This window comes from Desulfonauticus submarinus, assembly GCF_900104045.1.
In the GTDB taxonomy this organism is placed as follows: Bacteria; Desulfobacterota; Desulfovibrionia; order Desulfovibrionales; family Desulfonatronovibrionaceae; genus Desulfonauticus; species Desulfonauticus submarinus.
The window spans coordinates 1-57,671 of sequence record NZ_FNIN01000006.1; the positions used below are offsets into that span (position 1 = coordinate 1).

Below are 57,671 nucleotides of genomic sequence, written 5' to 3' on the forward strand. Positions count from 1 at the left end.
CTTATTTTAAATGATTTTGTGGTTTCTACTTTATCTTATTTTGATGCCAAAGGAAAAGACCCTGAAAATGTCTATCTTGGCTTTATTGCTGGAATGTTAATTGGACTGGAGCCAGAATATAAAGTTACCACTAACAGAGAAAGTGGGTATGGCAGATATGATGTAATGGTAAAACCAAAAGACAAACAAAAACCAGCCTTTATTTTAGAGCTTAAGAGTTTAAACAAAACCAAACACAAAGATCCTAAAAAAGCCATTCAAGAAGCCTTAAAGCAAATAAATGACAGAGGCTATGAAAAGGAACTCTTAGCCCAAGGTTATAACAACATCACCAAACTCGCCATTGTCTCTGATGGAAAAGAAGTCTGGGTTAAGGAAGATGAATAACTATCCAACCAAATCTACAAAATACTTTTAATTTGAGATAGTTTTAAAATAAGTCCATTTGGTCTGCAATTAGCAAGTTTTTTTAAGTTACCTCTCCATCTAAAAGAACGTTTATCTCCTGCAAACAAAATTGTCTTCCAGCCCCTTAAAAAAGCAGGCCAAATATCTTTTAACCTATCATTACCAATATATAAAATTTCTTCTGGAGAACAATTATCAAGCACCTTTTCTAATTTTTCAAAAAGAAAAATATCTGGCTTTGCCCTGCCTTCTAAGTAAGACCAAACGCACATATCCAAACTAAAGCCCAAGGACTGTAAGTCCTTGCCCAAAAGTGTCTCTAAAATCAGTGGGGTATAAAACTGAGCATTTGAAATAATACCTAAACGAATTCCTTTTTGTTTTAACCAAATCAACACATCTATTAAATCTGGCATTGGCCAGCAAGGATTTACAGCTAATTCATAATATAGAGTAAATTTTTGTATTTCTTTTCTATTTAGTTGGATACTTATTCTATCTAAAAATAATTCCCAAATCTCCAAAATATTTACTTCGGGATATAAAATTCCTTTTTCTTTTTTTTGTTGATGGTCATTTAAAATAATATCATAAAATATATTCCATAATTTTTCTTTAGTAAAAGATATATTTTTTATTTTAAAAAATTTAAAAGTATTATAAAGAGCATCTACACACTTTACTTCACAACCTATATCTCCTGCTCCTGAAATTAAAATAGTTCCATAAACATCAAAAATTACAGCTTTAATACCTTTGAAATTAATTTGTTGAATGTCGGGTAATAAACTTGAGTCTACTTTTAAAGGAATAAGCGGCTTGCTATTTTTTAAAATCAAATCTTTTAAAGAATTTATTTCCATAAATTACCATTTAATATTTAATTTACATATCTAAAAAATAAAAAATCAATGTATTATTAAAAGCTTAAATCTTTGAGGCGATAAAAATAATTTTAACAAAACCATACCATCTAAAGATGATAAAGAAGAAGCTGACGACAATCCTACTTTATTATAAATTGTACATAGACGCTTTTTATAAGATAGATAACCAAACTTTTTTTCTATATATCTTTTATTTTCTTCAATTTTATCTTGTCTTAATTCCAAAGAAAACAAAAGCCTATTTGTTTTATCCTTTAAAATACTTTTTAAAACATATTCTTGAAGATCTTCATCTAAACAACCAAAATCTATTTTATTATCTTTTACCCAAGAAGACCAAGTCAAATCAAAGTCGTCCTTTTTAGGAGTTAAGCCATAAGCCCTAAAACTGTATTGAAGACCCTTTTGTAATTTTTCCCAAATCAAATTAGAATCTAACCATTCTAAAGGAATATCTAGTCTTTGATAAAGATTTTCTAAAAAAACACCTTTTTGTTTAAAATCTAAAGTTATTTCAGGCAAATCTCGACCTGCCAGAGGCTTATTTTTCAGCCATGGCTCTAAAAATACTAAACCAAAGCCTTCGCTTACACTAGTTGTAAGTAATACATCTGCACTATTTAATACATTTTCAAAACCATACTTAGCAGCTAACTCAAAATAAACATTTTTTATATTTTTTGTGTGAACAAATTTTTTCCATCTCAAAAAAAATGGCCAAAATCTAGGGTTTTCAGGCACTCTTGTAGTAGCAAAAATATCATCTTGATAAATAATTGCCCAAAAAATAAATTCGCCTATATTTTTTCTTCTAATTGCCCTTGTAGGATACAACCAAAAACGCTTATTGGGAAAAATCTCTTTTTTAGACCTAGGGGTAAAAGAATTAAAAGCAACAGGATTGGGCAAAAAATGAACATTTTTTTCAGGCGCGCCAGCTCTTTGCAAAAAATGAACATCTCTTTGATTTAATAGGGCATAATGAATGTGTTCTCCAATAGGATACAAAAATTTAGCCAAAAGCTCCCTCTTATTTTCTCCTATTTTATCAAGCATTGCTTGATAGTTATTTGCCCTACCATCTTCTGGAAAATCATGCACTTGCAAAAGCAAAGGGTATCCTTTTTGAGCCAATTTCCAAACTACTTTAGGAACTAGCAAATTTTTACCTAAGCAGTGATTGTGAAAATGCCAAAGGTCTGGCAATGTCCCAAAAAAATCTTTACAAGCTTGTTCCATCTGAGACACCAAATTAGACACTGAAATATCTGGTCTTTTATCTTCATAAGCAAGACCAGGGATTTCTATCCAGTTACTAGAAACAGGGACTTCTGGCCGTTCTCCAACTAAAATTAAAAATTTTACCTCAGAAGAACATGAAAGAAGAGTATTTAAAATAACAGAAGTGACTCCTCCCTTTTTTAAATGATAGTGAACAATTGCTACTTTCATCATTTAAAAAACTATTTTTGGGAATTTCTTTTTTTTTGATAAGCTTCTAACTCTATCATAGGAGGTCTTTCTTCTTCAAATATCTCATAAACAACCTGTTCATATTGTTCACCTCTAGCCTGAAATTGCCTAAATAACGTAGGTAAATGTGGCAAACAATCTAAATTTTTGGTATGCTTCAAACGATTAAAAAATACCCTTAAAATACCAAACGCCATTTTACCTAAATCTCTTGTATCTTGGTGTCTATGGACTCTTCTATTTAAATCTGTTTGAGCTAAAGCTTCTAATCCCCATTTGGAATAAACATCTATTAAATGAGAGGTTTCTACTCCATAACCTATAGGAAAAGGAATGCTCTCCAAAATTTCTCGTCTTGCCGCATATTCTCCTGATAAAGGTTGAATTAATGCTGTTAACTCAGGGAAAAATAGAGAAAATAAAGGCCGAATCAAAATCTCTGTAACTCGTCCTCCTCCTGAGGGCCTTACCTGGCCAGACAAAGCCAAGGGTCTATCATAAAACGCTTTTACATATTTTATTTCAGGTCTAAAAATTAAAGGAGCCACCAAACCATACACAAATCTAGGATGAATATTTTTTATATCCGCATCTACATAAACAATAATATCTCCTTTTAACTGATAAATAGCTTTCCATAAATTCTCACCCTTCCCTCTTTTAGCCCCCATTTCTGGCAAAATATCTGCAGAAAGATATACATCTGCACCAAACGAAGCTGCTACCTCTAAAGTTCTATCTGTAGAGCCAGAATCTATAACAGCTAACTCATCAATTAAAGGATATCTATCCATTAGTTCAGATTTAAAAATCACCACTTCTTTTCCAATGGTCTTTTCTTCATTTAAAGTGGGAATACAAACAGAAATAGTAATATTTTGTTTCTCTTTTTCCTGTACAAGTCTAGCAACGTCCTTAAATTGACTATGGTGAAAGGTATTAGATTCTAACCACGCGTTGATGTTTTGCACTGTCTTCCTCCATCTATTGCCATTAAAATTCCAATAAGCTGAGCAATACCTACTATAAGAGGTTCTATTTCTATAAATTCATCTTCATAATTAACGTTTTCTGCCTCAGTAAGACCAATACACAAGGCAGGTATTTTATGTTCCACAAAGGCAGATACTGCTGGACTGTATATACTATCTTGCGGCGTAATTTTTAAAACTTCGTGAATTTTTCGAGCACATAAGACCAAAGGGTGATTAGAATCAACCCCCCCACACTTAGAACTAGCTATTTGTCTAAAATGTGCTGAAACTCCAGGTTGTTGAGATATATTGTCCAGAAGATTATAAATAATCCCTGTTATCTCTTTTATCGTATCATCTGAACTGCTACGTACCTGAAATTGCAACCTTCCATGTCTTGCAGGATATTTATAAGAAACACCTGCCTGTATAGCACCCAAGGTTAAGAAAGTATGGGTTTCTTGAGGCAGAGGGATAGAATTTAAACTAGAAATAACCTGACACAAAATTTTTATAGCACTTTCTTGACTAATACGTCTATTAATTTGACATGATACCAATCCACCCAAAGAGGCAATAGATTTAAAATTTAATCTACCTAATGGAGCTCCTTCTAAAACAATTCCCACATCTATAGGCTGCTTGCTGTTTGCTAAAAAAAACTTCAATCCTTCTTGATTCCCTTGATTCAAATTTCTAACAGAGGTTAGTAAAAGAAGATTACTTTCTAACTGAATTTTTAACTTATCCAATAAAAAAGGCAAAGAGGTCAATACAGCTACCCCTAAACTATTATCTGCCACTCCTGGCCCATGAACTTCTGTTGAATTGACACTAAAAGTATGGTCAACATTAGCTGGAAAAGGTGTATCTGCATGAGCCACAATTAAAATGGTTTGTTTTCCCTTACGACCAGGAAGAAAAGCTAATCCATTGCCAAGTTCATCTGTAGCACACATTTCTACCCCATACTCTACCATTCTCTCCATTACAAAAGAAATCCGCTGTTGCTCTTCTCCTGTAGGAGCAGGAATCTCTCCAATTAAAACTAAATTAGCCAATACTATTTCTTTTAGCTTCTCTAATTCCAAAGGAAAAGTTCTCACCTCTTCCAAAATTTTACTCATTTGGCTATCAATCATAGGAAAACCCTCTAAGATTTATAAAAATTTAACTTATTTTTCCTCAATCCTTCCATAATCATCTTCTAAACGCTCTATATCGTCTTCGCCAAAATAGTCTCCTAGCTGAACTTCAATAAATACTACAGGCTTTTTACCTTTATTCTCTACTCTATGAACTTGTCCCCTTGCTATATCAACAGATTCTCCTTTTTTTAAGGTTATTTTTTGATTATCTAATGTTACTAACGCTTCTCCACTAATTATTATCCAATGTTCCTGTCTATATTTGTGCCTTTGTAAAGATAAACGCTGCCCAGGATTTACCTCTATGCGCTTTACTTTATGATCATCTTCATCAGCTAAAATAGTAAAACTACCCCACGGACGATATTCTGTAAGTTGTTCAAAAACTTTTTTTTCTATTTTTGCAGTCATATTTTCCTCCTATTTTAAAAATTATAAAAATATCAGCACTTAATCCAACAACATTGATAAGGCTCTAAAAAAACATTATTTGATTCTATCTTTAACTCATGACCACATATCCCACCAAGTAAATCTTGAATATTCTTTACCTCTCCAGGTAAAGCAAACTTCTGGGGCTTAGAAGAAATATTATGAACACAATAAATGCGTTCTTTCTTATTTAAAGAAGTACGCTCAAAAGCAAAAATACTCTCATTAGAATCCAATACTCTTTGAAATGAATCTGGATGAAATGCTGTATGTTCTCTTCTTATTTTTAAAAGCTGTTTATATGCATTAAAAACTTTCCATTCCTTTGTTTCTGCATTATTTAAACTTTCTCTTAAATATCTATCATCCAGTCTAGCTCTATTAATAGAACGATTTTGTCCTGTTTTTTGAACACCTTCATAATTATTTGAACTACCAATAAGACTATGAAAATATATAGCTGGAACTCCTTTTAAACCTAACATTATAATTTGAGAACATAAAAACCTTTTAATCTGCCACTGCAAATCCTCTGGTTTTTGAGGATCCTTTAAGGCATCAAAATAAGTTATATTTAATTCATAGGGTTTAGCACCTGTAGGGGTTTGGCGAAAAGATACCAGCCCTCCTAAGGTATGAACAATATTCACTAATTCTTCTATTTCTGAATTATCTACTAAAGATTCTAAGGGTCTAACACCTATTCCATCATGAGAGGCTGTAAAATTCAAAAAAGTACAATTCTTAGGACAAATACTTACTGTTTTAGCCCAATTAGTAAGCACTGCTGCATTTTCTTTATGGATAGTATATAACAGCAAAGGAGGAAGAGCAAATTGATATACCATATGAGCTTCATCTCCCTCTCCAAAATAACTAACATTTTCATGGTGAGGGAGGTTAGTTTCAGTAAGTAAAATTACCCCTGGAGCTAAATATTCTATAATATCGCGAAAAAGTTTAACAACTTCATGAGTTTCTGGTAAATTTAAACAAGTTGTTCCTATTTTCTTCCATAAATAGGCAATAGCATCTAAACGAATAATTCTAGCTCCCTTGGAAATATAAAAAAGCAAAATTTCTAACATTTCCATTAATAAATCAGGATGTGAATAATTTAAATCAACCTGATCTGGACTAAAAGTAGTCCAAACATAACGTTCACCAAAAACTGTTTTTACTTTTGTTAGCAAAGGAGAAGTCCTCGGACGAATTACCATTGATAGATCTGTTTTTGGATCTATTTCAATAAAATAATTAATACTTGGCGCTATCCCACTTAAATAATCCTGAAACCAAGTAGAGCACCTAGAAACATGATTCAACACTAAATCAACCATTAATCGAAACTTTTTAGCAATATTCTCAATATCTTCCCACTCCCCACAGTCTGGATTAACCCGCTTATAATCGATCACAGAAAAACCTTCATCCGAACTATATGGAAAAAATGGTAATATATGCACTCCCTCTACTACATCTTGTAAAAAATCTGTCAAAAATCTATCCAAAGTAACTAAAGGCTTTTCTCCAGGTAAACTAATCATATCAGGATAAGTTATAATTAAAGTAGTATGTTCATCCCATAAATGACAACACTTTATTCTTTCTTTTAAATCATGATATCTTGAGGCCAAAAGACCTAACCTCTCTAAGAGTCTATTAACCCTTTTTTCACCATAAAGAAAACTTAATCTATTTTTTACTCTGTTCCGAAAAGAATAAGATAACCTCCACATACTAAACCCCTTTTAACTATTATTTTTAGCCATTAATTAAACTCATTTTTAATCAAAAAAGCAAGAAAAAAATAAAAATTTTATCTATTTTTTACTTAAAATATTAAATGGAATATTTATCTACGTTTAACTATATTAACTAAATGTAGCCATTTAAGAAAAAATTAAAAAAATAACATCTTTTTGAATTTAAAAGTGTTACACTACTTATCTAAGCTAAACAATAAATGATATCTAAATTAAAAAGGAAAGGAATAAATTTATGGGATTAAAGATAAATAAAGCACTTAATTAATAAGCTATCTGTTAAAATAAAAAGAAAAAGAAATGATTAAAATAATTACTTATTATACTTGGTGGTAAATATTTTGAATTAAAGTATTTAAACCATATCTTAAGATTGTATAACTATAATAACGCTCTGCTAGATTAAAATTATAATTTGTTATTTTTTGACAATATTCTTTGTCGTATAACAACTTCTTTGCTTCTTTTAAAACATAATCTGTTATAAATCCATCCATTACAGGAACTTTGAATCCTTTTGGTTCAATATCCCTAACCCATACAGGATATCTATTTACAATAATCGGAACTTTATAATAAAAGGCTTCTAATAAAGCATTGCCAAATCCTTCATAAATACTTGGATAAATAACTAAATCTGCTTGCTGATATATATCTGAAAGAATATAAATCTTTTTACCATAACAATTAACATGCCGTTTATAATTTACTCTATCTCCAAAAAAACGAATATCTACCCCAACTGATTTAGCTAATTCTAACAGTTGGAATTGATATTCACTTCCCTCATCTCCTGCAGGATGCGAAACAATTAACTTACAATGAGGGTCTTTTAAGCGCTGAAGTAAATTTATACTATGTTCTATACCTTTTCTTGGTACTACCCTTGTTGGTTGTAAAATGAGTTTATCTTCTGGTTCTAAACCTATTTCTTGTCTAATGTCTGAAGCGTACTCATCAGGAGGAGACGGTGGTTTATGAAAATTAATCACATTTGGAATTAAAAGAGAAGAAACTCCTTTACGTAAAGCCAATTCTTCTCTTGCTGTCTGATTAATAACTACATGTTGAAGATATAAATCTCTAGGGGGAAAGGCCATATCTAAAAAATCTGGTACACAGTTTACCTGAAACCTACTTCTTTCCCAATAAAAATCATGATGGTGGGCAATTGCTGGCATAACTGTTTCAGAGAGAAATTCTGTAATGGCAAGACCCAAGGGAAGATGCATAGGTATAGTTAGAGCATTTTCAATAATTAATAAATCTATATCAAATTCTTTTACAAAGTCATAAAGCGTATGTTTTAAATATTCTGCCAAATCATGAATCCTACGAGTAACATTACTTGTTCTATGGGTGTGTCCCCAAATTTTTTGATTAATCCATTCATTTTCTGGATGTTTAAAATATGCTTCTGGTACGCACATATAGATGCCTTTTTCTTTTTCTAAAAGGCCTGCATACCAAAAACATTCATACCCTTCTTGTGTGAGCACTTCTGCCCACTTTGCAGCTTCTAAAGAAACCCCATCTGTTCCCGCAAAGCGAGTTGAAACAAATCCTATTTTAGAAACAAGTTCTCTTCTCATATTTTCATCTTTTAGTTGACATTTATCGTGAATGCTAAATATTCTTATGCAAGTTTTGCCTAGTCAAGTATTTTATATTATGTCAAGCAAATGAAATGCCAAATCAAAAAAAAATTAAAAAACACCTTCTAGAGATTTTTCATACAGGTCTTGAAGCTGTCAAGCCCACCACGATTATTCCTAGCAGCATCAATTTTAACTACCCCTTATTAAAAATAGAACAACAAACTTTTGACTTGTCTCTTTTCAAACACATTGTTGTGCTAGGTGCAGGCAAAGCAAGTGCACTTATGGCCCAAAGCCTAGAAAATATTTTAGAAGGATTTATTACCAAAGGCCTTATAAGTACAAAATATGGACATAGCTGCAATTTAAAAAAAATTGAAATCATTGAAGCTGGTCATCCTGTTCCTGATCAAAATAGTCTTTTAGCTGGACAAAAAATCCTAAAACTTATCAATCAATATCGTTCAAAACATACCCTTTTTATTTTTTTGCTTTCAGGAGGAGCCAGTTCTCTTATGGTTCTTCCCCAAAAAAACATATCCTTGAAAGAAAAACAATTAATTACTTCTCTACTACTAGAATCTGGAGCTAATATTAATGAAATTAACGCTATTCGCAAACATTTAAGCGCTATAAAAGGAGGACACTTAGCTAAAGCTATCTACCCCTCTACTCTTGTCTCACTAATTATCAGTGATGTAATAGGTGATAAATTAGATGTAATAGGCTCTGGACCTACTACTGCTGACTCTTCTACTTGGCAAGATTGTGCCTTTATTTTAGATAAATACTCTCTTTGGGATAAGCTTTCTTCTTCTTTAAAATCCTACTTTCAAGAAGCTCTTAAAGGCCACCTATCAGAAACCCCAAAATCAACAGATAAATGTTTTCAAAAAGTAAAAAATATTATTTTAGCATCTAATCTAAAAGCTCTTTTAAAGGCAGCCCATAAAGCAAAGCAGTTAGGATACAAAACCATTATTTTAACTTCTTCCTTACAAGGGGAAGCAAAAGAAGCAGGAAAATTTTTAGCAAGCATTGCTAAAGAAACACTTAAAAGTAATCATCCTCTTGCGCCTCCATGTTGTCTTCTTTGCGGAGGAGAAACAACTGTCCATCTAACCCAAAAACACGGAAAAGGTGGGAGAAATCAAGAATTAGCACTTGCTTTTGCTCTAGAAATTCAAAATTTAGATCATCTCTATCTTCTTTCTGCTGGAACAGATGGTACAGATGGACCAACTGATGCTGCTGGAGCAATAGTAGATGGTACTACTATACCTTACGCTTCTCAAAAAAATATTGATGGAAAAAAGTTTTTAGAATTACACGATAGTTATAATTTTTTTAAAGCTATTAATACATTATTAATTACTGGACCTACCTTTACCAATGTAATGGATATGCAGATTATTATTTCTACAAAGGAAGATTAAATGCACAAAAAAGACATCTTAGAAAAATTAAATAAAATAAAAAAAGTTCATATTCCAATTATAGGAGATATAATGTTAGATCATTATAGCTGGGGAGAAGTTGAGCGTATATCTCCTGAAGCACCTGTTCCTGTTGTTAAAATAATAAAAGATGAATTTATGCTTGGAGGAGCAGGAAATGTAGCTTGTAATATTAAATCATTATCCTCTAGTCCTATTCTGTTTAGTATTATTGGTAAAGATGACTATGGTCAAAAAATAAAACAACTATTAAAACATAATAATATAAAATTTTTTTTACATCAATCTTTACAAAGAAGCACTACATTAAAAACAAGGGTGTTGGCTCAAAACCAACAAATGATTAGAATTGATAGAGAATCTGATTCCTATCTAACTTCTGAAGAGTTATTGGCAATAAAACAACAAATAGATAAAATACAACAACAATATATAATAATATCAGATTATGGAAAAGGATGTATTTGTCCAGAAATATTAGAAATGCTTCAGACGAAAAAACTTATTGTGGATCCAAAAGCCAAAAACTATCCCTTTTATAAAGGATTCTATTTATTAACTCCAAATAAAAAAGAAGCAGAACAAGCCGCTAATTTAAAAATTACAGATACTAATACGTTAATCAAAGCCGGCAAAATAATTATTTCCAAATTTGATCTAGAAAATCTTATTATTACTTTGGGTCCGCAAGGCATGGCAATTTTTCAAAAAAATGAACCAATTTATCATCTACCAACATGCGCTCAAAAAGTTTTTGATGTTACAGGGGCTGGAGATACTGTAATAGCTGTTTTAGCAATTGGCTTAGCTAATAATTTAGATTTAATTTCTTCCGCTATTTTAGCCAATTATGCTGCTGGATTAGTAGTAGCGCAAGTGGGAACTGCTACTACATCTCTTCAAGCAATAAAAAAACACATTCAAAACAGTCCTAAAATTAAACTAACAAAACTTAATTAAAGGTACATCTATTTATCGCACGTTCCTGTAGCAGAACAGCACGGACCACTTAAGGCAAAATAAGCATGAGCAAGGCAAGTTTCTGCTTTTTTCTTTTTCTCATCTAAAGAAAAAGAAGGAGCTTTTTTTGCTAATTCCTTTAGTTCTTGATAGGTTGGAATGCCAAAATATCCTCTTTGTAAAACCTTTTTATCTCCACTCTGAATTAAATAAGCATCTTTTGTATCTGTTAGTAAAATTAAGGGAATAAAAGGAACATGGAGGCGAGCAACAGCTATATATTGACGAACAAAAGAAGCTATTTCACCAAAACAAAATGCCAAAAGTAAAAGAGGATTTTTTTGCTCATCATATACCACAAAATCTAAAGTAATAGGAAATATTTCATCCTCTAAAATCAATTCTATCTGTTCTTTTGGAACAATATATTCTTTAGGATAACCTTTTTCCTCTACTAACATCTTAGCTAGGGCTTGCCTAATATCCTCAAAAGTCGTTAGTTCTATCTCTTTGCCTGTCAAATAATCTTTAATAGTTTGATTTAAACTCACTTCATGCATAAATTACTCCTCAATAGGTATACCTAAAATCTTTTCTCCTGCTCCTTTACCTAAAAGTAAAGTACTATCTTTTACTTTTATTTGTAAAGGACACGACCTACTCACTTCTATCTCTACTCCAGGGAAAATACCTAGAGCACACATTCTTCCCCGTAATCTACATCCACCACAAAAACTAACTATCTTTACTTTTGTTCCTGGAGGAAATTTGGATAATGGCTTAGGACTCATCATTTTACACCTAAAAATTTGTTAAAACTAACTTAAATCTAAAGTTAGAGATTGACCCTGTCAAGTTATCAAACTACATTACTCTTTTCAGGTGTGGCGAGAAATTTTAAATTAACCTGAAAAACAGAATCTTAGGGGAAAATATGCCTAAAAGAACAGACCTGAAAAAAATTTTATTAATTGGCTCTGGTCCCATTGTAATAGGCCAAGCGTGTGAATTTGATTACTCTGGAACCCAAGCAGTGAAAGCCTTAAAAGAAGAAGGCTATGAAGTTATTTTAATAAATTCCAATCCTGCAACTATTATGACAGATCCTGAACTTGCTGATTCTACTTATATTGAACCCCTTGTACCTGAAATTGTTGCTAAAATTATTGCCAAAGAAAAACCAGATGCACTTCTACCAACTCTAGGAGGACAAACAGGCTTAAATGTTTCTGTTGCCTTAGCAGAACAAGGAATTTTAGAAGAATATAATGTGGAGCTCATTGGAGCATCTTTAGATGCTATAAAAAAAGCAGAAAGTAGAGAACTATTTAAAGCTGCTATGGATAAAATAGGGCTTAAAGTGCCTAAAAGTGGCATTGCTCGTTCTATGGAAGAAGTCTTACATCTGGCAGAAAAAATTCCTTTTCCTATTATTGTAAGACCAGCCTTTACTTTAGGTGGCACAGGAGGAGGTATTGCCTATAACCTAGAAGAATTAAAGAATATTGCCTCTCATGGACTAGCTGTGAGTATGAAACATGAAGTTATGTTAGAAGAATCTGTCTTGGGCTGGAAAGAGTTTGAATTAGAAGTAATGCGAGATAAAAAAGACAATTGCGTAATTGTATGCTCTATTGAAAATATCGACCCAATGGGAGTCCATACAGGAGATTCTATCACTGTAGCCCCAGCCCAAACTTTGACTGATAAAGAATATCAACAAATGCGAGACGCTGCTTTTGCCATTATGCGAGAAATTGGTGTAGAAACAGGTGGTTCAAATGTTCAGTTTGCTATTAATCCTACAAATGGCGAGATGGTAGTTATTGAAATGAATCCTAGAGTTTCACGGTCTTCTGCTCTAGCTTCAAAAGCAACTGGTTTTCCTATAGCTAAAATAGCTGCTAAACTAGCTATAGGATATACCTTAGATGAAATTCCAAACGATATAACTAAAGAAACTGTAGCATCTTTTGAACCAACTATTGACTATTGTGTAGTAAAAATACCTCGTTTCACTTTTGAAAAATTTCCTGGGTCTAAAGATGAATTAAATACTGCAATGAAAAGTGTAGGGGAAACAATGGCCATTGGGCGTACTTTTAAAGAGGCCCTTCAAAAAGGATTTCGCTCTTTAGAGGTCGGACTTGATGGATATGAGCAACCTAAAAAGGCCATAGATAACGAAGAATTAAAAATATTATTAAGAAACCCCCATTCAAATAGATTGCTTTATCTTAAAGAAGGTCTAGAAAAATTTTCCATTCAAGAAGTATATAAATTAACGAAAATAGACCCCTGGTTTTTAAACCAAATCAAAGAAATTATTTCTTTAGAAAATAAATTAAGACAAATTAACTATGAAGTTATTCAAAAAGACTTAAACCTATTAAAAAAGGCAAAAGAATATGGATTTTCAGATAAACAACTAGCTACTATATTCAAGCAAAAGCAATCAGAAATCCGTAATCTTAGAAAAGCAAATCAAATAGAACCTACTTATTATTTAGTAGATACTTGCGCAGCTGAGTTCGAAGCTTATACTCCTTATTTTTATTCAACATACGAACAAGGAAGAGAAGTAAAACCCTTAAAAGGGAAAAAAGTAATAATCTTAGGAGGAGGACCAAATAGGATCGGCCAAGGTATAGAATTTGACTATTGTTGTGTCCACGCCTCTTTTGCCCTAAAAGAAATGGGGATTAAATCCATTATGGTTAATTCCAATCCAGAAACAGTAAGCACAGATTATGACACTTCAGATAGACTCTATTTTGAACCACTTACCTTTGAAGATGTTTTAAATATTATTGAGTTTGAAAATCCTGATGGAGTAATTGTTCAATTCGGTGGACAAACACCCTTAAATTTAGCTCTTCCTCTCCTAGAAGCAGGTGTACCAATTTTAGGTACATCCCCAAAAAGTATTGACCGCGCAGAAGATAGAGAACTTTTCAAACAAATGCTTGAAAAATTAAATTTAAAACAACCAGCAAATGGTACTGCTTTTTCTTTAGAAGATGCATTAAATATTGCTAAAAATATTGGATACCCTATAGTAGTTAGGCCTTCTTATGTACTTGGCGGACGGGCAATGGAAATTGTATATGATGAATGTGATTTAAAAAATTATTTCCAAAAAGCTATTTGTGTGTCTAGTAAACATCCTGTTTTAATAGATAAATTTTTAGAAAATGCAATAGAAGTAGATGTAGATGCATTAAGTGATGGAATAAATACATATATTGGTGGTATTATGGAGCATATAGAAGAAGCAGGAGTTCATTCAGGAGATTCAGCATGTGTATTACCACCTCATACCCTATCAGTAGATATTATAAAAGAAATTCAGAGACAAACAATTCTTTTAGCTAAAGAATTAAATGTAATTGGTCTTATGAATATCCAATTTGCTGTAAAAGATAATGAAATCTATATTTTAGAAGTAAACCCAAGAGCTTCTAGAACAGTTCCTTTTGTGAGCAAAGCAACAGGAGTTCCTCTTGCAAAACTAGCTACCAAAGTAATGTGTGGCGAAAAATTAGATAATCTCAAGGATTATTTAAAGCCTAGTACTGGGTATTTTGCAGTAAAAGAAGCAGTTCTACCATTTAATCGCTTCCCAGGAGTTGATGTTATTTTAGGTCCAGAAATGCGTTCTACAGGCGAAGTAATGGGCATTGATAAACATGTAGGCTTAAGTTATTTAAAAGCTCAAATGGCAGCAGGACAAAATTTGCCCTTAAAGGGGAATGTATTTATATCTGTAAATGATAGAGATAAACCTTTTAGTGTAGAGGTGGCTAAAATTTTTTATAAACTAGGTTTTAATATCATTGCTACCAGAGGTACTGGAGAATTTTTAGAAAAAAATAATATTCCTGTTCAGATCGTAAATAAAGTATACGAAGGTCGACCAAATGCGATAGATTATATAAAAAATGGATATATAGATTTACTTATAAACACCTCTTCGGGCAAAAAAACGGTAAGAGACTCTTCTTCTTTAAGACAAACAGCCTTGCTTTATGAAATCCCATACACAACCACTATTTCAGCAGCTAAGGCTATGGCGCTGGCTATTCAAGAAAGACTTGAAAAAAAGATTCATATTAAAAGTATTCAAGAATATTATAAAAATTAAAAAGGTTTAAAACAATGAAAAAAGAAAGTTGCGGATTATTTGGCATCTATGGACATAAAGATGCGGCTAGGATGACCTATTTTGGCCTTTATGCTCTTCAACATCGAGGACAAGAAAGTGCTGGCATTGTAACTTTTGATGGACAAAAAACTTTTGAGCACAAGGGAATGGGACTTGTTCCTGATGTATTCCAAGAAAACGATCTTAAAAAACTACTCGGACACATTGCTATTGGACATGTACGCTATTCTACAACAGGAGCATCGCAATTACGGAACGCTCAACCTTTTTTAGTTCATTTTAAAGATTTACAAATAGCTATTGGACATAATGGTAACTTAATCAATACATGGGAACTCAGACAAGAATTAGAAAATGAAGGTATTATTTTTCAAACTACAATGGATAGTGAAGTAATAGTCCACCTTCTAGCAAAATATTTAAATGGCAATTCACTAGAAAATGCCCTTGCTAAAGCTTTAAATAAAATCAAAGGAGCTTATAGTTTACTTCTTTTAGTTAACAATAAACTTATAGCCCTACGCGATCCTTTTGGATTTAGACCTCTATCTATTGGGAAAATGGGCTCTTCTTATGTCTTTGCCTCTGAAACGTGCGCGTTTGACCTTTTAGAAGCAGAATATATTAGATGTATACGACCAGGAGAAATGATTGTTATTGAAAATGACAGAATGAGTAGTTTTCAATTTGCAGAACCCGAAAAACCAGCACCTTGTGTTTTTGAATTAATCTACTTTGCTAGACCAGACTCTATTATTTTTGATAAACCTGTATATTTAGCTAGGAAAAAGATGGGAGAAATTCTTGCCCAAGAATCTCCAATAGAAGCAGATTTTGTAATGCCATTTCCAGATTCTGGAGTATATGCAGCTATTGGTTATGCCCAAGAATCTAAACTTCCATTTGAAATGGCAATGATTCGAAATCACTATGTTGGAAGAACGTTTATTCAACCATCTCAAGATATGAGAGATTTTGGGGTAAGAGTAAAATTAAATCCTGTTGCCAGCATGATAAAAAACAAAAAAATTATCATAGTTGAAGATTCTATTGTTAGAGGAACAACTATAAGAACAAGAGTAAAAAAATTAAGAGAACTTGGGGCACGAGAAATCCATATGCGAGTAAGTTGTCCTCCTATTCGCTATCCTTGTTTTTTTGGAATTGATTTTTCATCTAAAGGAGAATTGATTGCTAGCAGTCAAAGAATTGATGAAATAGCCAGATTTATAGGTTTAGATAGTTTACATTACTTAACAATAGAAGGATTAAAAAAGTCTATTGAATGGCAAGATAACTTTTGTATGGCTTGTTTTAATGAGGAATATCCCCTAAAACCAGGTCAAAAATGTGGTAAATTTTGCATAGAATGGTAAAAAATATGAGTAAATGGAGTGAAATAGCAAAACAAGTCTTTGAGATCGAAATAGAAGGTCTAAAAAAAGTTCAACTAGATTTAAATTCAAACTTTGATTTAGCAATAGATTATCTGGCAAACTGCAAAGGAAGAGTTGTTGTTACAGGAATTGGTAAATCTGGCTTAGTAGGCCGAAAAATTGCTGCTACTTTAAGTAGTACAGGTACTCCTGCGTTTTTTCTTCATCCTGTAGAAGGAGCTCACGGTGATTTAGGAATGCTGAGGCCAGAAGATATTATTTTAGCAATTTCTAATAGTGGAGAAACAGATGAATTAAATGCTATTTTACCAAGCTTAAAATCCCTTGGACTCAAAATAATAGGAATTACCTCAAACCCTAATTCTACTTTAGGAAAATTATGTAATTTAGTATTAAAAGTAAAAGTTCCTAGAGAAGCATGCCCTCTTAATCTTGCTCCAACATCAAGTACTACTGCTACATTGGTGATTGGAGATGCCCTTGCAGCCTGTCTTGTTCAAAAAAAAGAATTTAAAGAAAAAGATTTTAAACGCTATCATCCAGGAGGATTTTTAGGACAAAGATTAGCTGAAAATATTACAACTTTAATGCATACAAATATTCCATTAATAGAAGAAACTAAATCTCTTGAAGAAGCACTTAAAATTATGAATCAAGCTAACTTAGGGATTGTAATTATAGCAAATAAACATAAACAATTGAAAGGTGTTTTTACTGATGGAGACCTAAGAAGATTTGCTGCTCAAGGAAAATTAAATTTTCATTCAAATATATCTCTTTTTATGACAAAAAATCCAAAATTTATTGTATCAACAGAAAAAGCAGCAAAAGCTTTAGATATTATGGAAGAAAAACAAATAACTGTACTTCCTGTAATAAATAACGATAAAGATAAAATTCTATTAGGAATTATACATTTACATGATTTATTAGGAAAAGGAAAGTTAAAATTTAGTTTATAATAAAATTTTAATAAAAATAAATGGATGAAAATATATGCACTAAATGTGCTAAAACAAATTTAACATGTTGTTCTATAACTAATAGAGGAAATAATATTCTATTTTCTCTTAGTAAAAAAGAAATTAACAAAATACAAACGTATATTAAAAATAATAATTTTTTTAATATACAAGAAAATAATTATCTTTTTATTTCTAAACTTATCAATCTATTTCCAACAGAGAAAAAAAATATTCTAAAAAAATTTAAAATAAAAAATAATTTAAATAATCAAAAACAACAAAAGGAAAATTTTCAATTTTATCACTTTACCTTAAAACTAAAACAAGATAGGTGTTACTTCCTGAGTAAGCAAGGATGTTCATTGCCACGAAAAATAAGGCCTTTTTTTTGTCAAATTTATCCCTTTTGGGTAATTGAAAACAAAATAATAATTTTTAATGATATGGATTGTCTTGCTATAAAAAAATATAAAAGTATATCTAAATTATTAAAAGTATTTAAAACATCACAAGATGAAATACTTTTTCTATATCAACAATATAAAAACAATCTTTTAGAAGAAGTAGGGTGATAAATATGAAATCATTAAAAATTTTTATTATAATTTCATTAATTTTATTATTCATAGGTATTAGTGGTATTTTATTTATTTATTTTTGGGCTCAAAAAGATTTACCAAATTTTAAAAAAATAACAGACTATAATCCACCATTAGTAACAACGGTTTATACTAAAAATGGTCATGTTCTTGGATATTTTTATAAAGAAAAAAGATTTTTAGTATCATTAAAAGAAATATCTCCATGGGTTATTAAATCTTTTCTAGCAGCAGAAGATTCTCACTTTTATGAACATGAAGGAGTAGATATTGTCGGAATAATTAGAGCAGCAATAAAAAATATAGAAGCAGGAACGATAGTGCAAGGTGGAAGTACAATAACACAACAAATCATCAAATCATTACTTTTAAGTCCAGAAAGAAGTTATAAAAGAAAATTAAAAGAAATCATTTTAGCTTATCGTTTAGAAAAATATTTAAATAAAAATGAAATTTTAACTATTTATTTAAATCAAATATATTTAGGACATGGAGCCTATGGAATAGAGGCTGCAGCAAGAACTTATTTTGGAAAACATGCTAAAGATTTGAATTTAGCAGAAGCAGCAATGTTAGCTGGCTTACCTAAAGCTCCTTCAAAATATAATCCTTATAACCATTTTGAATTAGCTAAAAAAAGACAGAGATATGTTTTAAAAAGATTAAAAGAATTAAAATGGATATCTAAAAAACAATATGATGAAGCTTTAAATTATCATCTTATTTTAAAATCATCTGGTGATCCTTCATGGCAACAAGGTGCTTATTATTTAGAAGAAGTTAGACGGTGGCTTATCAATAAATTCGGAGAAGAAAAAGTTTACAAAGGAGGTCTTATTGTTCAAACATGTGCTGATTTAGAGCATCTTAATGCTGCTAAAAATGCACTTCGCAAAGGACTTATTGCTTCAACTAAAAGAAGAGGATTTAGAGGACCTCTAAAACATCTCTCTCCAACAGAATATAGTAATTTTTTATCAAAACAAATTATTCAGCCAGAATTATTAATACCACAAAGCGGAGAATGGTTAAAAGTTTTAGTTATAAAAGTAAAACCAAAAGGAGCGTGGGTCAAATTTGGACAAGAACAAGGTTTTATTCCTGTAGAGAGTATGGCTTGGGCGAGAACACCAGATATTTCAAAAGCACCTGAAGATGTTCCTAGAATAAAAGATGCTACCAAAGTTTTAAAAGCAGGAGATATTGTTTATGCATCTATACAAGAAAAAAAAGATAATCTTTGGATATTATCTCTCGAACAGGAGCCTGAAGTAGAAGGAGCTATTTTTTCATTAGACCCACGAACAGGAGAAGTTTTAGCTTTAGTTGGAGGATACGATTTTTTTAAATCACAATTCAATAGAGTCACTCAAGCAAAAAGACAACCAGGATCTGCTTTTAAACCAATTGTATATTCTGTAGCAATAGATAAAGGATTCACTCCTGCTTCTATTATTTTAGACGCACCCATAGTTTATGAAGATAAAACAACAAACTCTACTTGGAAACCAGAAAATTTTGAGGGAATATTTTTTGGACCAACTTTATTAAGAACAGCATTGGTAAAATCAAGAAATTTAGTTACTATTAGAATTGCATCTAAAATAGGAATTAAAAATATTATTAAAAGAGCAAAACTTTTAGGTATTGAAGAAAATTTTCCAAGTGATTTATCCATTTGCTTAGGTTCTGTTCCTGTAACACCTTGGGAACTTTGTAGAGCTTATACAGCATTTGCACGTCTTGGAACTTATATTGAACCATATTTAGTAAAAGAAGTAAAAAATTCTTGGGGAGATATATTATATCAAGTAACTCCACAAATAAAAGAAGCTTTATCTCCAGACACAGCCTACATTATAACTTATCTTTTACAACAAGTAGTCAAATATGGAACTGGCTGGAGGGCAAAAGTATTAAAAAGACCAGTTGCAGGTAAAACAGGCACAACTAATAATGAACAAGATGCATGGTTTATAGGTTTTACACCTTATTTACTTACAGGCGTATATGTTGGTTTTGATCAAGTAAAGCCAATGGGTAAATATGAAACAGGCTCAAGAGCTGCTTCTCCTATTTGGGTAAATTATAGACTTGCAGTAGAACCTAATTATCCTATTCAAGATTTTCCAAAACCAGATAATATTGTAATGCTTAAAATAGACGGTCAAACAGGAAAACTAGCTAGTCCTATAAGTAAAGAAGTTTATTTATTGCCCTTTAAAAAAGGAACAGAACCCAAAGAAATAAGCAATATACCAGACGAATTTAATTCTAACCAAAATAAAGAAAATATATTAAAAAATATATTTTAGAATATGTTTATATTAATAAAAAATAACTTAAAAAAATCCTTTACAACATGGATTTATCTTTTAAAAATTATGATACCTATCATTATTATATTAAAAATATTAGAATATTTTAATATAATACCAATTATAGGAAAAATATTAAAACCTATTATGAATTTATTGGGATTACCAGGAAGCATGGGTATAGTTTGGGCTACCGCAATGATAAATAATATTTATTCTGGAATTATAGTCTTAACTTCTTTACCAGAAAGTCAAAATTTGACTATTGCTCAAATGACAGTATTAGCAACTATTATTTTAATAGCTCACTCTTTACCTATAGAATTAAAAATTGTACAAAAATCAGGTCCAAAAATGTTATTCCAATTTTTTTGTAGATTTTTCAGTGCTTTAATAATAGGATTCTTTTTAAACTATATTTATCGTAATTTTAATTTATTACAAGATAAAGCAAATATAATATTATCAATTAGTCATAACGATGATTTATTTATATGGTCTATAAATCAAATAAAAAATTTGTTTTATATATTTTTTATAATATTTATTTTAATATTAATTATAGATTTTATCGAAAAAACAAAACTATTAAATATATTTAATAAACTATTAAAACCAATTTTAAATTTATTAGATATAAAAGATAAAGGACTTATATTAACTATGGTTGGTTTAACCATGGGATTATCTTATGGTGGAGGAATTCTAATAGAAGAAAGTAAATCTGGCACAATACCGAAAGAAGAAATTTTTACATCATTAACTTTAATGGGTTTATCTCATAGTATAATAGAAGACACTATTTTAATGCTATTTATAGGAGCACATTTATCAGGTATACTTTTTATACGAGTCATAATGTCTATTTTAATAGTATCTATTATAGTTAGAATAATGAAAATTTTACCTCTCAATTTAAAAGAAAAAATTTTATATGCTTAAAGGAGGAATAGTTTATGGCCATTAATAAAGAACTGCTAAATATCTTAGCTTGTCCTAAATGCAAAAATGAACTTAAATTAACTCAAAAAGAAAACGGTCTCATTTGTGAGAAGTGTAAAAAAGTATATCCGATAAAAGAAGATATTCCTATTCTTTTAATAGAAGAAGCAATTGATTTAGATAAATTTGAACAAAATGGTGAAAATTAAATGTCTAAAAAAAGTAAAATAGATCCTGAAGATATTTCTCTACCCCTAGAAGGAATAGATACACACGCCCATCTAAGTTTAAAACATTTTCAAAATGATCTTGAAAATGTTATTCAAAAAGCAAAAAAATGTGGAATTAAATATATTGGAAATGTCTTTTTATCTTCAGAAGAATTTTTTAACAATATAGATAGATTACAAAATAATAAAAATATATTTTATATCTTAGGTATTCACCCACATGATGCTGAAAAATTAGGAAACATAAAAGAAATAAAGAAAATAAAAGATATTTGTTCAAAATATAATATTAAAGCAATTGGTGAAATAGGTCTAGATTACCATTACAATTTCTCAAAACCAAAATTTCAAAAAGAAATTTTTGAACAACAAATAGATTTAGCATTATCTCTAAATAAACCAATCGTAATTCATTCAAGAGAAGCAAAGGAAGATACATTTTCTATCTTAAATAACTTTAAAATAAAAAAATGTCTTTTTCATTGTTTTAGTTATGATAAAGAAGCACTTGATAAAATTTTAGAAAATGAATGGTATATATCTTTACCTGGAACGATTACTTTTAAAAAATCTAAACAAATTCAGGATATTGCTAAATACACTCCTTTAAATCGTATTATGTTAGAAACCGATTCACCTTACTTAACTCCAGAACCTTATAGAGGTAAAAGAAATGAACCTGCTTTTATAGTATTTTCTGCTTATAAATTAGCTGAAATTAAGCAAAAAGATGTTCTTGAAATATGGAAGCAAACAGCTATAAATGCAAAATTTTTTTTTGATATTTAATAAATAAAAATTATTTTTTTTAAATTTTCTGATTTAATTTTTAAATTTCCCCATTTAGTTCGTCCAAAAAATAAAATATCTTTTTTTATAAAAAAAGAAGAAACTTCTCCATCTTTAAAAAAAACCTTAACTTTTATATTTTTATCCTGAAGATAAAAAAGAACCTTTTTTATTTTTGCAAAATCAAGGCTAATATCAGTTTTACCTAATTGAACAGGTAAATAAGTTAATCCATTTACTGAAAAATCAGTTACTACTATCATATTTTCATCAACATCAAATATTTTTACTTTAAAATTTCTATCTGGTTTAGGTATTTTAGTAACAACTCCTTGATTTGATCCCATTGCATACAAAAATAAAGATAAAATAAAAATAATAATAATTTTTAAGTTAAATCTCATATTTATATCTCCTCTTTAACATAAATTATATCTATATTTAATTCTGAATTTATTTTTTTTAGAAAAAATAATACTTGTTGCAAATAATCTTTTGAACAAACTAACTGCACAACAGCCTTATACTTATCAATAACCGTAAAGTAAGCTAAATTATCCCATCCTTCAATTAAAAACTTTAAATAGGCTATTTCAGAGCGTGGAATCTTAAGATAAATTCTACACGAAAACATTTTTAAAGAATTTCTACGCCATTTTTAGTGACAAGAATCATATGCTCCCACCTAATTCCTCCCCATTCAGGATAATATAATCCAGGTTCAACAGTGATAACCATTCCAGTTTCAAAAAGATCTTCATTAGTAAAATTTATTCCAGGAATTTCATGAGTATCTAACCCAATTCCATGACCTAAAGCATGAGTAAAATAATTATCTACCCCATATTTTCTAAAAAAATCTTTTACTAACAAATAAGCATCTTTTATTTTTACTCCTGGTTTAATAAATTCTATAGCTTTTCTCTGAGCTTCCTTTACTAATTCTAAATTTTTTAAAAATTCAGATGAAGGATTATCTCCAAACCAAAAAGTTCTTGTTTGATCTGAACAATAATCTAAAAAACGACAACCTATATCTATTAATACTACGTCATTAAAAGAAAGTTTTTTATCAGAAGGAGATGCATGAGGTTTTGCAGCATTTTTACCAAAAGCAACAATTGGAGAAAACGCATTTTCTCTAGCACCATGTTCTTTAAAAAACTTTTCTATAAACCACGCAATTTCTTTTTCTGTCTGACCTACTTTAAAATATTTAGGTAATATTTTAAAAACTTCATAAACTAGTTGATTTGATTTTTTAATGTGTTCTACCTCTATTTCATCCTTTATTTTTCTTAAATTTTCAACGACATTTTTAAAAGGTATTAATTCAAAATTTTTATTTAAATTAATAAAAAATTCATAATTAAAAAAATTATATTCAAAACCTATTTTTTTTATATTAAGTCTATTTTTTAATATATCGATAATAAACTTAAATTTATCACCTGAGTAAATAAAAATATTATCACTAAAAATATCTTTAGCCTCTTCTATATAACGAGGATCTGTAAATAGAAAAAAATCATTAGAAGTAATAATTAAAAAACCAGCACTTTCATTATATTGAACATCTTTTAATTCAAAACCAGATAAATAATAACGATTAGTAGGATTTAATATTAAAAAGCAATCTATTTTTTTTTGTAAAATAAATTGTTGAATCTTTTTAATTCTTGAAAAATGAAATTTATTCATATCATATTATCCTAATTAAATAAAAAACTCTTGAGGTTCAGTTAATAAAAAATCTCCTTTTTCAATCCACTTTTTTAAAGTATCTGCTATTTCCAAAGAAAGTGAATAACTAGTAACAGGTACTGTAAGTATCTTCTTTCCTTCAAACTCAATACTTCCAGATAATAATTCAGAATAATTAACATATTTTAAAGGTTTTGCTTTTCCTTGCCCATATTCTTCCCCATAATCTATAAGTGGCATTTGAATGTCTTCATCACTTACGCCAGTAAACCACGCCATTTCTTCATCAAGAATAGGAATAGGGATTCCAACTCCTACACAAATAGAACAACCATATCCGATAATACTTAATCCTCTAATATACTTAGGATCCATTTGTTTTAAATCACCCTTTAACATTAAAGTGGCAGCAGGTTTTAACGGTAACCCTCGTTGATTTCTAGGAGGAGAAGGATTATGTTGAGTACCATGTCCTATAACATATCCTACTCCTCCTCCTAAAAATATTTTAGTACCTGTACCTATTGTTCTTAAATAAGGATCATTAAATAAAGGACTTAAACAACCTGAGGTAGCAAAATTAACGTTAGCCCCATGAGGACGAAGAGGGCCCATATAAGTATATTTTATTTTAGAACTCAAATTTAAAGCACAGTTGTAATTTTGATAACAATTACGCGGATTTAATAAAATAGCGTCATTTAATTCTCCTAAAGTAATATCTTTTTCTAAATATTTTCGAGGATAACAATCTGTACCATAAGCTTTAGCTCTTAAATGAACAGAACGACCTCTTAATAAATCCTCAATAACATGCCCACCACCATATTTAAATTGTCCTGGAAATACTCTATTTAAAGGATCGTCTTCAGTAGGCTCTGTTGCTCCTAAATAAGCATCTACAGCAGCTAGTCCAGCATAAGCAGGAACTCCATTTAACCAAACCTTTGAGGCTTTTATCAAAGGTGGGTATTGTTTAAAATTAAAAAGAAGTCCAGAGGAACACATAGGAGAAAAAGTACCAGTAGTTACAACATCTACTTCTGCTGCTGCCTTTTTTTTACCTACATTTTTCACTAACTCAGCCATTTCTTTAGCATTTAAAATAACTGCTTTCCCTTTCTTAATCTTTTCATTAATTTCCTGAATAGTCTTTTTTATTGTAGCCATATTTTCTCCATTTTTTTAATCATCCCAACAAGTTATAATAACCCATTTATTTGCAATTAAAGAAAAAATCAGTTATATTTTTTACTTCTTAGTCAAGGCTAAATTATTAGTCAATAAACTCAAATTAAGAACAATATTGTTCTAAAGTTAAAATTTAAGAACAAATATTTTTTTTATAAAAAAAAAGAAACAAAAAAATAAAAAAAGTTCTTAAATAAATTTTAAAAAATTTTTTATTTTCAACAAGTTAAAAGAATTACGAACAAAATAACACTCTTAATAATAAAAAGGAGAAAAAGATGAATATTAGTTTTAAAAGAGAAGAGGTGTTAAATGGAGTTCAAAAAATATCATCTATTTTACCTCAAAAAAGCGGAGCAGCTTTTCTAAGAACTATTTGGATTAAAGCCCAAGACTCTAAGATTCAATTCTTAGCCACAGATTCTAATATTGAAATTATTTGTAATTATGAAGGACAAATTAAAGAACCTGGTTTAATTGGTATCCAAGGAAAAATTTTCGCTGATCTTTTAAAAAAGTTAAGTTCTGGAGATGTAAATATTCAATTAAAAGATCAAAAAGTAATAATTAAACAAAATAATAATAAATATACTATTCCAAGTGTAGAAAAATCTTGGTTTCAAGAATTAAATAATTTTCCTGAAGAAAATAAAAAAATATGGTCTGGAGATGTAATAAAAGAAGCAATAGATAGAGTTTATTTTTGTATAGCAGATGACGAAAGTATGGAAAGTATGACATGTTTAAGCCTTAAAAAAGGAAATAAAGATGGAGAAATAGAATTTTGTGGTTTAAATGGTCCTAAAATGGCATTATATAAAATATATAATGATGATATTTACGATATTATACCAGATGACGGAATTTTAATAAATAAAAAAATAGTGAATGAGCTAAAAAAAATCTTAACAGAAGAAGATATTGAAATTAATTTAAATAACAATAGACTATTTATTAGAACAATAGATAAAAAAGAGATGTATTCTTTTCCTTTAAGTTCTTATGAATTTCCTAAGTATCATGATTTTTTAAATAAATATAAAGATCAATTAAATTCAATTCTAACTTTAAATAAACAAAGTCTAATAGAATCTCTTGACAGACTTTTTCTATTTAACACTAATACTAAATCAACTGTATTTAAACTTTCTGAAAAAGAAATAATTCTAAGTGCTTATGGATCTGAAATAGGAGAAGCAGAAGAAGTCTTAGAATGTGAATATCATGGAAATCTAAATCAAATTGTTTTAATGACAAAAGATGTTATTGAAATGTTAGAACATTTTAACTCTTCTTTAATAAAATTTGGATTTTCAGGAACATTAGAACCATTTAAAATAGAAGGTGAAGATGATCCTAATTATGTAATTTATGCAATGCCTGTTGAAATAGAAGAAGAATCCTACTATACTGAGGAGTAAAAAATAATATGAGTAATTATAATGCTGAAAGTATTAAAATATTAGAAGGTTTATCTGCTGTTCGTAAAAGACCAGCCATGTATATTGGCAGTACTGATTACAGAGGACTTCATCATCTTGTTTATGAAGTTGTTGATAATAGTATTGATGAAGCTATGGCTGGTTACTGTAATCATATTAAAATATTAATTCATTTAGATAATAGTGTCACTGTAATAGATAATGGTAGAGGAATTCCTGTAGATATTCATCCAAAAGAAGGAAGACCTGCAGTAGAAGTTGTAATGACTGTATTACATGCAGGTGGTAAGTTTGATAATTCTACTTATAAGGTTTCTGGTGGGTTGCATGGTGTTGGAGTTTCTGTTGTTAATGCTTTATCAGAATTTTTAGAAGTTACAATTAGAAGAAATGGTAAAAAATACTTTCAGCGTTATGAAAGAGGAATTCCTGTTACAGAACTAAAAGAAATAGGAGAGACAAATAAAACTGGTACTACTGTTAAATTTAGGCCTGACGAAGAAATTTTTGAAGAGGTAATTTTTGATTATTCTATTTTAGCAAAAAGATTTGAAGAGCTTGCATATTTAAATAGTGGTATTCTAATAGAACTTTTAGATGAAAGAACAGGTAATCACGATAGTTTTAAATTTGAAGGTGGGATTAAATCCTTTGTAGAGAAATTAAATAGTGGAAATGTGGCAATTCATCCTGTATGTTATGGATTTGCAGAAACAGAACAGGTTCAAGTTGAATTTGCTTTTCAGTATTCTACTAATTATTCTGAAAAGATATTATCATTTGCTAACAATATTAGAACTATTGAAGGAGGAACACATTTAGTAGGTTTTAGAACCGCTTTAACAAGAGCTATAAATAATTATATTAATAATGCTAAAGACTTGCCTAAAAAATTAAAAATAAAAATTTCAGGAGATGATGTTAAAGAAGGGTTAGCTGCAATAGTAAGTGTCAAATTACCAAATCCTCAATTTGAAGGTCAAACAAAGACAAAACTTGGAAATAGTGAAATTCAAGGTATTGTAGCGAGTTTTGTTTATGAAAAAGTTAATACTTTTTTAGAAGAAAATCCTAAAGAAGCTAAAACCATTATTGAAAAAATAGTTGACTCTGCAAGAGCTAGAGAAGCAGCCAAAAAGGCACGGGAATTAGTAAGAAGAAAAAGTGCTTTATCTGATAATTCATTACCTGGAAAATTAGCAGATTGTCAGAGCAAAAAGCCAGAAGAAAGTGAAATTTTTATTGTAGAGGGTGATTCTGCAGGTGGTTCAGCTAAACAAGGTAGAAATCCAAAGTTTCAAGCTATTTTGCCTTTAAGAGGTAAAATTTTAAATGTAGAAAAAACTAGGCTTGATAAAATGTTGGAAAATAAAGAGATTAGAGCACTTATTACTGCTCTTGGTCTTGGGATTGAACAGGAGAATTTATCTAAACTTCGTTATCATAAAATTATTATTATGACAGATGCTGATGTTGATGGAGCTCATATTAGAACTCTTCTTTTAACTCTTTTTTATCGTAAATTTAAAGAAGTAATTGATGGAGGATATTTATATATAGCTCAACCACCTCTTTATCGTATTTCTGAAAAAAAGAAAGAATATTATTTTGTAGATGATAAAGAGTTGAATGAATTCTTATTAAACAGAATTTTAGATAAAATAGAAATATATGTTGATGATAAATTAATAGACAATAAAAAAGAATTTATTTTAAATTTAAACAATTTAAAATACAATTTAGATGAAGTTTTTAATATTGGATTAAATAGTAATTTGTTTTTTTATTTATTAAATTTTAAAGATAAAATAACTGTTCAAAATTTTGATTCTATATATTTAAATTTAAAAGAATATTTAAATAATTTTAATATTAATTTAATAATTGATGAAATTATAAATGAAGATGAAGAGAAAAGAGTCTTTTTAATTTTTGAAAGTAATGATTTTAAAGTAAAAGTAGGTATAGAGTTTTTTAATTCTAAAATATATAGAAAATCTTTTGAACTAGTTAAATATTTTAAAGAATTTAGTGAAAAATTTATATTTAATGTAAAATTTTTTGATAATTTTTATCAAATAAATAACTTATTTGAACTTTATGAAAAAATTTATGAACTTTCTAGAAAAGGTATTAATATTCAACGTTATAAGGGTCTTGGTGAAATGAATCCAGAACAATTATGGGATACAACAATGAATCCAGATAAAAGAATTTTATATCAGGTTAAAATTGAAGATGGAGAAGAAGCTGATGAACTGTTTTCAAATTTAATGGGAGAGAAAGTTGAACCAAGAAGGGATTTTATACAAAGAAATGCTTTATTAGTAAAAGAATTAGATATTTAATAGGAGATATAAGAAGTGATTAATTATATTAATATAGAAGATGAGCTAAAAAAGTCTTATTTAGAATATTCACTTAGTGTTATAGTAGGTAGAGCACTTCCAGATGTTAGAGATGGTTTAAAACCAGTTCATCGCCGTATTTTATATGCTATGCATGAGTTAGGTAATACCTATAATAAACCTTTTAAAAAATCTGCAAGAATTGTTGGTGATGTTATTGGTAAATATCATCCTCATGGAGATGCTGCTGTATATGATGCATTAGTGCGCATGGCTCAAAATTTTAATATGAGAGAGCCTCTTATAGAGGGACAAGGTAATTTTGGCTCTATTGATGGAGATTCTGCTGCTGCTATGCGTTATACTGAAGTAAGATTAGCAAAAATTACGTCAGAGTTTTTAACAGATATAGATAAAGATACTGTTGATTTTAGACCTAATTATGACAATACTCTAAAAGAACCAGAAGTATTGCCAACAAAGATACCAAATTTAATTATAAATGGATCTTCAGGTATTGCTGTTGGAATGGCTACGAATATTCCTCCTCATAATTTAAAAGAAGTAATTGAGGCTACTTTATATCTTTTAGATAATCCAAATTGTTGTGTTTCTGATTTAATGAATTTTATTAAAGGACCTGATTTTCCAACAGGTGCTTTTGTATATGGACAAGAAGGATTAAAATCTGCATATGAAACTGGTAGGGGAAGTATAAAGATACGTTCAAAAATAGAAATAGAAGAAGGAAAAAATAAATCTATTGTTATTAAAGAAATACCATATGCAGTTAATAAATCAAATTTGGTAGAAAAAATTGCTCAACTTATAAATGAAAATAAAATTGAAGGTATTGCTGATCTTAGAGATGAATCAGATAGAAATGGTATTAGAATAGTTATAGAGTTAAAAAAAGGTGTTTATGAAGATATAATTATAAATAAATTATATAAGTTTTCTGGATTGGAACAATCTTATGGTATTAATATAATGGCTGTTGTTAATAATCGGCCAAAATTATTAACTTTAAAAGAAGTTTTAGAGTGTTTTTTAGAACATCGAAGAGTAGTTGTCTTACGAAGAACAAAATTTGAATTAAATAAAGCAGAAGCAAGAGCTCATATTTTAGAAGGTCTTAAAAAAGCATTAGATATTATTGATGAAATAATAAAAACTATTAAACAATCAAAAACTCCTTCTGAAGCAAAGAAAAATTTGATTAGAAATTATGATTTTTCAGAGATACAGGCTCAAGCAATTTTAGATATGAAGTTACAGCGTCTTACAAATTTAGAGAAACAAAAATTAATTGAAGAATATAATGAGTTAATTAAGACTATTGAATATTTAAATTCAATTTTAAATAATAAGGAAGTTTTAAAGACAGTAATAAAAGAAGAATTAATAAAAATAAAACAAGATTACTCTTCGGAAAGAAAAACTATTATTTTAGATTATGATCCAGATAATATTAATGTAGAAGATATTATTCCTGACAGTGAAGTTGTTGTTACTTTAACAAAAAATGGATATATTAAAAGAACTTCTCTTAGTAATTATAATCAACAAAAAAGAGGAGGAAAAGGGATTGTTGGAGCAAATGTATCAAAAAATGATTTTGTTATAGACTTAGTAACTACTTCTAATCACCAGGATCTTTATTTATTTTCAAATCAAGGAAAATGTTATAAAATAAAAGTTTATGATATACCAGAAGCTAGCAGAATTGCTAAGGGTATACATATTAAAAATATTATTCCATTAGCCCAAGAAGAATTTATTGCAAAATTGGTTTCTCAACGTAATTTAACTATAAATGACTATTTCTTTTTTGTAACTAAAAGGGGATTAGTTAAAAAAACATCTACATCTTTATTTAAAAATATTAGACAAACTGGTATTATAGCTATTAATTTGAAAGATGGTGATGAACTAATTGATGTTAAACTTATTCATCATGATTCTGAAATTATGTTGATAACAAAAAGTGGATATTGTATCCGTTTTAATACAAATGAGATTAGGCCAATAGGTAGAAATGCAATGGGAGTTAAAGGAGTTGCTTTAAGAGAAGGAGATAAAGTCGTATCAGCAGTAGAAATAAATGGTGATGACAGAAAAGAACTTTTAACTATTTCTGAAAAAGGATTTGGTAAAAGAACATCATTAGATATGTATAGAGTACAATCTAGAGGAGGAAAAGGAATTAAAAATATGAAAGTTAATAATAAAACAGGATCTGTGTGTGGATCTGTTTTGGTAAATGAAAAAGATGAAATTATTATCTTAAATTCTTTAAATAAAATTATTAGAATTGGTGTTAAAGATATAAGAAAAGCTGGAAGAGATACTATGGGAGTTAAGTTAATTAATATTGAAGATGGACAGAGAATTGTTTGTTTTGATAGAGTTATTAAAGAAGAAAATTTATAACTTTTTAGGTAATATCTTTAGAATGAAGAATTAGAAATATTTTTACAACAAACCATTCTAAAACTAGGTTTGGAGATACTTTACTATTTAAAGACTGTTGAGCAATATTTAATGTATTTACTATTTTGAAGAATTGGTGAGGAGAAATATTGTTTAAGAAAAGAGAATTGTTATTATTTTTTAAGTAAGATAAGATTAATTCTTGTTGAAAAAATTTAATTAAATTTTTAATTTCAATTATTGAAAATTTTTCTTTTTTATTTAATTTAAAAAAATTTTTACCAGTATAAATAAATTTAATAGCACTTTGAAATTCATCTTTTATTTTAATTTTTTCTTTATAAAAAGATAAATTAAATACAAAACTTCTTGAAAGAATTGTTGTTAAAAGACTTTCTCTTTGAGAAACAAGAAAAACAAATATATTATTTTTAGGAGGTTCTTCTAAAACTTTTAATAGAGAGTTTAAGCAGTTAATATTTAAATCATGAGCTTCTTTAAAACAAATAAACCTATAATTATTATTTGGAAGATTTGAGAGAACTTGTTTTAATTCTCTAATATTTTCTATTTTTGTTTCATTACTTTCAAAAATAATAATATCTCTACACTCAAAATTATCTATTGATTTACAAATATTACATATATTACATCCGTTTTGACTACAATTTAATATTTTTACTAAAATTTTAAATACATCTAATCTAAATTGATTACTCCCACCTTCTAATATTATACTAGAAGGTGGATTTTTTTTTAATTTTATAAAAAGATTTTTTAATAAAATATTTTTTTTTTCTAACATTTAATTAACATAATAAAATTAACGCCAAATAGTTTGCTCTCTTCCAGGTCCTACAGAAATAATCTTTATTGGAATATTTAATAATTTTTCTATAGTCTGAATATAATTTTGAGTATTTTTTGGTAACTCATCAAAAGTTTTTAATTGAGAAATATCTTTTTCCCATCCTGGGAGAGTTTGATATATTGGCTTAACATTTTCTAAGGCATTTTCTTCTTGGGGAGGATAATATATTGTTTTGCCTTGATATTCATAAGCTGTGCAAATTTTTATCTCTTTGAGACCTCCTAGTACATCAAGTTTAGTAAGTGCAATTTCAGTTGGACCATTTAATCTTAAAGATTCTCTTAAAATGACTAGGTCAAGCCAACCACATCGTCTTTTTCTCCCTGTAGTTGCTCCAAATTCTGCTCCTTTTTGTTGTAAATAATTTCCTTCCTCGTTATTATTTTCAGTAGGAAAAGGGCCACTACCTACTCTTGTTGTGTATGCTTTTACAATAGCAATAATGCGTTTTAAATTTCTAACAGAAGATCCACTTCCAGTGGCAGCACTACCTGCTACAGTATTAGAGGAAGTTACAAAAGGATAAGTTCCGTGGTCTATATCTAAATGGGTTCCTTGTGCTCCTTCGAATAAAACTGTTTTATTTTGCTGCTGAGCTTTTTGAATTTCTTCACTCACATCTGTTAAAAAAGGAACAAGTCTTTTTGCATAGGGTTCTATTTGTTTAAAAACTTTTTCTGTTGAAACTGGTTCTATTTTATATAAGTGCTTAAAAAGAATATTTTTTTCAATAAGAGCTTTTTCTATTTTTTGTTTTAAAAAGTTTAAGTTTTGAAAATCTCCAGCTCTTATTCCAATTCTTGCCATTTTATCTTCATAACATGGTCCTATTCCTCTTCCTGTAGTACCAATTTTATCTTTGCCTGATTTATATTGTTCTCGGGCACTATCTAAAAGTTTATGATAAGGCATAATAATGTGCGTTTTTTTGCTTATTTTTAATCTATTAGGGTCAATAAAGATATTTTCTTTGGCCAATGTGTCTATTTCTTTGCATAGAACTTCTGGATCTAAAACTACGCCATTTCCAATTAAGCAGGTTTTAGATGTATGTAAAATACCAGAAGGTATTAAATGAAAAATAAAGGTCTTGCCATTAACAACTAATGTATGCCCAGCATTATTTCCACCTTGGAAACGAACAATTAGATCTGCATTCTCAGTGAGAATATCTACGATTTTTCCTTTTCCTTCATCTCCCCATTGGGAACCAATCACTACAATGTTGTCCATTTGATTTTCCTCCATCCGCACAAAACTGAGTTTATCTTTTAAAAACAATCTCAAAGGTAAGTCAATTAAATGTAATGAGTGTTTGAGAAATTTGACAGAAAAAAATTGAAAAATTTTTCTTGACTATTACACAGGCATAGAGATAACGAGTTCTATTTCACCAAAACTCAAGGTAGGAAAATGTTTGATAGTTTATCTGAACGTTTAGATAGTGTTTTTAAAAAAATAAAGGGCAGAGGCCGTTTAGATGAAGCAAGTATTGAGGAGGGTCTTCGAGAAGTAAGGCTCGCCCTTTTAGAAGCTGATGTAAATTATAAAGTTGTTAAAGATTTTACTCGTAAAGTTAAGGAAAAGGCTTTAGGTAAAGAGGTTTTAAAAAGTCTTACTCCTGGGCAGCAAGTTGTTAAAATAGTTCATGAAGAACTGATAGAGCTGCTTGGTGGAAAAAATGTAGGCTTAGAATTAAAAGGTAAAAAGCCTTATATTATTATGTTAGTGGGTCTTCAAGGCTCAGGTAAAACCACCTCTGCTGCCAAACTTGCCTTATTTTTACGTCGTAAAAAGTTTTCTCCTTTACTTGTTCCTGCAGACGTATATCGCCCTGCTGCTATTGAGCAATTACAAAAATTGGCTTCAGAGATTAATATTCCCTCTTTTGGTTCTTCTTCTAATATGAAACCAGTAGATATTGCCTTACAAGCACGAGAAGAAGCCATAGAAAAAGGTTATGATATTTTAATTTTAGATACAGCGGGTCGTTTACACATAGATGAAGTTTTAATGAATGAATTAGTAGAAATAAAGCAAGCATGCTCGCCTCAAGAGATTTTATTTGTTGCAGATGCAATGACTGGGCAAGATGCAGTTAATGTTGCTTCTAGATTCGATGAATTATTGGATATTACTGGTGTTATTTTAACAAAGATGGAAGGTGATGCTAGAGGTGGAGCAGCTCTTTCTATTAAATCTGTTACTGGTAAGCCTATAAAATTTATTGGAGTAGGAGAGAAATTAAAGGATCTAGAAGTTTTTCATCCAGATCGTATTGCTTCTCGTATTTTAGGGATGGGCGATATTTTAACTTTAATTGAAAAGGCCCAATCCAGTATTGATGAAAAAGAAGCTCTTAAATTAGAAGAAAAGTTAAAAACAGCTAAATTTGACTTAGAAGATTTTCGTACTCAAATGAAAAGAATCAAAAAACTTGGTTCTATAGAGGGTTTACTAAAGTTAATTCCTGGCATGGGAAAACTTAGAGATCAGTTAAAAAATGTAAAAATTCCAGAAAAAGAAATGGCAAAATTAGAAGCCATTATTAATTCTATGACCAAAGAAGAAAGAAAAAATCCCAAAATAATAAATGCTAGTCGTAAAGAAAGAATTGCAAAAGGAAGTGGAACTACAGTTCAAGATGTAAATAATTTACTTAAAAATTTTGAACAAATGCGTAAGATGATGCAGCAAATGATGGGACAGATGGGTGGTGGAAGAAGATTGGGAATGAAAAATAAAAAAGTAGATCGTAAAAAGTTAAAGGCAAAACGTAAAAAATTAAAGAAAAAAAAGAAAAAGTAAAAAAACAATATTTTTTTACTAGACAAAGTTGTTTTTTGATTTTATTTTTTAATTATTCTTAAAGGAAAATAGACTTAATTTTATGGGGGTTTAAGGAAATGGCATTGAAATTGCGACTGACCAGGATGGGTTCGAAAAAAAGACCTTTTTATCGTATTGTGGCTATTAATAGTGCTACGAGAAGAGATGGAAGAGCGTTAGAAATTATTGGATATTATAATCCAATGACTGAACCACCTGATATTAAAATTGATCCAGAAAAGTTAAAAAAGTGGATGGACAGAGGAGCTAAACCTTCTAATACTGTTCGTTCACTTTTAAAAAAAGCTGGCTTATAGCCTGTGGGCCTGAAGTTGTTGTAGGTCCGGAAACTAAAGAACTGTAGTTAAAAGCGGAGGTGCCTATGTTGAAGGATTTGATTGAGTACATTGCCAAGTCTTTGGTAGACAATCCAGATGCAGTAAAGGTTTCAGAGATTGAAGGTGAGCAAACCTCAGTAATCGAGCTGAAGGTTGCAAAGGAAGATCTAGGTAAAGTAATTGGAAAACAGGGCAGAACTGCCAGGGCTATGCGTACTATTTTGAGCGCAGCCTCTACTAAAGCCAAGAAAAGGGCAGTCTTGGAAATTATAGAGTAGAAAAAAATGGCTAGCAACCTAGTTCTTTGTGGAAGGGTTGTAAAGCCACATGGCCTGAAAGGGGAGTTGAGTATAGAACTTTTTGCTCACTCCCCATTTTTTTTAGATAATTTTGAATATATTTATTTAAAACTAGGATTTAAAAGGCCTGTGGCATTTAAAATTATTTCGTGGCGTCCTCATCAAAAAAGAATTTTACTAACAGTTGAAAACATACTTGATAGGACTGAAGCAGAAAAATGGCGAGGAGCAGAAATTTATTTTCCGGAAGATAAATTTCCTTCCAAAGAGGAAGGAGAATATTATCTTTATGAATTAATTGGATGGAGAGTTTATTTAGACGAAGGATCATATTTAGGAGAAATAAAGGATATTAAGTTAATAGGAGATAGTGAAATTTGGGAAATAGAGACTTTAGATGGTCAAGAAGTTTTATTTCCAGCTACAGAAGATTTTATTATAGATATGATAGGTGAAAAGAAAAAGGCAATAATTGCACCCCCAGAAGGACTTTTAGAAATTTATTTACAAAAATAGATATAGAGTTCTTATAGTTAAAGATTAAAAGAGTTTAATATGACATTTTATATTATTACCCTTTTTCCAGAATATTTTGCGTCTGCTTTAAATTGTGGTCAATTAAAAAAAGCTCGCGAAAAAGGACTAATTAAATTTATTTTTATAAACCCACGGGATTTTACTGAAGATAAGCATAAGACAGTTGATGATAAGCCCTATGGTGGGGGAGCAGGTATGGTAATGATGTTGCCTCCTTTAGATAGGGCTTTGCAACAAACACCTCAAAATAGTTATAAAATACTTCTTTCTCCTAAAGGTAAATTATTTTCTCAAGAAAAAGCAAAAATTTTAGCTAAACAAAAAGATATAGTACTTATTTGTGGACGTTACGAAGGGATAGATGCTCGGCTTGAAGAGATGTATTCTTTAGATGTGCTTTCGGTTGGAGATTATGTTTTAAATGGAGGAGAAAGTGCTGCTTTAAATATTATTGAGGCCATATCTAGATTATTACCTGGATTTATGAGTAAAGAAGAGTCTTTTAAAGAGGATAGTTTTTTTAATGATATTTTAGAATATCCTCATTACACAAGGCCAGAGGAATATAAAGGATATAAGGTGCCTCAAGTATTGTTATCTGGTCATCATTCTAAAATTTTAAAATGGAAACGGCAAAAATCATTAGAAATAACATTAAAAAATCGGCCAGAGTTACTAATAAAAACTTATTTAAACCAAGAAGATAGAGAATTTTTAAAAAAATTGCCTAAAAGAGAATTAGGTAAAAATTTATATTTAACACTTCTTCATTATCCTGTTTTAGACAAATTTAAAAAAGTTAGTACAACTTCTTTGACAAATCTTGATATTCACGATATTAGTCGCGTTTCTTGTACGTACGGGTTAGGGGGTTATTTTTTAGTAACTCCATTACAAGATCAGCAAAAACTAGCTAAACGCTTACTTGAACATTGGACAAAAGGTCCTAGTTCTAAGCTAAATACAGATAGAGCAAGGGCGTTAGAATTAGTAGAAGTTGCTGCCAACTTAGATGAAGTTGTTGAAAAAATAAAATTAAAAACAGGCCAGCCACCTGTTTTAATTGCTACAAGTGCTAGAGAAGGTGAAATTTCTTTTTTAAAAATTAGGAAGTTGTTAGAAAGTAAGCCTGTTTTATTGATTTTAGGCACAGGGCACGGGTTAGCAAAAGAAATTTTAAAAAAGGCAGATTTTATAATACAGCCAATTTGTTTTGGCCGTAAATATAACCATCTTTCGGTGCGTTCAGCAGCCGCAATAATGGTAGATCGTATTTTAGGAGAATTCTGGTAAGGAGTGGAGCTATGAACATTATTCAAAACATTGAAAGAGAACAAATGCGTATGGACTTGCCTAAATTTAAGGCAGGAGATACTGTAAAAGTTCATGTACGAATTATTGAGGGTGAAAAAGAAAGGATCCAGGTTTTTCAAGGAACTGTTATTAGGGTGAAGCGTGGCACTACTAATAGTACTTTTATAGTACGTAAAATTAGTGGTGGTATAGGAGTAGAAAGGGTTTTCCCATTGCATTCTCCCTTTATTGAAAAGATAGAGGTCATTGCTGAAGGTAAGGTACGTCAGGGTAGAATTTACTATTTGCGTAACTTAAAGGGTAAAGCAGCTAGAATTAAGCCCAAGGAAACTTGGAATTAAAATTAAAATGTGCAAGAATTAATTGCAGGTGTTGATGAAGTAGGCAGAGGTTGTTTAGCTGGGCCAGTAGTGGCAGCAGCAGTTATTTTGCCTAATGATTTTTATTTAAGAGATTTAACAGATTCTAAAAAGTTAACTGTTAAGAAAAGAGAATTATTAGCTAAGCAAATTAAAGCCCAAGCAATTGCTTGGGCTTTTGGTTTTTCTTGGCCTAGGGAAATAGAAAGAATTAATATATTGCAAGCTAGTTTAAAGGCTATGTATAGGGCTGTTTTGAATTTAAAATTAAGGCCAACATTGGTTTTAGTAGATGGTAATCAAAAAATTCCTTTTAACTTACCTCAGCAAACTATTATTAAAGGAGATAGTTTAATACCCCAAATTTCAGCAGCTTCTATTTTGGCTAAAACTATTAGAGATAAGGTTATGTTTCATTTGGATAAACGCTATCCTGGTTATGGTTTGGCAAAGCATAAAGGTTATGCTACTAAAGAACACTTAAGAGCACTTGCTTCTTTAGGACCTAGTGTGATTCATAGATTAACTTTTAAAGGTGTAAGAGAAAAAGGTAAAAATTGGTTGCCAGGCATTTAGAAACAGGCTTAAATGGAGAAAAAATTGCTAAAGAGTATCTTATTGCTAGAGGATATAAGATTTTAGAGACAAATTTTCGCTCTAAATATGGAGAGATTGATATTATTTGTGAGTTGGATAAAGAAATTATATTTGTCGAAGTAAGAGTTAGAAATAAGAAAAGTCAAGTAAATCCTATTGAAACTATTAATAAAAATAAATTTAAAAAACTTTATAAAACAGCTTCTATTTATTTAAGTCAGAATAAGTTTTGGCAAAGACCTTGTAGATTTGATTTTATAGGTATTCTTGTTGAAAAGAATAAATGGAGAATTAAACATGTCCAGAACGTCTGGCAAGGGGAGACTTTTTATTGTAGCAACTCCTCTTGGCAACCTTGGTGATATTACTTTTCGAGCAATAGATGTTTTAAAAAATGTAGATAAAGTCTTAGCTGAAGATACAAGGTCTGCTAAAAAGCTTTTTCACGCCTTAAAGATTCCTCTACCCTCTATAGAAAGCTTTTTTGATCAAAATGAAAAACAAAAACTCTCTTTGGTAAAAGCGTGGCTAAAGAATGGATTAGATATAGCTCTTATTTCCGAAGCAGGTACTCCTTTAATTTCTGATCCTGGTTTTTTATTAATTAAAAAGTTAAGAGAAGATGGCTTTCCCATTATTCCAATTCCTGGTCCTAGTGCTCCTATTACAGCTTTGATAGTTTCTGGATTTCCTCCTTTACCCCATACCTTTCTTGGTTTTTTGCCACGCAAGGCAGGAGAGATAAGAAAAATTTTTGCTAATTTCATGACTTTACCTTGTACTTTAATTTTTTTTGAACGCAAAAATAGAGTTTTAAGAACTCTTAAAATAGCTTATGAGGTTTTGGGTAAAAGAGAATTTTGTCTGGCTAGAGAACTTACAAAAATTCATGAAGAAGTAATATATGGGAGACTAGATGATATTAATTTAGATGAAAGTTGCCTGAGGGGGGAAATTACTGTTTTAATTGCTCCTCCAACAGATTTTAAGACATCCTTAGATAAAGTAAAAGAAAAGATTTATTTCTTTAAGGAAAGTAATCTAAAAGCAAAAGATATTATCAAAATTATGCAACAAGAAGTAATAGGATGGTCTAATAAAGAATTATATGAACTTATTATAAGCGAATTAAAACATTAAAAAAATTTTATAGGTTATTAGATGCTTAAAATTAAAGATCTTCTACAATGTTTTCTTAGAACATACTTTATTGGAAGTGTTTTTAATACACGAGGATTGCAAAATATAGGTCTAGCCTATGCTTTAGATCCAGCCCTTAGAGTTTTTTATAAAGAAGATCTAAAGTCTTTACGCAAAGCGAGAATGCGTTATTTAAGAAAGGTGTATAATTGTCATCCTTTTTGGTCACCTTTTTTAGTGGGAATTTTTTTGTCTTTAGAGCAAAAGATTATAAAAAAGGAGTTAGAACTTAAAGATTATCAAAAGTTTCGACCTACCATTGTATATACTTTTTCAGCAATAGGAGATTCTTTTTTTGGAGGAAGTTTACTTCCTAATTGGGCTCTTTTTACTTCTATTTTTATTATTTTGGGTTGGTATAAAACAGCATTTTTTGTAAGTTTGATATTATTTCTAGGTTTACAAATTTTTAAAATATATACATTTATTTTAGGTTATAAAAAAGGAGTTCTTGCTTTACAAACTTTAGGAAAATGGAATCTTATTGATGTTGGTCAATATATTAAACTGATTAATACTGGATTAATTTTAATATTTATTGACCTTAATTGGATTGAAAATATTCATTTTTTATGGAATTTTATTTTTTTATATTTTATTTTTGGTTTTGTCTTATTTTTTAAAAAGTTTATGAAAATACGAGAGCTTATTTTGATCTTTTTATTTATCTTTATTTGTTTTCTGGATAAATTTTTATTGTCATAATGCTATAGTAGAAGGGAGATATATATGGAGGAAGTAATAAAAGACGTTGTGGTAAAAAATGCTTTGGGCTTACATGCAAGGCCTGCCGCAAAACTTTCTCAAGAGGCAATGAAATTTCAAGCAGAAATAAAGTTATGTTATAAAGAAGTAGAAGTAAATGCAAAGAGCATTTTAGATATTTTAACTTTAGCAGTTCCAATGGGAGAGGTTTTGACTTTAAGAGCAAAAGGTGATGACGCAATTCAAGCCATAAAACAGTTAGAATGGCTGTTTGAAAATCGTTTTGGAGAAGAGAAATAATGGCTAGAAAAATTATAGGTGGCATTCCTGTTTCTAGTGGAGTAGCAATTGGTAAGGCGTTTTTTTTAAATAGAAGAAAAGGAAGCATAAAACCCCGTTTAGCAATTTTTGACGCTGAGGTTTCTAAAGAGATTGAGAGACTTGAACATGCTATTTTAGTGGTGCGTCAAGAGATGGAAGAGGTAAAGTCTAAGATACCTCCAGAGTTAAAAGAGCATGAAGCTATTTTAAATTCACATTTAATGATTTTACAAGATGAGAAATTATTTGGCAGAGCAAAGAAGATTATTCAAAAGCAACATATAAATGCAGAATGGGCAATAGAAAAATCTGTTTTTGAATTGGAAAAAATTTTTAATGCTTTAGATAATGAATATATTAAACAAAGAATACAAGATATTCATTTAGTTGCTGAAAAAGTATGTGCAGTGTTAATTGGGTCTCAAAAAACTATTCCTAAAATTTCAGAAAGAGTAATTTTACTTGCCCATGATCTTTCTCCTACAGATACAGTTCTTTTAGAAGTAGATAAAATTATGGCATTTGCTACTGCGTTAGGAGGCAAAACATCTCATGCAGGGATTATGGCTCGTTCTCTCCAGATTCCAGCAGTAGTTGGTGTTGAAGAATTAGAGGAAAATATTTTTGATGGGGAATTGATTATTTTAGATGGATTTGAAGGAAAAATTTTAATTGATCCTTCAGAAGAAGAGCTTACTAAATATACAGACTTAAAATATCAATTTGAATCTTATCAGGCACTAATTACTCGTTATTGTCATTTACCTGCTGAGACAATTGATGGTTATCAAATAAGAGTTTTTGCAAATATAGAGCTTTTTGAAGAGGTTACTTCTGTTATTGATAATGGAGGTGAAGGCATAGGTTTATATAGAACAGAATATAGCTTTTTAAATAGAACAGATTTGCCAGATGAAGATGAGTTGTTTGAGGAATATCGTGACCTTGCTTCTATTATGTATCCTAAACCAGTGATCATTCGGACTTTAGATATAGGAGCGGACAAGGTAGATAATTTATTTGGCCAAATGGAAGAAGCTAATCCTGCCTTAGGATTACGTGGAATTAGATTTTGTCAAAAATATAAGAATATTTTTCGGACACAGCTTAGAGCAATTTTAAGAGCAGGTGTTGTAGGAAATCTTTCTATAATGTTTCCTATGATCTCAGGACTTCATGAGTTACAAGAAGTAAAAAAATTTTATAGACAAATCCAAGATGAATTAGCAAAGGAAGGACTTGATTTTAATCCAGATATTCCTTTAGGGATAATGATAGAATTGCCAGCTGCTGTTTTAATTGCAGATCTTTTGGCTAGGGAAGTGGATTTTTTTAGTATAGGTACAAATGATCTTATTCAATATGCTCTTGGTATTGATAGGACAAATAAACATGTTTCTTATTTGTATCAACCTCTACATCCGGCGGTAATAAGAAGTATTAAGCATGTAGTTGATGCAGGACATAAGGCTGGTATAGAGGTAAGTTTATGTGGAGAAGTTGCTTCAGATCCTTTTTGTGTTCCTATTTTAATGGGTATGGAAGTAGATAGTATTAGTTTAACTCCTAGATCTATTCCTGGGATTAAAAGAATTATTAGGCAAGCTAGTATGGAAGAGTGTAAAGAATTATTAAATAAAGTTTTAAATTCCCATGATGTTTTTGAAAGTAATAAGATAGTACGCGATATGATTTTTAGTCGCTTTCCAGAAGAATTAACTTTTTATACTTCTTTAGTGGATGATAAAAACAATGAGTAAAAAAAATTTAGGCATGAAAATTATTGGTGTTAATAAAAGAGCAAAGCGAGAATACGAGATACTAGAAACTTTTGAGGCAGGTTTAGTGCTTCAGGGCTCAGAGGTTAAGTCTTTGAGATTAGGGCGAATTAGCTTTAAAGATGGATATGTTCGGTTTCATAATGAAGAAGCCTTTTTAGTGGGAGTACATATTGCTCCTTATGAAAATGCTGGTTATGCTCAACACGATCCAGAGAGAGAACGAAAACTTCTTTTACATAAAAGAGAGATAAGAAGCTTAATGGGTAAGGTAGAACAAAAAGGACTTACGGTAATACCTTTGAAGGTATATTTTAAAAATGGTAAAGCTAAAGTAGAGCTAGGATTGGCTAAAGGTAAAAAGTTGCACGATGTTCGAGAAGAATTAAAACGGAGAACTATTGCCAGAGAAATGGCTAGGGAAATGGCTAGATTTAAGTAATTTTTTAAATAAAAAATTTTAAACTGTAGATTAACAATTGTTAACTTCTAAGCAAAAAAAGTTTTTAAATTCCATTTTTAATCCCAAAGAGATTATTTGGGAAAAGGCTAGTTTATTTGCTTATGGCGTAGATAGTAGTTCTTTACATGGCGAGCCAGAAGTAGTTGTATTGCCTTCCAAAGTCGATCAAATTCAAAAATTGCTTTTTTTTGCCCAAAACGAAGGTATTCATATTGTCCCTAGAGGAAGGGGTACAGGAAGAGCTGGAGCATGTGTGCCAAAAAAAGGCATAGTAGTTTCTTTATTAAAATTAAATCATATTATAGAGATAAGAAAGAATGATTTTGTTGTGATTGTAGAACCAGGAGTTATTACTTATAATTTACAACAAGAGTTAAAAAAATATAATTTGTTTTATCCTCCTGATCCTGCATCTGTAAAATTTTCTACTATTGGAGGAAATGTAGCAACAAATGCAGGAGGAATGCAAGCTTTGAAATATGGAGTAACAGGAGATTATGTCTTAGGTTTGGAAGTTGTTTTAGCAGACGGAACGTTGTTGAATCTTAAAAATTTTTGTCATAAAAACGTATGCGGTCTTAATTTAGCAAAACTTTTTGTTGGTTCAGAAGGTACTTTAGGTATAATTTCAAAAATTTACTTAAAAGTTTTACCTTTACCAAACTATTCTGTCTCTATTTTATTTGGATTTAAATCTCTTGATAAAGCAATTTCAAATATCCTTAATTTATTTAAGGAAGGTTTTTTGCCATGTGCATTAGAGATTATAGATAAAAATTGTTTAAATGCCATTTCAAAAGTAGATAGCTTGCCGTGGGAAAAAGATTTAAATATTCAAACAGTTTTAATTGTAAAGTTTGATGGAACAGAGAATAGTGTAAAAGAAGATATTAACAGAGTGTTATCTTTATTTTCTGCAGATGTGAGTATTGTAGGCAAAACAGAAGAGGAACAAGAAAAAATTTGGGAACTTAGAAGAAAAATAAGTCCAGCTGCTTATAGGTTAAAACCAGCTAAGCTTAGCGAAGATTTTACTGTTCCAAGAGGTAAAATAGGTGAATTTTTAAGAGCAGGAGAGAGATTATCCAACCAGTATGATTTGCCTGTATTGACGTTTGGCCATGTGGGGGATGGAAATATTCATACTAATATTATGTATGATCCAGAAAAGATAGAGGATAGAAAAAAGGCCGATAAGATTCATAGGTTATTATTAGAGAAAACTTTAGAATTGGAAGGCACTATTACAGGAGAGCATGGTATTGGTCTTCTTAAAAAGAAGTATATAGGATTACAATTAGATTCCAATACCTTGCAAATAATGAATGCTATAAAATGTACTTTAGATCCTAATAATATTTTAAATCCTGGAAAAGCCTTTTAGGTTAGTATTTTTAATGGTTTTTTAAACAAATTATTTTTCAAATAAAATCAATTATTTTTTATTTATTTTTTGTCCAGTATAATAGAAAATAAGCTCCCCATAAGATTAAAATCATATTTGCATTTAGCCACAGCAAAAATAGAACAATAGAAGATAATGTTCCATATACTAGGCTATAATTTGGTTGATTCCATAATATGTGGCTGAAGAATTTAGTAATTATTTCATTTATAAATGATATACACAGAGATAAATAGATACTTGGCCAAAAAGGTTGTTTTTCAGCTGGTAATACTTGGTATAGTAAAAAAATTATTGTTCCCATGCCAAGTATAGTCCAAATGTCTGGTGCTATAGAAGGTAAAAATTTGTTTGGAATATGTTTTAAAATTTGCATTATAAACATTAGAGCAAGTAAACTTATACTTATTAAAGGACCAATAAGCCACGGTAAAGGCAAGTGCCAATATTTCTTTTTTAAAGACTTTTGATAGATAAAATTAAAAGTAGTTTGGAGAGCACTGAAAAATAGGCCAGATGTCCAAAAAATAAAAATAAAGCTAAGCCCACTAAAACTAGGCGCGGATTGTAAAAAGTTATTTAATTGGTTTAAAACTAACTTTTTAGCCCAAGGCAAGATAGCTAGTTTTGTTTGAATAAATTGTTGGACAAGTAGAGTATCTCCCCAGAATAACCCTGCTAAGGATAAAAATAGGCAAATCAACGGGATAAAAGAAAGCAGAGCATAAAATGTAAGGCCAGCAGAGTATAGAAATCCCTGCTGACGTAAAAATGCTTTTGTACTTTGCCAAATGGTTTTTAAGAGATGTTTGATAAAGCTCATAAATCTTTTTTAAGATTATTTTTATTTAAGTAAAGAAGTTGTTTTGATTTTGCTTAAGAGACTAGTTTGGGTTTTTGTTTTTAGCAAGTAATTAAAAACGACATGGTAAAAATATGCTTAGGAAGTTAAAATATTACTGGAATTAGGCCACGTGTTGATTAATGATTGTAAGAGCTAATCTTAGTAAAGTTTATTGAATGTTATCTAGGTTGCTTTTGAGTATATTTTTTTTTATGTGTTTTTTAAAGGGGGCGTAGCTCAATTGGGAGAGCGCAGGCATCGCAAGCCTGAGGTCGGGGGTTCGATTCCCCTCGCCTCCACCATTTTTTGTTTTATAACAATTTCAACATTATTTACACCCTACCTGTTAGTTTGAAAATTGTTTTTTATTTTTAAGAAAGAGCTTTTCCTTGACTTGTTATTTACTCTATTTCAAACTAAACCAATTTTATAATCTAAAGCAAGAATATCTTTAAGGATAATTTTTAAAAGGAGGCCTTTGCGCAATGAGTGATTATAAAGATACTTTAAATTTGCCTAAAACTTCATTTCCTATGCGTGCAAATTTAGTTAAAAATGAGCCTAAGATGTTGGAATTTTGGCAAAAAATAGATGTATATCAACAAATGATTTCTAAACAAGATAAAAAGCATCGCTATACTTTACATGATGGTCCACCTTATGCCAATGGCCATATTCATTTAGGTACTTCTTTAAATAAAATATTAAAAGACATTATTATTAAGTTTAAAAATTTATCAGGAATAAGAGCTGAATATGTTCCTGGGTGGGATTGTCATGGTTTACCGATTGAGCTTAAGGTAGAACAGAGTTTAGGAAAAGATAAAAAAAGTTTGCCTCTAACAGAAATTAGAGAAAAATGTAGGGAGTATGCTTTAAAATATTTAGATATTCAGAGGGAAGAGTTTAAAAGACTTGGTGTATTTGGTTTATGGGATAAACCTTATCTTACCATGAGTCCAGATTATGAGGCAGCTACTGCTAGAGAGTTAGCAAGGTTTATGAAGAGGGGAGGGGTTAGGAGAGCTAAAAAACCAATTTATTGGTGTATTTCTTGTAAAACAGCTTTAGCTGAAGCAGAAGTAGAATATTATGATCATACTTCTCCTTCTATTTATGTTCGTTTCCCTATAAGTAATGAAAATTTAAAAGACAAATTTCCTCAGATAACAGGACCTGCTTATGTTGTAATTTGGACTACCACTCCTTGGACTCTTCCTGATAACATGGCCATTGCTGTACATCCTGAGTTTGATTATGTATGGGTGAAGGTGGGAAATGAATTTTATTTATTGGCAGAAAGGTTGTTAGCCATATGTTCTGAAATTTTTGGTTGGAGCGAGATAGTTAAGATAGCAACTGTTACTGGTAAAGATTTAGAGGGGTTAGAATCCAGACATCCTTTTTATGATAGAGTTTCACCTTTAGTTTTGGCAGATTATGTGACGTTGGAAAGTGGTACAGGTTGTGTGCATACTGCTCCAGGACATGGGCAAGAAGACTATGAAACAGGTTTGCGTTATGGTCTAGATATTTTATCTCCTTTAGATGATAGTGGAAGATTTTTGCCAGAAGTAGAGTTTTTTGCTGGTTTAGATGTTTTTAGTGCTAATCCAAAAGTTGTTGAAAAATTAAAAGAAGTAGGACATCTTTTAGCTCAAACTGATATTTCCCATTCTTATCCTCATTGTTGGCGTTGTAAGAAGCCTGTTATTTTTAGAGCTACTACCCAATGGTTTATTTCTATGGAAAAAAATAATCTGCGACAAAAAGCATTAAAAGCAATTCAAGAAGATGTAAGGTGGATTCCTTCTTGGGGTAAGGATAGAATTTATAATATGGTAGAGCAAAGGCCAGATTGGTGTATTTCTAGGCAAAGGGCTTGGGGAGTCCCTATTTTAGCTCTTATTTGTAAGTCTTGTGGAGAGGCTTGGTTTGATGGTGAGTGGGCAATGGATATAGTAAATAGGTTTGAGAGTCATCCAAAGGGAGCAGATTATTGGTTTGAAGCTCCAATAGAAGAGCTTGTGCCAGAAGGTTTAAAGTGTCCTCATTGTGGAAAATCAGATTTTGAACGAGAAGATGATATTTTAGATGTGTGGTTTGATTCTGGGACAAGTTTTGCCGCAGTAGTAGAAAAAAGAGAAGAGTGTGATTTCCCTGCAGACTTATATTTAGAAGGCTCGGATCAGCATCGTGGATGGTTTCATTCTTCCTTATTAGCTTGTGTAGGTACTAGAGATGTTCCTCCCTATAAAGCTGTGTTAACCCATGGTTATGTAGTAGACGGTAAAGGTCGTAAGATGTCGAAATCTATTGGAAATGTGATTGCACCTGAAGAGATTATTAAAAAATATGGAGCTGAGATTTTACGTTTATGGGTTTCTTCTGTGAATTATCAAGAAGATGTACGTATTTCTGATGAAATTTTAAAACGTTTAGTAGATGCTTATAGAAGAATAAGAAATACTTGCCGCTTTATTTTAGGTAATTTAGTTGATTTTAATCCAGCTACAGATTTGGTTCCTTTTGAATCTATGTTATCTTTAGATAGATATGGACTGTCTTTAGCCTTAAATGCGCATTCTAGAGTCCAGAAGGCTTATGCTAATTTTGAATTTCATAAAGTTTTTCATACTGTTCATAATTTATGCGTAACAGATTTGTCAGCATTTTATTTAGATATTTTAAAAGATAGGTTATATGTAAGTGAAAAAGAGAGTAATGAGCGGCGTTCAGCTCAAACTGCATTGTACTATATTCTATTTTTGCTTTTAAGTGATATTGCTCCTATCTTAAGTTTTACAGCTGAAGAAGTATTTCAACATTTGCCAGAAAAATTAAGATTAAATGAACCCACTGTTTTTGGGGCTAATTTGCCTAAACCAGATTTTCAAATAGAAGAACAAGAAAAACATTTTTGGGAATTGATTTATTTATTGAGAGAAGAGGTTACCAAGGCCATAGAACCTAAAAGAAAACAAGGAGTAGTTGGGCATTCTTTAGAGTGTAAAGTTGTTTTATATTTACCAGAACAGTTAAAAGATGAATTAAAAGGACAAGAAACATTACTTAGAGAAGTTTTTATTGTCTCTCAGGTTGTTTTTGAACCAGAAGAGAATGCATTAGATGATGCTTATGTTAGTACAGAAGTAGATGGTTTAAAGATTCAGGTTAATAAAGCAGATGGAAAAAAGTGTCAGCGTTGTTGGGTATATCATCCAGATACAGGTAAAAATGAAAAATATCCGGATGTGTGTCCAAGATGTGCCGCAGTTCTAGAAAAAATGGCCTAAGAATTTTTAAACAAATTTTAGAAAAGTTTAAATTGAGAAGTTAGTTTTTAGATATAGTTAAAACTTAAAGAGTGTAACAAGCAGGTAAAAGAATGGGTAAATTTAAGTATAAGTTATGTTTTGGGTTAGCAGCCATTATTTTGGTTTTGGATCAAATTAGCAAATTGTGGATAGAAAAAACAATTCCTTTATGGTCAGAAAGAGTTGTTGTTCCTGGCTTTTTTAATTTGGTTCATATTTTAAATAAAGGAGCAGCATTTGGTTTTTTAAATAGGGCTGATATATCGTGGCAAACTTATTTTTTTATAGGTGCTTCTGCTTTAGCAATAGTACTTATTATTCATCTTTTAAAAACAGTCGATAGAAAAGATTATTATTTATTTACAGGTCTTGGTCTTATTTTAGGTGGAGCTTTGGGTAATTTAATTGATAGAATAAGGCTTGGAAAAGTGATTGATTTCTTAGATTTTTATATAAAAAGTTATCATTGGCCTGCGTTTAATGTAGCAGATATTGCGATTTTTTGTGGCACTGTTTGTCTGCTTTTATCATTTTACAAAAGGAAAAAAAATGCATCCAATTTTAATTAAATTAGGTCCGATTACAATTTATACGTATGGTTTTTTTATTGCAGCTGCTATTTTACTAGGGCTAGCTATAACTTCTATAGAAGCTAAGAAAAAAGGGCTTAACAATCAGTTGGTATCTGAGCTTGGTTTTTATCTTGTTTTAGGGGCCTTGATAGGAGCAAGGATTTTTTTTGTAATTATAAGTTGGGACTATTTTTTAAAACACCCATTAGAAATTTTTATGTTTTGGAAGGGAGGATTAGTTTTTTTAGGTGGGGCGATAGGTGCTGCTTTGGCAAGTATCGTTTTCTTTAAAAAATTTAAACAACCTTTTTGGCCTTGGGTTGATAGTATGGCTCCTGGGGTGGCAATTGGTCAAGCCATAGGAAGAATTGGTTGTTTGTGTGCAGGATGTTGTTATGGTAAGCCTACAAGTTTGCCTTGGGCTATTACCTTTACTAATCCAGATTCTTTAGCTCCCTTGTTTGTGCCTCTTCATCCTACACAAATTTATCATTCTTTAGCAGGGTTAACTACTTTTTTGATTTTAATATTTGTTAAAAAGAAATTAAAGAGTGGTCAGCTTTTTGGTTTGCTTTTAATTTTATATGCTGTTTTTAGATTTAATATAGAATTTTTTAGAGGAGACTATAGAGGGACTATTGGTTTTTTAAGTGCCACTCAAGTAGTAGCTATTGTTGTTTTTTGTTTGGGTATTATAATTTTCTGGAAGAGAAGAGCAAAGTGATTTTATAAGGAGGAAAAAAGGTTTATGTTTGGAATTCCTGGAGATAAACTTGTTTATATTCTACCATTACTTATTTTACCTATTTTACCAAATTTATGGGCTATTGTTCATATTTTTAAAAGAGATTTTAATACACCTCAAGAAAAAATGATTTGGTTAGGATTAGCTGTTTTTGTGCCAGTTATAGGAGGTTTGGCTTATGTTTTTGTGGGGAGAAAAAGGGCAAAACGCTGTTAGATTTTGGTTATATTTAAGTGTTGTGGGAATAGTATGTTTAGGGGGCTGTGCAAGTAAACAAGATGTGGATGCATTGCGTTATGAAGTATATTCTACACAATCTAATTTTGTTCAAGAAAATAAAGCACTTAAGCAAGAGTTAGTTGTTCTTAAAAAGCAAATTAAAGATCTTAAAGTTCAATTAGAAAAAACTTCTACACCCGTTAGAGCTACTCAGGCTAATTTATGGGCAGAAGTGGAGAGTTTGCGGGTTCAGGTGGCATCTTTAAGTGGAAAAATAGATACAATTTTACGAGAGCAAGCAGCAACACAAAATGCTACTAATAACGCTACTAAGAGCGTTGATGAGCTTACTCATAAAGTAGAGGCTCTTGAAGGTAAGTTGACTGCATTAAGTAGTAGATTAGGTATAGATTTGGAAGAAAGCCTAGATAAACCTCAAGATCAGGCAATAAAGAAAAAGCCTATTATAGAACCAGATAATCCAGAGGATCTTTATAAAAAAGCTTTAGATTCTTTTTATAAAAGAAAATATGATCTTGCTCAGACTTTGTGGGATGAGTTTGTTCGAGAATATCCTAAGCATAAATTAGTTCCTAACGCATATTTTTGGCAAGGAGAATGTTTTTTTCAAATGGAAGACTATAAACGAGCAATTTTAGCTTATCAAAAAGTAATAGAAAGATTTCCAAAGTCGAGTAAAATAGCGCCTTCTCTCTTAAAACAGGCTATTTCTTTTGCAAAAATAAAGAAAAATAAGGCGGCTATTTTATTGTTAAAAGATGTTATAAAAAAATTTCCAAAAACTATAGAAGCTAGGCGAGCCAAGGCATTTTTAAGTAAATTGGAAGGAGCTAAGTAGATGAATAAAAAATATCCCTCTAAAATTATTGCTTTACATTTTGCCTCAGGTGTATCCCGACAACCTATGATGTGTAATTTAGCAAGAAAATTTGATTTAACGTTTAATATTTTAAAAGCCAGGATTACTCCAAAAGAAGAAGGACATATGATTATTGAGCTCACGGGTCCAGAAGAGGATTTTCAAAAAGGTCTTTCTTATTTACAAGAAAATGGTGTTTCTATTCAAGAAGTAGCTCAAAATATCGCTAGAGATGAAAATTTGTGTATGCATTGTGGAATTTGTTTAAGTTTGTGTCTTACTGGTGCTTTATCTTTAAATCCAAAAACTAGGCTTATAGAGTTTAATCCTGAAAAGTGCACTGCATGTGGAAGATGCACAAAAATTTGTCCTGTGAAGGCCATGCAGGTCCAAATTGACACTAATGGTGAATAATCGTATATAGGATAGTAGTATGGACATTTATGAGAAAGAGAAGATGTTGTTATGAACCAAGAGAGTAGAACTTTTTCTAGGGTTAAAACCCGTTTGAAGATGTATTTTAGGCCAACTTCTAAAGATGCAAGGCCATTGTTTTTAGGGTGCGTTGGTTGTGAGAGTCAATCCACAGGATTTGAAGACTTCCATTCTCCCCACCTTCCAAAAGAGTTTTTTGATTTTTTGCTTAACTTAGACAATAAGCTAAATATGATTTTAAATTTTTTAAGCCAAAAAACTTTAAGTCAGGAATATCCATACCAAGGAGAAGTTATTGAAATAAGTGGGGCAGGTTTTAAATTTATTTCCTCTACTCCTGTGAAGGTCGGAGATTTTATAGAAGCAGCTGTTGCGTTGTCTTCTGTGCCTCCTGTATTGATAGGCGTGGTAGGTGAAGTTATTCGAGAAGAAATTATTCATGATCAAAAAATATATGCTTTTAAATATGTTCACATTAGGGAATCTGATAGAGAACAAATCGTACAATTTGTTTTTAAAGAACAAAGGGAGATTCTACGTGAACAACGGCTTTAATTTAGATTCGCTAGAAGAGATTAACAAGTTGGTTTTTTTATATCTTCAAGCTAGAGGAGGGAAGAGCTTTCCAGGATTTATTCACAATTTGAATAATTATTTGCATCTTTTAAAGATGCAGCACTCTCTTTTAGAAAAAAAGATTCAAAAAGAAACATTAGAAGATATTCCTGTGTATTTTGAGCGCTTTGCTCAAGCTTTTAGCGGAGTAGATAGATTAGTTAGCTTAGCTGGTGAAAGAGATTTTTATTTAAGTAAAGAAATAGAACGTTTTAGTATAAATAGTTTTATAGAGTGGTTTAAAGATTTTTGGGTTAATGATTTGTTTTTTAAACATCAGATAAAATTAAATATTTGTTTAAATATAGATTCTCCTTTGCAACTTGCACCTTATATTTTAACTTTTTGTTTGGAAGAAGGGCTGTTTAATATATTAGAAGAATTACAGGACAAAGAAGGAACCTTTGATCTTTCTTTAAATGTGAATAAAGTAGAACAAGATATAATATTTGAGCTTATCTCTCCTACTGTATTAAAGGTAAAGAATCCCTTTGATCCTTTTGTTTCCACTAAGAAAAAACATTTAGGCTTAGGTCTTTTTTTAGGGGCTAAACTACTTTCTACTTGTAAAGGGAGTTTAGATTTATTTGCTAAAAATGACTTAACTATTTATCAAATAATTATTCCTATAAAAAATTAGGAGGCACTTTTTGAAAGACTTAAGTCAAGAAATATTGGATAATTTGAGCTCTAAGTTGGAAGTATCTTTAAAAGATGTTATAGCAGAGGTTTTAGAAAAGGAGGTTAGCAAAGCCTTAGCTAAGACCTTAATGGAAAGTGAATTTTATCGAAATTTAAGTGAGGAACTTCGTTCAGGTTTAAAAAATATTTATAGTAATATTGAGGAAACAAAAAAAACAGGTCTTTCTCAAAAAGAAACAGAATATTTATTAAATGAAACTTCTGATCAACTTGATGCTATTTTACGAACCACTGAGCAAGCCACAATGGAAATAATGGGCTTAGTGGAAAAACATTTAGATCAGATGCCTCAAATAGAGGAGATTTGTCAGAGAGTAAAGAAAGGTCAGGTTTGTCCAGAAGATGGGTTTACTCTTTTGGCTTGGCAAAAAAGCTTAAATCAAGACCTTTTATCTATTATGACTAGTCTTAGTTTTCAGGATTTGACAGGGCAACGAATTAAAAAGATTATTGATGCCTTACGTCAAATAGAAGAACAAGTGTTTCAACTTTATGTATCTTCTAGTCTTAGTTTAAAAGTAAAAGAAAAAAATCCTGATAAAGATTTTGAAGAAATAAAACAAGAAGCCCAAGCTAAAATGTCGGAATTAAAAGGACCTCAAGAAAAGGTAAAGCAGGAAGATGTAGATGAACTCTTAGCTGAGCTGGGGTTGTAGGTTTCTACTATCTATCGGTCTTTCTCATTTCTATTATTTTTTAATATCTGGCTCAAAAAATATCCATTTTACTTGAGGGAAATGTTTTTTTAATATTTGTTCGCATTGATTAATATCATTAACTAGTTCTAGTGCTGATTTTTTTAAATTCATTTTTGCTTTGACAGCCACCATAACATTAGGTCCTAGTTGAAGAGTAATAAGATTTAAAACTTGTTTTATTTCAGGTTGTTTTTCCAAAAGCTCAATTATTTTTTCTTTTATTTCTGGTTCTACTCCTTGTCCTATTAGTAGTTCGTAAACTTCACTTCCAATTGCTAAGGCGATTACAATAAGTAAAATCCCTATCAAAATACTTCCTAAGGCATCATAAAAAGGATTTTGGGTAATGATACTTAAAACTATAGCTAAAAATGCAAATGTTAAACCTATAATTGCTGCACTATCTTCTCCAAATACTACCAGGAGTTCGCTTTGACGTGTTTTTTTAAACCAGGTCAATAGAGTTTGATTTTTACGTACTTTATTGATTTCTTTAAGGCATCCAATAAGAGATATGCCCTCTGCTAAAAGTGAGAATAGAAGCACTCCTAGAGCTAAAAATGGGTAAGAAATTGTTTTTGGATGTTTTAGTTTATAAAAGCCTTCGTAAATAGAAAACATTCCTCCCATAGAAAATAAAAGCAAAGCAACAATAAAAGACCAAAAAAAGATCGCTTTACCGTGCCCTAAAGGATGTTTTGGAGTAGGAGGGCGACGTGATAACTTTAATCCCCATAAAAGCAAGAGTTGATTTCCTGTATCTGCTAAGGAATGGATAGCTTCTGCAAGTAATGATCCTGAACCAGTAAAGAGTGCTGCTCCTAGTTTGGCAATAAAAATTGCTAAATTTGCTCCTAAGGCAAAAAAAATGGATTTTAAAGAATTGGGTTTGGGCATGACTCGTTTGTAATGGTGTTATGTTAATTACCTATTTTAATGAATTTAGCGCCAAAAAAATATTCTTTTTCTGTTTGGAAATTTGGTTTAATTATGCATTCTAATTTAACTTTAGAGGAATATTTTTCAAGTAAAAAATTTACTTGTTCCTCATTTTCTTTTTTGGTGACTGTGCAAGTAAGATATAAAAGCACTCCTCCTTTAGGAAGTACTTGAAAAGTATTGGAGAGGAGTTTTTGTTGAATAGCGGATAATTGCTTAATATCTTTTAAACTGCGTTTCCATTTTATGTCAGGACGTTTTGCTAAAACTCCAAGCCCAGAACAAGGTGCATCTAATAAGATAGTTGTTACTTTTTTAAAAGGAGGTTGTTTGGCATCTGCTCTAAAGATTTTTGGTTTAAGATTCCAAACATGAAGTTGTTGTTTTAAAAAGAGTAGTCTTTTTAGATTAATATCACTAGCAAAAGGCTTAAACCCAAGCCTATAAAGAACAAAAGATTTGCCCCCACTTCCAGCACATGCATCCCAAATAGGTTCTTTTATTTGGGAGATTAATTTTAAAAGTATTTGTTGGCTAGCAAGACTTTGGGGATAATAAGGAATATTATTTTTTTTAAAAAAGGAGAAAATTTTTTCTTCCCACTTGGGTTTTATACTAAATCCACAAGGTGTTTCTTGTAAAATCCCTGGTTTTAGCTCTTTAGGAATGGTTATAGGTTTTAAGAGTAAAAGGGATGTTGGAGGTCGTTTAAGAGAAGATTTTAAGAAATTCTCCACATCGGTTTTGTTTTGTTCTTTTAAAAGCAGTTCTACTATCCAAAAAGGCATTGAGTATTTTCTAGACAAAAATGTAGCCAGGGATGGATTGTCTTGTTTAAAGATAGTATCTGTTAGATCTATTTGTGTGCATTTTCTTAAAACTGCATTTACTAATCCGCCAAGTTTGGCATTATATTTGTTTTTAATAAGGTTTACACTCCAAGATAAAGTGGCATAGGCTGGGATTTTAGATAAATAATAAAGTTCATAACAACTTAAGCCCAACACAATTTTTATATCCAAGGGAAGTTTATTCCATTTAGGTAAAAATAAAGTCTTTAAGAGATATTCTAATTGTCTTTTATATCGAAAATATCCATAGCAGAGTTCTGTAAGTAATGCTTTGTCTTGTTGATTTTCTAATTGGTTTAGGGATTGATTAAGTACAGCTTGTAAATCTTGGCCATTGAGAGTTTTTTTTACTATTTGTAATGATGTTGATCTAATAGGATCAATTTTTTGTTTTTTCATTTTTGGATTACAAAGTGTCCCAAAGCTTTTTCTACTTGCTCAATAGGTACTAGAGTATCTAGGCAAGGCCCTTTAGGTCGTTGGTTTAAAATTCCATAGACAGGTAGCGGATAGGTATCTTGTATTCCACTGGCTAGGTCTCGTTCACAAGCTACAGCGATAATCATTTTAGGTCTTGTCTGGACTACAATGCGTCTAGCAATAGTACCTCCAGTGGCTATGGCCATATGTACTCCAAATTTTTTATGTAATTTAATAAGGTCAGCAATAGGGCATTTTCCACATAGTTTGCAGTTGTAGATATTGTAAGTAAGGCGTCTTGAACATCGACTATTTTGTAAACAATGAGGTAAAAGAAGCAGTACTTCATTTGGAGAATATTTTTTATATTCACTTAAGACTAGTTCGTTATTTACTTTAATAAAAGATGCTCGTACTTTTTGTTTTGAGATGTCAAAAAGTTTCCCTACTAAAACCATAAGAGGTAGGAAAAATTTAATAGTAAGCCCTCTAATTTTGTGGGCAAATAAAATATTTCGTTTCCAAAGAATACTTAATACTAATCCTAATGATGACCACGCAATAAATAAAATAAGCACAATAATAATAAAGCCTAGAATATAAGGAGCAAAAGGATGGATGGACTTTAAGCCTATGTAAGGAATAAGCCAAAGTAGAATTAAAAACAGAGAGAGTAAAACAGAGGTAAGCGTAATTAAACCAATAAATAATCGTTTTTTAGCCGGAATGGAGTCAGATATTTCTTCTAAAAGAGATTTATATTTGTTCACTTTTTTGGTGCTGTTTTACATTTACTTAAAAATCCACAGAAAAATGCCGTAGCATCCATTATTTTACTATTTGCAGGTTTTAATTTTGATACTAAATAAAATCTGTCTTTACAAACAAAAAAAAGAGTATTGTCTTCTATTTTAGCAATTTGACCTGGTTTAAAGTTGTGATTTTTAGGTAGCTGGTCGCCTACTTTTCCTGGGAAAAGTTGTACTTGAATATTTTTCCCATCTGCTTTGGTAAAATAAAAAAAAGCTCCAGGCCAGGGATAGAGCCCACGAATTTGATTGTGAACCTCTAGGGCTGATTTGTTAAAGTCTATTAATCCTTCTTCTTTACAAAGTTTTGGAGCATAAGAGGCTCTTTCTTCTGGTTGAGGAAGAGGGGTTAATTTTCCTTGGCTCATTTTGGTAAGAGCTTCTACAATGAGCTCTCCGCCTAAGTTAGCCAATTCATCATGGAGAGAAGCAGCAGTATCATCAATTCCAATGGCAAGGGCTCTTTGCAGTAAAATTGGCCCTGTATCCATGCCTTCATCCATAAGCATAATAGTAATTCCTGTTACTTTTTCGCCATTTAAGATAGCTCTTTGAATGGGAGCCGCTCCTCTATATTTAGGCAATAATGATGCGTGTACGTTTAAAGGAGCTATTTTGGGAATTTCTAAAACACTTTTAGGTAGAATAAGTCCATATGCAGCTACAACTAAAAAATCTGGATCTAAAGACTTTAAGGTTTCTATAGCTGCTGGCTCTTTAAAAGTTTTAGGTTGAAAAATAGGTAGGCCGTGTTTTTGGGCTAGTTCCTTTACAGGGCTACACTTTATTTTTCTACCTCGTCCACATGGTCTATCAGGTTGGGTATATATTCCAACAATATCTCCTTGCGGCCATTTTAAGATATATTTTAAAATAGTAGCCGCAAACTCAGGAGTGCCCATGAAAACTATTTTTTTCTTTGTTTGAGCCATTTTTTTAGCCTTTTATCATAAAGATTACGTTTTAGCCTGCTGATGCGATCA

The 57,671-nt window shown here is 30.6% G+C and carries 58 protein-coding genes and 1 tRNA gene (1 of these 59 running past the window's edge); 38 read left to right on the top strand and 21 right to left on the bottom strand.

What is annotated here, in order from left to right; translation table 11 throughout:
- The coding region (locus tag BLP60_RS06425) for a PD-(D/E)XK nuclease domain-containing protein (RefSeq protein ID WP_200779116.1) at window positions 1-387 on the top strand (387 nt) is incomplete at its 5' end.
- Between the two features lie 14 nt (window positions 388-401).
- On the opposite strand, the gene BLP60_RS06430 is transcribed toward BLP60_RS06425, so the two are convergent.
- The 7 genes from BLP60_RS06430 to BLP60_RS06460 all read right to left on the bottom strand — a co-directional run bounded on the left by BLP60_RS06430 (window position 402) and on the right by BLP60_RS06460 (window position 8,680).
- Window positions 402-1,271: an HAD family hydrolase gene (locus BLP60_RS06430; RefSeq protein ID WP_092065202.1), complete on the bottom strand. Its 870-nt coding sequence runs from the start codon at window positions 1,269-1,271 to the stop codon at window positions 402-404.
- 45 nt (window positions 1,272-1,316) lie between these two features.
- On the bottom strand, window positions 1,317-2,750 hold the full coding sequence (locus BLP60_RS06435) for a glycosyltransferase family protein (protein ID WP_092065204.1): 1,434 nt from the start codon (window positions 2,748-2,750) through the stop codon (window positions 1,317-1,319).
- An 8-nt stretch (window positions 2,751-2,758) separates the two neighbouring features.
- Window positions 2,759-3,739, bottom strand: a complete 981-nt coding sequence (locus tag BLP60_RS06440) for a glucosyl-3-phosphoglycerate synthase (RefSeq protein ID WP_200779117.1) — start codon at window positions 3,737-3,739, stop codon at window positions 2,759-2,761.
- Window positions 3,715-4,884 (bottom strand): zinc-binding metallopeptidase family protein, encoded by a 1,170-nt coding sequence (locus tag BLP60_RS06445; protein WP_092065207.1) that lies wholly within the window; start codon window positions 4,882-4,884, stop codon window positions 3,715-3,717. Before BLP60_RS06445 ends, BLP60_RS06440 begins: the two co-directional genes overlap by 25 nt.
- A gap of 33 nt (window positions 4,885-4,917) precedes the next feature.
- Complete coding sequence (locus BLP60_RS06450; protein ID WP_092065210.1) at window positions 4,918-5,301, bottom strand: phosphomannose isomerase type II C-terminal cupin domain; 384 nt, start codon at window positions 5,299-5,301, stop codon at window positions 4,918-4,920.
- Between the two features lie 32 nt (window positions 5,302-5,333).
- A complete protein-coding gene (locus tag BLP60_RS06455) occupies window positions 5,334-7,061 on the bottom strand; it encodes an alpha-amylase family glycosyl hydrolase (protein ID WP_092065213.1) in 1,728 nt (575 codons plus the stop codon).
- Between the two features lie 347 nt (window positions 7,062-7,408).
- Window positions 7,409-8,680 (bottom strand): glycosyltransferase family 4 protein, encoded by a 1,272-nt coding sequence (locus BLP60_RS06460; protein WP_092065216.1) that lies wholly within the window; start codon window positions 8,678-8,680, stop codon window positions 7,409-7,411.
- Between the two features lie 95 nt (window positions 8,681-8,775).
- Between BLP60_RS06460 and BLP60_RS06465 the strand changes: the two genes are divergently transcribed.
- Window positions 8,776-10,122: a glycerate kinase type-2 family protein gene (locus tag BLP60_RS06465; protein ID WP_092065219.1), complete on the top strand. Its 1,347-nt coding sequence runs from the start codon at window positions 8,776-8,778 to the stop codon at window positions 10,120-10,122.
- Window positions 10,123-11,103, top strand: a complete 981-nt coding sequence (locus BLP60_RS06470; RefSeq protein ID WP_092065222.1) for a bifunctional heptose 7-phosphate kinase/heptose 1-phosphate adenyltransferase — start codon at window positions 10,123-10,125, stop codon at window positions 11,101-11,103.
- Between the two features lie 8 nt (window positions 11,104-11,111).
- Here BLP60_RS06470 and BLP60_RS06475 read toward each other — a convergent pair whose 3' ends face one another.
- The gene (locus tag BLP60_RS06475; protein ID WP_092065225.1) at window positions 11,112-11,663 is read right to left on the bottom strand and encodes a type I restriction enzyme HsdR N-terminal domain-containing protein; all 552 of its coding nucleotides are present in this window, start codon (window positions 11,661-11,663) and stop codon (window positions 11,112-11,114) included.
- Between the two features lie 3 nt (window positions 11,664-11,666).
- The gene (locus BLP60_RS06480) at window positions 11,667-11,894 is read right to left on the bottom strand and encodes a FeoA family protein (protein ID WP_234970967.1); all 228 of its coding nucleotides are present in this window, start codon (window positions 11,892-11,894) and stop codon (window positions 11,667-11,669) included.
- 143 nt (window positions 11,895-12,037) lie between these two features.
- On the opposite strand from BLP60_RS06480, the gene carB reads away from it, so the two are divergent.
- The 8 genes from carB to BLP60_RS06520 are packed head-to-tail and all read left to right on the top strand — an operon-like array spanning window position 12,038 to window position 22,508.
- Window positions 12,038-15,247, top strand: a complete 3,210-nt coding sequence (gene carB, locus BLP60_RS06485) for a carbamoyl-phosphate synthase large subunit (RefSeq protein WP_092065231.1) — start codon at window positions 12,038-12,040, stop codon at window positions 15,245-15,247.
- A gap of 14 nt (window positions 15,248-15,261) precedes the next feature.
- Complete coding sequence (gene purF, locus BLP60_RS06490; protein WP_092065234.1) at window positions 15,262-16,644, top strand: amidophosphoribosyltransferase; 1,383 nt, start codon at window positions 15,262-15,264, stop codon at window positions 16,642-16,644.
- 5 nt (window positions 16,645-16,649) lie between these two features.
- Window positions 16,650-17,627: a KpsF/GutQ family sugar-phosphate isomerase gene (locus BLP60_RS06495; protein WP_234970968.1), complete on the top strand. Its 978-nt coding sequence runs from the start codon at window positions 16,650-16,652 to the stop codon at window positions 17,625-17,627.
- 20 nt (window positions 17,628-17,647) lie between these two features.
- Window positions 17,648-18,202, top strand: a complete 555-nt coding sequence (locus tag BLP60_RS06500) for a YkgJ family cysteine cluster protein (RefSeq protein ID WP_092065240.1) — start codon at window positions 17,648-17,650, stop codon at window positions 18,200-18,202.
- Between the two features lie 5 nt (window positions 18,203-18,207).
- Complete coding sequence (locus tag BLP60_RS06505) at window positions 18,208-20,544, top strand: penicillin-binding protein 1A (protein WP_092065243.1); 2,337 nt, start codon at window positions 18,208-18,210, stop codon at window positions 20,542-20,544.
- Between the two features lie 3 nt (window positions 20,545-20,547).
- On the top strand, window positions 20,548-21,489 hold the full coding sequence (locus tag BLP60_RS06510) for a nucleoside recognition domain-containing protein (RefSeq protein ID WP_092065246.1): 942 nt from the start codon (window positions 20,548-20,550) through the stop codon (window positions 21,487-21,489).
- A gap of 14 nt (window positions 21,490-21,503) precedes the next feature.
- On the top strand, window positions 21,504-21,698 hold the full coding sequence (locus BLP60_RS06515; protein ID WP_092065249.1) for a Trm112 family protein: 195 nt from the start codon (window positions 21,504-21,506) through the stop codon (window positions 21,696-21,698).
- A complete protein-coding gene (locus tag BLP60_RS06520) occupies window positions 21,699-22,508 on the top strand; it encodes a TatD family hydrolase (RefSeq protein ID WP_092065252.1) in 810 nt (269 codons plus the stop codon).
- Here BLP60_RS06520 and BLP60_RS06525 read toward each other — a convergent pair.
- The 4 genes from BLP60_RS06525 to BLP60_RS06540 are packed head-to-tail and all read right to left on the bottom strand — an operon-like array spanning window position 22,505 to window position 25,382.
- Window positions 22,505-22,912, bottom strand: a complete 408-nt coding sequence (locus BLP60_RS06525) for a hypothetical protein (protein ID WP_092065255.1) — start codon at window positions 22,910-22,912, stop codon at window positions 22,505-22,507. The two genes, BLP60_RS06520 and BLP60_RS06525, sit on opposite strands and share 4 nt — an antisense overlap.
- A 2-nt stretch (window positions 22,913-22,914) precedes the next feature.
- Window positions 22,915-23,142 (bottom strand): DUF4911 domain-containing protein, encoded by a 228-nt coding sequence (locus tag BLP60_RS06530; RefSeq protein WP_092065257.1) that lies wholly within the window; start codon window positions 23,140-23,142, stop codon window positions 22,915-22,917.
- A gap of 2 nt (window positions 23,143-23,144) precedes the next feature.
- Window positions 23,145-24,209, bottom strand: a complete 1,065-nt coding sequence (locus BLP60_RS06535) for a M24 family metallopeptidase (RefSeq protein ID WP_092065260.1) — start codon at window positions 24,207-24,209, stop codon at window positions 23,145-23,147.
- Window positions 24,210-24,224: 15 nt separating this feature from the next.
- Window positions 24,225-25,382, bottom strand: a complete 1,158-nt coding sequence (locus BLP60_RS06540) for a homocysteine biosynthesis protein (RefSeq protein WP_092065263.1) — start codon at window positions 25,380-25,382, stop codon at window positions 24,225-24,227.
- A 299-nt stretch (window positions 25,383-25,681) separates the two neighbouring features.
- On the opposite strand from BLP60_RS06540, the gene dnaN reads away from it, so the two are divergent.
- Genes dnaN through gyrA form a run of 3 tightly spaced genes read left to right on the top strand, consistent with a single transcriptional unit; the run spans window position 25,682 to window position 31,626 of the window.
- Window positions 25,682-26,824 (top strand): DNA polymerase III subunit beta, encoded by a 1,143-nt coding sequence (gene dnaN / locus BLP60_RS06545; RefSeq protein WP_092065266.1) that lies wholly within the window; start codon window positions 25,682-25,684, stop codon window positions 26,822-26,824.
- Between the two features lie 8 nt (window positions 26,825-26,832).
- Entirely contained in the window at window positions 26,833-29,193 is a 2,361-nt protein-coding gene (gene gyrB, locus BLP60_RS06550) for a DNA topoisomerase (ATP-hydrolyzing) subunit B (RefSeq protein WP_092065269.1), read from the top strand.
- A gap of 18 nt (window positions 29,194-29,211) precedes the next feature.
- On the top strand, window positions 29,212-31,626 hold the full coding sequence (gene gyrA, locus BLP60_RS06555) for a DNA gyrase subunit A (protein WP_092065420.1): 2,415 nt from the start codon (window positions 29,212-29,214) through the stop codon (window positions 31,624-31,626).
- Between the two features lie 4 nt (window positions 31,627-31,630).
- Here gyrA and BLP60_RS06560 read toward each other — a convergent pair whose 3' ends face one another.
- Entirely contained in the window at window positions 31,631-32,431 is an 801-nt protein-coding gene (locus BLP60_RS06560; protein ID WP_092065272.1) for a DNA polymerase III delta subunit-related protein, read from the bottom strand.
- Window positions 32,432-32,449: 18 nt separating this feature from the next.
- Window positions 32,450-33,730 carry an adenylosuccinate synthase gene (locus BLP60_RS06565; RefSeq protein WP_092065274.1) on the bottom strand — a complete coding sequence of 427 codons (1,281 nt, stop codon included), beginning with the start codon at window positions 33,728-33,730 and terminating at the stop codon, window positions 32,450-32,452.
- Window positions 33,731-33,910: 180 nt separating this feature from the next.
- Here BLP60_RS06565 and ffh point away from each other — a divergent pair, with 180 nt between their 5' ends.
- The 14 genes from ffh to BLP60_RS06635 all read left to right on the top strand — a co-directional run bounded on the left by ffh (window position 33,911) and on the right by BLP60_RS06635 (window position 44,621).
- A complete protein-coding gene (gene ffh, locus BLP60_RS06570; RefSeq protein ID WP_092065276.1) occupies window positions 33,911-35,305 on the top strand; it encodes a signal recognition particle protein in 1,395 nt (464 codons plus the stop codon).
- A gap of 98 nt (window positions 35,306-35,403) precedes the next feature.
- Window positions 35,404-35,643 (top strand): 30S ribosomal protein S16, encoded by a 240-nt coding sequence (rpsP, locus tag BLP60_RS06575; RefSeq protein WP_092065277.1) that lies wholly within the window; start codon window positions 35,404-35,406, stop codon window positions 35,641-35,643.
- Window positions 35,644-35,708: 65 nt separating this feature from the next.
- Window positions 35,709-35,942: a KH domain-containing protein gene (locus tag BLP60_RS06580; RefSeq protein WP_029967722.1), complete on the top strand. Its 234-nt coding sequence runs from the start codon at window positions 35,709-35,711 to the stop codon at window positions 35,940-35,942.
- Window positions 35,943-35,948: 6 nt separating this feature from the next.
- Window positions 35,949-36,479, top strand: a complete 531-nt coding sequence (rimM, locus tag BLP60_RS06585) for a ribosome maturation factor RimM (protein ID WP_092065278.1) — start codon at window positions 35,949-35,951, stop codon at window positions 36,477-36,479.
- Window positions 36,480-36,518: 39 nt separating this feature from the next.
- The gene (trmD, locus tag BLP60_RS06590) at window positions 36,519-37,793 is read left to right on the top strand and encodes a tRNA (guanosine(37)-N1)-methyltransferase TrmD (protein ID WP_092065279.1); all 1,275 of its coding nucleotides are present in this window, start codon (window positions 36,519-36,521) and stop codon (window positions 37,791-37,793) included.
- An 11-nt stretch (window positions 37,794-37,804) separates the two neighbouring features.
- A complete protein-coding gene (gene rplS, locus BLP60_RS06595) occupies window positions 37,805-38,155 on the top strand; it encodes a 50S ribosomal protein L19 (protein ID WP_092065281.1) in 351 nt (116 codons plus the stop codon).
- A gap of 9 nt (window positions 38,156-38,164) precedes the next feature.
- A complete protein-coding gene (rnhB, locus tag BLP60_RS06600; protein ID WP_092065283.1) occupies window positions 38,165-38,749 on the top strand; it encodes a ribonuclease HII in 585 nt (194 codons plus the stop codon).
- Entirely contained in the window at window positions 38,731-39,132 is a 402-nt protein-coding gene (locus tag BLP60_RS06605; RefSeq protein WP_092065285.1) for a YraN family protein, read from the top strand. The genes rnhB and BLP60_RS06605 overlap by 19 nt, the downstream gene beginning before the upstream one ends.
- On the top strand, window positions 39,068-39,910 hold the full coding sequence (gene rsmI, locus BLP60_RS06610) for a 16S rRNA (cytidine(1402)-2'-O)-methyltransferase (RefSeq protein ID WP_092065287.1): 843 nt from the start codon (window positions 39,068-39,070) through the stop codon (window positions 39,908-39,910). Before BLP60_RS06605 ends, rsmI begins: the two co-directional genes overlap by 65 nt.
- Before the next feature lie 21 nt (window positions 39,911-39,931).
- The gene (locus BLP60_RS06615) at window positions 39,932-40,675 is read left to right on the top strand and encodes a PTS system mannose/fructose/sorbose family transporter subunit IID (protein ID WP_092065290.1); all 744 of its coding nucleotides are present in this window, start codon (window positions 39,932-39,934) and stop codon (window positions 40,673-40,675) included.
- 24 nt (window positions 40,676-40,699) lie between these two features.
- Window positions 40,700-40,975 (top strand): HPr family phosphocarrier protein, encoded by a 276-nt coding sequence (locus BLP60_RS06620; RefSeq protein WP_092065292.1) that lies wholly within the window; start codon window positions 40,700-40,702, stop codon window positions 40,973-40,975.
- A complete protein-coding gene (gene ptsP / locus BLP60_RS06625; RefSeq protein ID WP_092065294.1) occupies window positions 40,975-42,756 on the top strand; it encodes a phosphoenolpyruvate--protein phosphotransferase in 1,782 nt (593 codons plus the stop codon). Before BLP60_RS06620 ends, ptsP begins: the two co-directional genes overlap by 1 nt.
- Window positions 42,749-43,216 carry an SsrA-binding protein SmpB gene (gene smpB, locus BLP60_RS06630; RefSeq protein ID WP_092065422.1) on the top strand — a complete coding sequence of 156 codons (468 nt, stop codon included), beginning with the start codon at window positions 42,749-42,751 and terminating at the stop codon, window positions 43,214-43,216. Before ptsP ends, smpB begins: the two co-directional genes overlap by 8 nt.
- A 37-nt stretch (window positions 43,217-43,253) precedes the next feature.
- Window positions 43,254-44,621 carry an FAD-binding oxidoreductase gene (locus BLP60_RS06635; RefSeq protein ID WP_092065296.1) on the top strand — a complete coding sequence of 456 codons (1,368 nt, stop codon included), beginning with the start codon at window positions 43,254-43,256 and terminating at the stop codon, window positions 44,619-44,621.
- A 58-nt stretch (window positions 44,622-44,679) separates the two neighbouring features.
- Here the strand turns inward: BLP60_RS06635 and BLP60_RS06640 are convergent, their stop codons facing one another.
- Window positions 44,680-45,465, bottom strand: a complete 786-nt coding sequence (locus BLP60_RS06640; RefSeq protein ID WP_092065298.1) for a YihY/virulence factor BrkB family protein — start codon at window positions 45,463-45,465, stop codon at window positions 44,680-44,682.
- 247 nt (window positions 45,466-45,712) lie between these two features.
- Here BLP60_RS06640 and BLP60_RS06645 point away from each other — a divergent pair.
- The 10 genes from BLP60_RS06645 (at window position 45,713) to BLP60_RS06690 (ending at window position 53,627) form a co-directional block, all read left to right on the top strand.
- Window positions 45,713-45,788: transfer RNA gene (locus BLP60_RS06645), tRNA-Ala, on the top strand.
- Window positions 45,789-45,971: 183 nt separating this feature from the next.
- Window positions 45,972-48,782 (top strand): isoleucine--tRNA ligase, encoded by a 2,811-nt coding sequence (ileS, locus tag BLP60_RS06650; RefSeq protein WP_092065300.1) that lies wholly within the window; start codon window positions 45,972-45,974, stop codon window positions 48,780-48,782.
- 92 nt (window positions 48,783-48,874) lie between these two features.
- Window positions 48,875-49,372: a signal peptidase II gene (gene lspA / locus BLP60_RS06655; protein ID WP_092065302.1), complete on the top strand. Its 498-nt coding sequence runs from the start codon at window positions 48,875-48,877 to the stop codon at window positions 49,370-49,372.
- Window positions 49,353-50,099 (top strand): prolipoprotein diacylglyceryl transferase, encoded by a 747-nt coding sequence (gene lgt, locus BLP60_RS06660; protein WP_092065303.1) that lies wholly within the window; start codon window positions 49,353-49,355, stop codon window positions 50,097-50,099. Before lspA ends, lgt begins: the two co-directional genes overlap by 20 nt.
- A 24-nt stretch (window positions 50,100-50,123) precedes the next feature.
- Window positions 50,124-50,336 carry a PLD nuclease N-terminal domain-containing protein gene (locus BLP60_RS06665; RefSeq protein WP_092065305.1) on the top strand — a complete coding sequence of 71 codons (213 nt, stop codon included), beginning with the start codon at window positions 50,124-50,126 and terminating at the stop codon, window positions 50,334-50,336.
- A complete protein-coding gene (ybgF, locus tag BLP60_RS06670; protein ID WP_092065307.1) occupies window positions 50,299-51,198 on the top strand; it encodes a tol-pal system protein YbgF in 900 nt (299 codons plus the stop codon). The genes BLP60_RS06665 and ybgF overlap by 38 nt, the downstream gene beginning before the upstream one ends.
- Window positions 51,199-51,633 carry an NIL domain-containing protein gene (locus BLP60_RS06675; protein WP_092065309.1) on the top strand — a complete coding sequence of 145 codons (435 nt, stop codon included), beginning with the start codon at window positions 51,199-51,201 and terminating at the stop codon, window positions 51,631-51,633.
- A gap of 51 nt (window positions 51,634-51,684) precedes the next feature.
- Entirely contained in the window at window positions 51,685-52,209 is a 525-nt protein-coding gene (locus BLP60_RS06680; RefSeq protein ID WP_092065311.1) for a PilZ domain-containing protein, read from the top strand.
- Window positions 52,193-52,909 (top strand): hypothetical protein, encoded by a 717-nt coding sequence (locus tag BLP60_RS06685; RefSeq protein ID WP_092065313.1) that lies wholly within the window; start codon window positions 52,193-52,195, stop codon window positions 52,907-52,909. The genes BLP60_RS06680 and BLP60_RS06685 overlap by 17 nt, the downstream gene beginning before the upstream one ends.
- Before the next feature lie 10 nt (window positions 52,910-52,919).
- The gene (locus BLP60_RS06690) at window positions 52,920-53,627 is read left to right on the top strand and encodes a protein phosphatase CheZ (protein ID WP_092065315.1); all 708 of its coding nucleotides are present in this window, start codon (window positions 52,920-52,922) and stop codon (window positions 53,625-53,627) included.
- 33 nt (window positions 53,628-53,660) lie between these two features.
- Here BLP60_RS06690 and BLP60_RS06695 read toward each other — a convergent pair whose 3' ends face one another.
- The 5 genes in view from BLP60_RS06695 to def are tightly spaced (at most 23 nt apart) and all read right to left on the bottom strand, a layout consistent with a single transcriptional unit that may run on beyond the window.
- Window positions 53,661-54,566 (bottom strand): cation diffusion facilitator family transporter, encoded by a 906-nt coding sequence (locus BLP60_RS06695; RefSeq protein WP_092065317.1) that lies wholly within the window; start codon window positions 54,564-54,566, stop codon window positions 53,661-53,663.
- Window positions 54,567-54,589: 23 nt separating this feature from the next.
- Entirely contained in the window at window positions 54,590-55,858 is a 1,269-nt protein-coding gene (locus BLP60_RS06700; RefSeq protein ID WP_092065319.1) for a transcription antitermination factor NusB, read from the bottom strand.
- Window positions 55,855-56,649 carry a DUF116 domain-containing protein gene (locus BLP60_RS06705; RefSeq protein WP_092065321.1) on the bottom strand — a complete coding sequence of 265 codons (795 nt, stop codon included), beginning with the start codon at window positions 56,647-56,649 and terminating at the stop codon, window positions 55,855-55,857. The genes BLP60_RS06700 and BLP60_RS06705 overlap by 4 nt, the downstream gene beginning before the upstream one ends.
- On the bottom strand, window positions 56,646-57,620 hold the full coding sequence (gene fmt, locus BLP60_RS06710; RefSeq protein WP_092065323.1) for a methionyl-tRNA formyltransferase: 975 nt from the start codon (window positions 57,618-57,620) through the stop codon (window positions 56,646-56,648). Before fmt ends, BLP60_RS06705 begins: the two co-directional genes overlap by 4 nt.
- Window positions 57,596-57,671, bottom strand: partial view of a peptide deformylase gene (gene def / locus BLP60_RS06715; RefSeq protein WP_092065325.1) — the 3' end only. Its footprint extends 440 nt past the window's final position; 76 of the gene's 516 nt are visible here — the last part of the coding sequence; the start codon falls outside the window, past its right edge; it ends in the stop codon at window positions 57,596-57,598. Before def ends, fmt begins: the two co-directional genes overlap by 25 nt.

Coding starts and splice junctions, on each gene's coding strand:
- ptsP (WP_092065294.1), top strand. CDS start 40,975: ATGGCTAGAAAAATTATAGGTGGCATTCCTGTTTCTAGTGGAGTAGCA.
- BLP60_RS06515 (WP_092065249.1), top strand. CDS start 21,504: ATGGCCATTAATAAAGAACTGCTAAATATCTTAGCTTGTCCTAAATGC.
- ffh (WP_092065276.1), top strand. CDS start 33,911: ATGTTTGATAGTTTATCTGAACGTTTAGATAGTGTTTTTAAAAAAATA.
- BLP60_RS06695 (WP_092065317.1), bottom strand. CDS start 54,566: ATGCCCAAACCCAATTCTTTAAAATCCATTTTTTTTGCCTTAGGAGCA.
- trmD (WP_092065279.1), top strand. CDS start 36,519: ATGACATTTTATATTATTACCCTTTTTCCAGAATATTTTGCGTCTGCT.
- BLP60_RS06700 (WP_092065319.1), bottom strand. CDS start 55,858: ATGAAAAAACAAAAAATTGATCCTATTAGATCAACATCATTACAAATA.
- rplS (WP_092065281.1), top strand. CDS start 37,805: ATGAACATTATTCAAAACATTGAAAGAGAACAAATGCGTATGGACTTG.
- BLP60_RS06475 (WP_092065225.1), bottom strand. CDS start 11,663: ATGCATGAAGTGAGTTTAAATCAAACTATTAAAGATTATTTGACAGGC.
- BLP60_RS06500 (WP_092065240.1), top strand. CDS start 17,648: ATGGATGAAAATATATGCACTAAATGTGCTAAAACAAATTTAACATGT.
- BLP60_RS06470 (WP_092065222.1), top strand. CDS start 10,123: ATGCACAAAAAAGACATCTTAGAAAAATTAAATAAAATAAAAAAAGTT.
- rsmI (WP_092065287.1), top strand. CDS start 39,068: ATGTCCAGAACGTCTGGCAAGGGGAGACTTTTTATTGTAGCAACTCCT.
- smpB (WP_092065422.1), top strand. CDS start 42,749: ATGAGTAAAAAAAATTTAGGCATGAAAATTATTGGTGTTAATAAAAGA.
- rimM (WP_092065278.1), top strand. CDS start 35,949: ATGGCTAGCAACCTAGTTCTTTGTGGAAGGGTTGTAAAGCCACATGGC.
- BLP60_RS06615 (WP_092065290.1), top strand. CDS start 39,932: ATGCTTAAAATTAAAGATCTTCTACAATGTTTTCTTAGAACATACTTT.
- BLP60_RS06540 (WP_092065263.1), bottom strand. CDS start 25,382: ATGGCTACAATAAAAAAGACTATTCAGGAAATTAATGAAAAGATTAAG.
- BLP60_RS06460 (WP_092065216.1), bottom strand. CDS start 8,680: ATGAGAAGAGAACTTGTTTCTAAAATAGGATTTGTTTCAACTCGCTTT.
- ileS (WP_092065300.1), top strand. CDS start 45,972: ATGAGTGATTATAAAGATACTTTAAATTTGCCTAAAACTTCATTTCCT.
- carB (WP_092065231.1), top strand. CDS start 12,038: ATGCCTAAAAGAACAGACCTGAAAAAAATTTTATTAATTGGCTCTGGT.
- BLP60_RS06510 (WP_092065246.1), top strand. CDS start 20,548: ATGTTTATATTAATAAAAAATAACTTAAAAAAATCCTTTACAACATGG.
- BLP60_RS06450 (WP_092065210.1), bottom strand. CDS start 5,301: ATGACTGCAAAAATAGAAAAAAAAGTTTTTGAACAACTTACAGAATAT.
- BLP60_RS06530 (WP_092065257.1), bottom strand. CDS start 23,142: ATGTTTTCGTGTAGAATTTATCTTAAGATTCCACGCTCTGAAATAGCC.
- BLP60_RS06620 (WP_092065292.1), top strand. CDS start 40,700: ATGGAGGAAGTAATAAAAGACGTTGTGGTAAAAAATGCTTTGGGCTTA.
- gyrB (WP_092065269.1), top strand. CDS start 26,833: ATGAGTAATTATAATGCTGAAAGTATTAAAATATTAGAAGGTTTATCT.
- BLP60_RS06640 (WP_092065298.1), bottom strand. CDS start 45,465: ATGAGCTTTATCAAACATCTCTTAAAAACCATTTGGCAAAGTACAAAA.
- BLP60_RS06675 (WP_092065309.1), top strand. CDS start 51,199: ATGAATAAAAAATATCCCTCTAAAATTATTGCTTTACATTTTGCCTCA.
- BLP60_RS06560 (WP_092065272.1), bottom strand. CDS start 32,431: ATGTTAGAAAAAAAAAATATTTTATTAAAAAATCTTTTTATAAAATTA.
- rpsP (WP_092065277.1), top strand. CDS start 35,404: ATGGCATTGAAATTGCGACTGACCAGGATGGGTTCGAAAAAAAGACCT.
- BLP60_RS06495 (WP_234970968.1), top strand. CDS start 16,650: ATGAGTAAATGGAGTGAAATAGCAAAACAAGTCTTTGAGATCGAAATA.
- BLP60_RS06465 (WP_092065219.1), top strand. CDS start 8,776: ATGCCAAATCAAAAAAAAATTAAAAAACACCTTCTAGAGATTTTTCAT.
- BLP60_RS06480 (WP_234970967.1), bottom strand. CDS start 11,894: ATGAGTCCTAAGCCATTATCCAAATTTCCTCCAGGAACAAAAGTAAAG.
- BLP60_RS06445 (WP_092065207.1), bottom strand. CDS start 4,884: ATGATTGATAGCCAAATGAGTAAAATTTTGGAAGAGGTGAGAACTTTT.
- BLP60_RS06455 (WP_092065213.1), bottom strand. CDS start 7,061: ATGTGGAGGTTATCTTATTCTTTTCGGAACAGAGTAAAAAATAGATTA.
- BLP60_RS06430 (WP_092065202.1), bottom strand. CDS start 1,271: ATGGAAATAAATTCTTTAAAAGATTTGATTTTAAAAAATAGCAAGCCG.
- BLP60_RS06565 (WP_092065274.1), bottom strand. CDS start 33,730: ATGGACAACATTGTAGTGATTGGTTCCCAATGGGGAGATGAAGGAAAA.
- purF (WP_092065234.1), top strand. CDS start 15,262: ATGAAAAAAGAAAGTTGCGGATTATTTGGCATCTATGGACATAAAGAT.
- BLP60_RS06505 (WP_092065243.1), top strand. CDS start 18,208: ATGAAATCATTAAAAATTTTTATTATAATTTCATTAATTTTATTATTC.
- lgt (WP_092065303.1), top strand. CDS start 49,353: ATGCATCCAATTTTAATTAAATTAGGTCCGATTACAATTTATACGTAT.
- BLP60_RS06680 (WP_092065311.1), top strand. CDS start 51,685: ATGAACCAAGAGAGTAGAACTTTTTCTAGGGTTAAAACCCGTTTGAAG.
- ybgF (WP_092065307.1), top strand. CDS start 50,299: ATGTTTTTGTGGGGAGAAAAAGGGCAAAACGCTGTTAGATTTTGGTTA.
- BLP60_RS06435 (WP_092065204.1), bottom strand. CDS start 2,750: ATGATGAAAGTAGCAATTGTTCACTATCATTTAAAAAAGGGAGGAGTC.
- BLP60_RS06520 (WP_092065252.1), top strand. CDS start 21,699: ATGTCTAAAAAAAGTAAAATAGATCCTGAAGATATTTCTCTACCCCTA.
- BLP60_RS06665 (WP_092065305.1), top strand. CDS start 50,124: ATGTTTGGAATTCCTGGAGATAAACTTGTTTATATTCTACCATTACTT.
- lspA (WP_092065302.1), top strand. CDS start 48,875: ATGGGTAAATTTAAGTATAAGTTATGTTTTGGGTTAGCAGCCATTATT.
- BLP60_RS06525 (WP_092065255.1), bottom strand. CDS start 22,912: ATGAGATTTAACTTAAAAATTATTATTATTTTTATTTTATCTTTATTT.
- BLP60_RS06535 (WP_092065260.1), bottom strand. CDS start 24,209: ATGAATAAATTTCATTTTTCAAGAATTAAAAAGATTCAACAATTTATT.
- fmt (WP_092065323.1), bottom strand. CDS start 57,620: ATGGCTCAAACAAAGAAAAAAATAGTTTTCATGGGCACTCCTGAGTTT.
- dnaN (WP_092065266.1), top strand. CDS start 25,682: ATGAATATTAGTTTTAAAAGAGAAGAGGTGTTAAATGGAGTTCAAAAA.
- BLP60_RS06580 (WP_029967722.1), top strand. CDS start 35,709: ATGTTGAAGGATTTGATTGAGTACATTGCCAAGTCTTTGGTAGACAAT.